The following is a 56432-nucleotide window of genomic DNA, read 5'->3' as shown; positions in this document are numbered from 1 at the left end:
ACGATAATCAAGACGGTCGCTTTTACACCCAAAAACAACGCATCAACAAGTTCAACATCACCAAAGTAAGCATAAATCGTAGCAAGAGACAGCATTACGACCGCGCCAGGAAGCACAAACAAAAGCCCGGCAATTAAACCGCCTATGACACCGTGTAACCGCCAGCCAGAATAAGTCGCAAGCTGCATAGCTTCCGGACCAGGCAACAACATACAAAAACTCAATGCATTTAAGAACTGCTGCTCATTCAGCCACTTTTTTTCATCAACAAGCACATTGTGCATGAGTGCAATTTGCGCCGCGGGACCACCAAAAGAAAGAAATCCGATCCGACCGAAAGTTCTTATCGTTTCATCAAGTCCAGGAATTTTCATTTCATATCATTCTTGAATAACGATTACAGGCTAATTGAATATCATCAGAATATGACAGTTTAATTTTGTTTATCTGGAAGGTCAGGCAAAGGGGTCACATTAATCCCCTCGTCCACTAACTCGCGCACTTCATCTAGAGAAGCCTTGCCATAAATGCCACGACTATCACTCTCACCGTAATGCATTTTGCGAGCTTCCTCTGGAAACTGATCGCCAACATTTTCGCTATTTTCTTTAACGTCAGTCACCATCTTCTGAATGGCTTTCATAGCCTCTTTCTGCGCGGTATTCTTCATCATCTGCTGCTTTTTTTCTTTAGATCGAGATGTCGCAACAGCTGGAACCATAAGTGCTTTTTCGACCACAGACGAACCACAGATAGGACAAGATACAAAGCCCGCATCTTTCTGATCATCAAAATCGGTACTCGATGAGAACCAAGCCTCGAAATCATGATGCTTGTTGCAGATGAGATTGAATTTTATCATATTATTACATTAGACCGAATTAACTGTATAATCACTGTTATTCTTAAGGTTTGGTATCTTTGCACGCGCTTTTGCACTCACCTGCACATCAATGTCGGCAATAGCAATTCCAGTTTCATTGCCTTTAACTTCGGCCAAAACATCACCCCAAGGGCTCACAATCAGCGAATGTCCATAGGTCTTACGACCATCTTCATGTGTTCCACCTTGTGCAGCAGAAATCATAAAAGCGCCATTTTCTATCGCGCGAGCACGTTGCAATACATGCCAATGAGCCTGTCCAGTTTGCTCGGTAAACGCCGCCGGTGCAGTTAGAATCTGCGCACCCGCGATGGCTTGGTCTCTGAACAAATTGGGAAAGCGAACATCATAACAGATACCCAATCCAAATTTGGCCCCAGATGCTTCTACTATCACAGCCTCTCGGCCAGCTTGGTAAGTTGAACTTTCACGCCAACTCTCACCATAATCAAGATCAACGTCGAACATATGTAACTTGTCGTATCTCGCTTTCAGATTTCCGTTTTGAAAAAAGAATGCACGGTTAGCAACTTTACCATTATCGAGCGCAATAGCGGTCGATCCAATATGAATTATGATATTATGTTCCGCAGATAGACGGGACGCCATTTTGACTATCGGATCATCATCGTCGTTGAAAATCACAGCATATAACTCATCTCTGGTACTGTGGATGCATCCGGTCATTTCAGGCGTTTGAATATATTCAACACCCTTGATGGCAGCAGCATGTATAACCTGCTCAAGCTGAAGCGCCATCTCTAACGGATCTTTACTCGAGCGCATCTGCACAACTGCTGCTTTGATCATAATAACAATGAACCTGAATTAGTCTTCGAGCATAACGTTGAGCGCACCGTTATTCTCAAGCGCAAAAAGATCGTCGCAACCGCCAACATGTTCCTTGCCAATAAAAATTTGCGGGAAAGTTGTTCCACCTTGTGATTTAGCAATCATCTCTTTCTTTAAGGCTGGATTAAATGTTGCGTCATGTTCGGTAAAAGCAACTCCTTTTTTAGACAAAAGTCGCTTTGCCGCGGTGCAAAATCCACAAAACTGTCGTGTATATATCGTTATGTCTTTCAAGTTATGATCCAGTTCAAATACCATTAAAGCTATTAAGTTATGAGGATATATAGTGATCTAATGGTTTGATATCAATGCTCATTCACGACCCGCGCAAAGGTTACAACTGACACCTCATCCGCTCCAGCTTGCAACAATGCTCGACTGGCAGCATCCACCGTAGCTCCCGTTGTATAAACATCATCAACAAGAATAATCCGCTTACCCAAAATGTCAGGCTTTTTATCTTCCTGCACGATAAATGCACCCCTGACATTATTTTGTCTTGCTATTGCTGGCAATCCGACCTGGGGAAGTGTGGATTTTTTACGTATCAACGCAGACGGCAGATAATATTTATCAGTTTTTCGCGCTAAATTACGCGCCAGTTCAGCTGACTGATTAAACCGTCGGCTCAAAAGACGCCATCGATGCAAAGGTACAGGGACGATTATATCTGCATCTACAAGGCAATCCCGCGCTGCTCTTACCATCCAGTTGACCATGAGATTTGATAGTTCCTGCCGATCCTTATACTTCATCAAGTGAACTATTTTTCTCGCAGGACCATCATACACAACCGCAGCTCTTGCCCGTTTATAGGGAGGAGGGTTTGCAATTACATCTGCGGAAACTATCCCCTCACCTAAATCAAATGCAAACGGATGGCCGGACACGTCACAGTAAGGTTTTTCAATAAATTTCACATCTTTCCAGCATTGTGCACATAAAGCGTTATGGTGACTTGAAAACACACCACAATTCGCACATATCGGTGGGTAAAGTAGCTGATCAACTGATGTAGCTAATCGCCTCGCAATCAGATATGCAAATGATAGATTATGTTTCATTTGCTTGACATTAACCCCAGATTACTTGTTAAGCGAGGATATAATTTCATTTTAAGAAGCCTAAGTCAGCCATGAAACTCATTATTGATCATGAAACCCTTCTGAAAAGAAGAATACGCGCCGAAAAAGCTAGCGTAAAAGGTGCAGATTTTTTGCTAAAATATGTAAATCAGGAATTAGATGAACGGCTTTCGGTAATTGAAAGAAAATTTAAAACGGCAATACAGCTGCACGGTTATACTGGTGATCTAGCGGATCGCATACGCCAACGTGGTCAGGCAGATCATTTTCAACTCATCGATTGGTATCAGCAAAACCACGATGACGCTACATTAGTTACAAGTTTGGAAAAATTTCCAGACTTATCATCAAAAGCCGATCTCATTGTATCACCGCTTTCGCTGCACCTAACCAACGATACGCCCGGCATGTTCATGCAAATAAACAAAGCATTGTCCCCTGATGGTTTATTTTCTGGAGCCGTGCTGGGAGCTGGCACATTGCAAGAACTAAGAGAGTGCCTTTTGGTTGCAGAAACTGAATTATTTGGCGGTGCAAGCGCCCGCGTTCTACCATTTGCAAATATAAGAGATTTTGGCGGGCTTCTTCAAAGAGCAGGCTTTACCCTTCCCGTCATTGATAGCGAAGGCCTGACAGTACGATATGACAGTCTCTTTGCTTTGATGAAAGATTTAAGAGCTATGGGAATGACAAATTCATTAACCGACCGTTCAAAAAAAACTACCTCAAGAACTTTGTTTAAGCGGGCAAATGAAATCTACCTTGAGCGATTTTCCGATCATGATGGCCGCATACGCGCGAGTTTTAACATCATCTATCTAAACGGATGGAAGGCACATGACAGCCAGCAAAAGCCTTTAAAGCCAGGCTCAGCAAAACAACGCTTAGCCGATGCTCTTAATGTGGATGAGATTAAAGTTCAAAAGTAGCAGAGCTAACTTTATTCTTCTTTCTTGTTGGCTTCAGTTATAGTATCGGCGTGCCCCTGTAGAATATTACCTAATGTACCGCCCATTTGAGTTGCACCCGCAATAACCGATATTGAAATTAAGCCCCCTATAAGAGCATATTCAACGACTGTTGCGCCACGCTCATTATTTCGAAATCTTCTTAAAAGATTGATCATCTTGTTCACCGCTTTCTTACTCGCAACCATCTGTCTTCAAACCGTTATCATAAATAATGCAGGTTTCGTTCGACGTTTGCGTGATTGAACGCCGGATAGTATAAACATTCGAACCAGAGCCTTGATTATTAAGGCTCTTTGGGAAAGCCTGAATGACCTTAGATCTCGAGACGTTACCACCCCCAACTGAACTCGTTATTAGATTATCGTAGGCATCATTCTTGGATGAAGTATCACCTGCTACTATCGGCGTAACAACAAGTGCTAGTGCGACAGCGCCGCAAGCAAATAATACCGAGATACGTAGCGCACTGGTACCACTACTTTTCGTCTCAAAAACATCATCACCTGATGAGGTCCAAAGCTCTTCATTTGCCATTACACTAATCCACTTATACGAGTTACAAAACAAGGATTGCATAATGTGATAAACGTTAACTTAACAAAAGCGCATTGTTTTCTGCTAATATCAATGGCTAGAAATAGTTATGTGATTAAAGGTAATCGAGCAAATGTGATATAAGAGGCTCATCCGCTGGGGGCATATCGTAGTCTCTCAGCTGTTTAGCACGCACCCATTTTAATGCCTGACCTTCCCTCGGCTGAGGTGTTCCCCAAAACCGGCGGCATATAAATAATGGCATTAATAGATGAAATGCGTCATAGGAATGTGACGCAAATGTTAGGGGAGCTAGGCAGCTTTCTTTAGTTTCAATACCCAATTCTTCTTCTAGCTCACGAATAAGAGCACCTTCTGGCGTCTCACCATTTTCAATTTTGCCGCCAGGAAATTCCCACAAGCCAGCCATAGATTTCCCCACCGGACGCTGGGCAATTAATATGCGGTTGTCCGCATCAACCAACGCGCAAGCAACCACGCAGACAATTTTAGTTTCATCTGGCATTACAATGCATGATCCGGTTGTTTGCGATAACTGTATCGATAGATCTCTTTAAAACCAATTTGATCATAAAGTGCGCGCGCGGGCGCATTCGCTTTTTCAACCTGCAGCCAAACTCGTTTCGAACCATTATAGCGAGCCCACAAAATCGCTGACTTTAAAATTGCGCGCGCGTGCCCCGCACGCTGACATTGTTTGCTTGTTCCAACATCCAAGAGGCCCGCATATTCATCATCGTGCACACAAAGTGCAGATGATACCACGCCGCCTTCTTCATCTTTTAACAGAAAAAATCCTGTCTTCGGTTTAATCGAAGTAACAATCTCTGTGAGGCCAGCTTTAAAATCACGATCCCTCTCTCGGATTTTAACGGCAGCGTCGACATAAAGGCCTACATCCTGAACTGGCACCATATCAACCGCATCATCAAGGTTAATTGCATCTATATCCACCATTAACACGATAGATTCATCAAACCTTACCCAACCACGCGCATCAAGAAAACTATCCAATTGCGGAGGCGCCAGCGGTGATTGGCGAAAAACAAGTGGTCGATTATAGGATTCGAACCTTCGTGTTGCTCGCTCAATGCGCTCTTCGATCTGATGATGATCTGATGGATCAAGCGGGTTAACCGAGTTCAATCGCTTGGACGGATGGCCTGCTGTTTGCCTTATCAACCAGCTGCCATCATAAAATGTTGATGCAGCTGGCCACGCACGAAAAGCTAGTGCTTCTAGTCGCCTAACAATTGCATGTTTCAACATATCAACGCCACACTGTTAAGATCGATAATCGCCATTAATTGCCACATATTCTTTTGTTAAATCACACGTCCAAACCTTGGCTTGACCAGAACCAATCCCAAGATCAACTTTAAGATAAATTTCATCACCCTTCATTTGAAGTGATGCTTCATCTTCAGAATAATCGGGATCACGTTCGCCAGCAACAGCAACGCGAACATCACCAAACCAAATTGCGATTCTATCACGATCAGCTTCTTCACCCGCTTTGCCAACAGCCATAACGACACGGCCCCAATTGGCATCTTCACCCGCGATTGCAGTTTTTACCAATGGTGAATTTGCAATGGATAATCCAACGACCTTTGCCGATTGGTCCGATGACGCACCAGTAACATGTATTTCCACATGTTTGGTCGCACCTTCTCCATCACGAACAATTTGCATCGACAGATCATGCATAAGTGCTCGAAGAGCCTGGGAGAAAGATTCCAGAGCCGTATCATCTACACGCTCAACTTTATCGCCCTTTGCACCCGTGGCGAATAAAAGCACTGTATCAGAAGTGGATGTGTCGCTATCCACTGTTATGGCATTAAAACTTGTATCAACATGAATGGACAAAAGGCTTTGCAAAACATCTGATGGAATATTTGCATCTGTCACAATAAAGGAAAGCATAGTTGCCATATCAGGCATAATCATGCCCGAGCCTTTGGCAATGCCATTTATAGTAACTGGTTCGCCATTTATACTCGTCGTGATAGTGGCAACTTTAGGATAGGTATCAGTCGTCATAATAGCCTTGGCAGCACTAAGCCAATTATCTTCTATGCCCCCTGCCACGAGTTCATCCATCACACCAGCAAATTTTCCAGCATCAAGCGGTTCGCCAATAACACCTGTTGATGCAAGATAGATCTCATCCTCGGTACATCCAATCGCGTTTGCAGCCATTTGTGCCGTATCACGTGTCGCGTCAGCACCCTTAACGCCTGTAAAAGCGTTAGCATTACCTGAGTTAACAACAAGCGCCTTCGCTACACCCTTGGAAAGGTTCCTCTGGCAAAAATCAACGGGAGCACTCGCACATTTTGACTTGGTAAATACGCCAGCAACCGATGCTGGAGTGTCAAATGTCATCAACAAAACATCATCGCGGCCAGAATATTTAATTCCAGCCTCAATGGTTTGCATTTTAACACCAGCAATTGGCGGCAACTCCGCAAATTTTTTGGGCGCTAAGGGTGATACTTTCATTTAGTCAGGCCCTACTTTGGAGCATTTTGTTCGTAGGCAGTTTTCAAACCTTCATCCAAAATCTCAATTTCAACCTCCGCACGGGCAGTTTTTACAAGTTCAAGATAACGCTCACGCAGCAATACTTGACGCATATTATCACTTACTTCTTCAAATTTAGGGAATGGGCGATCACGTTTTTCTTCTAGTTTGATAACATGAAAACCAAATTGTGTTTTAACAGGCTCCTTTGTATAAGCACCAGCCTCAAGTGCAAAAGCTGCCGTTTCAAATTCAGGAACCATTTGTCCTGATCCAAAGAAACCGAGATCACCACCATTGGGGCCACTTGGACCTGTGGATTTTTCCTTCGCAAGCTCCACGAAATCAGTGCCGTCATCCAACTGTTTGATAACGGCTTTCGCTTCCTCTAATGTTTTGACAAGAATGTGACGCGCTCGAACTTCAACTTCTGGAGTTGCAGCCGCAAGCTCTTTATCAAAGCGAGCTTTTGCATCTTCTTCGGTAACTGATGTAATAACCTTCTTTTGAAAATACGCATTGTGCAATGTTCGTTCTCTTAGAAGCTGCATACGTTTTTTGAAGTCATCACCATCTGCAAATTTCTCAGCTTCGGCCTTCTTTGCCAATGATTTTACATCAATAATTGCCGACAAAACCGCAAGACGCTTCTGTTCACCTTGTAGCTGCGCAAATGATTGATCAAGTGTTTGAAACAGATCAAAGTCACTTTGTTTAATTTCAACACCATCAATTTTAGCAATCAATGCATCACTATCTTGTGCATTTGAAGTGAGTGGTGAGAGTGTTAAAGCAACTGCTGTTGCAACACCTGCAGCGAATTTTAAATAACTCATTGAATATCCCTTTTTATAAAAGCACGGCAGCTGATAAGCCTGATCCTGTTGACATCGCTTAAACTCACTCTTATCTGTCAGGCAAAGCGGCGTATTATTTCATTCTTTTACGTACGCTTAAACGAAATAACAACCGTTTTACGGCATGAAAGTTCAAGTATCCGCCTCGCGTCAAAAATCGAGCAAGTGAGGCAGCAAACCAGAAAGGACCATTTCCATGGTCAGCTTCGGCGCAATCGCACAAAAAATCTTCGGCTCCTCAAATGAGCGCCGCATTCGCGGCTATAAACCAAAAGTCGATGCCATCAATGCAATGGAAGCAGAAATTGCAGCCCTTTCCGATGATGAACTGAAAGCACAAACCGATAAGTTGAGGGCTGAATTGGCAGGCGGTAAGTCAGTCGATGATATTTTGGTGCCTGCATTTGCAACGGTACGTGAAGCGTCAAAGCGCGTTTTAGGTTTACGACCTTTTGACGTGCAACTAATTGGTGGCATGATTTTGCATGAAAATGCAATTTCTGAGATGAAAACAGGTGAAGGTAAAACTCTCGTAGCAACGCTACCAACCTATCTCAATGCCCTTTCAGGCAAAGGCGTTCACGTCGTCACAGTAAACGATTATCTTGCAACACGCGATTCTGAATGGATGGGCAAACTCTTTAGTTTTCTTGGTATGACAACAGCAACCATCGTTCATGGACTTGAAGATGACGAACGCCGTGCTGCATACGCATGTGATGTCACATATGGCACAAATAACGAACTTGGCTTTGATTATCTGCGCGATAATATGAAATATGAACGTTCACAAATGGTGCAGCGCGGACATCATTTTGCAATTGTTGATGAGGTTGATTCAATTCTTATCGATGAAGCAAGAACACCGCTAGTAATCTCTGGGCCACTTGAAGACAAGTCCGACCTTTACACCAGCGTTGATACATTTATCCCTCTATTGGATGACAGCGATTACGAGCTTGATGAAAAGCAACGCTCAGCCAACTTTACTGAAGAAGGTACGGAGAAGCTGGAAAAACTTCTCACAGAAGCAGACCTGTTAAAAGGTGAATCACTTTATGATGTCGAAAATGTTTCTATCGTACATCACATCAATAATGCCTTACGTGCGCATAAATTGTTTACACGTGACAAAGATTATATCGTTCGCAACGGTGAAATTGTTATTATTGATGAATTTACTGGTCGAATGATGCCAGGTCGTCGTTATGGCGAAGGTCAACACCAAGCGCTCGAAGCAAAGGAAAAGGTTACTATTCAACCAGAAAATCAAACTCTGGCCTCAGTAACCTTCCAAAACTACTTCCGCATGTACGACAAACTTGGTGGTATGACAGGCACAGCTTCAACGGAAGCAGAAGAATTTGCCAATATTTATGGCCTTGGCGTGGTTGAAGTTCCAACCAATGTTCCAATCTCCCGTATTGACGACGACGACGAAGTTTACCGCACTGTCGAAGAAAAATATCAGGCTATTATCAAAGAGATCAAAGCCGCTTCCGATAAAAAACAACCAGTTCTTGTTGGTACAACTTCGATTGAAAAATCTGAGCAACTAGCTGAATTATTAAAAAATGCAGGTGTCGAAGGGTTTAATGTCCTCAACGCTCGCTACCACGAACAGGAAGCTGCTATCGTCTCACAAGCTGGTGTACCGGGGGCTGTAACCATTGCGACCAACATGGCTGGTCGCGGGACAGATATTCAGCTTGGTGGCAATCTTGATATGCGAGTTGCACTTGAGCTTGGTGAAATGAAAGAAGGTCCGGAACGAACAAAAAAAGAAGCCGAGATCAAGGCTGACGTCGAAAAACTCAAAAAAGAAGCGCTCGATGCTGGCGGTTTGTTTGTTCTGGCTACAGAGCGTCACGAAAGTCGCCGTATCGATAACCAGTTGCGCGGTCGTTCAGGCCGTCAGGGCGATCCGGGTCGTTCAATCTTCTTCTTATCTTTGCAAGATGATCTTATGCGCATATTCGGTTCCGAACGTATGGATGGTATGCTGCAAAAGCTTGGTCTCGAAGAAGGTGAAGCAATTGTTCACCCATGGATCAATAAAGCACTTGAACGCGCTCAGAAAAAAGTCGAAGCGCGCAACTTTGATGTTCGGAAAAATTTGCTGAAATTTGATGATGTCATGAATGATCAACGAACGGTTATTTTTGAACAGCGTCTAGAACTTATGGATGCTGAAGATATTTCAGAAACTGTCGCTGAAATGCGCCAGGATGTTATTGATGATCTCATCAGCCAACATATTCCAGAAAATGCATATCCTGCTCAATGGTCAACGGCTCAACTTAGAGAAGACATCCAAACTTATCTCAATGTCGATGTTCCAGTTGATGAGTGGGCAGAAGAAGAAGGTATTGCCGAAGATAACATCCATGAGCGACTAACCGAAATTGTCGAAAATATTGCTAAAGAAAAAGCAGAACGCTTCGGACCTGAAATTAACACATATGTTCAAAAATCTGTTGTTCTTCAAACACTTGATCAGTTATGGCGAGAGCATCTCGTCAACCTTGAATCACTCCGTTCTGTCGTAGGATTACGAGGCTATGCACAACGCGATCCATTGCAAGAATATAAATCGGAAGGCTTTGAGCTTTTCCAGGCATTGCTCGCAAATCTACGTCAGGTTGTTACATCTCAGCTTATGCGCGTAGAATTAGCCCAACAAGCAGAAGAACCTGCTCCACAGCCCCCAGAGGTTATGGAAGCAAGTCATGCAAGCGCTGGCGACAGCGAAGCTGACGGAGCGTCATTTCAAACGCAAACCATGTCTAACCAAATTGTAGCTCCAGAAGATCGTGACCCGAATGACCAAACAACTTGGGGCAAAGTTGGTAGAAATGAAGCTTGTCCTTGTGGCAGTGGTAAGAAATACAAACATTGCCATGGCTCGTTTGCACCTGAAAACATTTGAGTAAAACATTGACTTCGCTTTAATCAATACACTTTGTTAACGCTGTTTCACTACAATTTGCACAAACTTTAAATGCAAATATGTGGTGAGTGTGTCAGACGTAATTTTGTCAGTATTGCAAAGACTTATGCCCAATCGACTTAGTCGGTTGGCTCTGCCGAAGCTTGCTCAGATTTTTGCAATTCTGGAAAACACAGACGGTACAAGAAATGCGGAACGTACAGCATTACTTGCTTTTGCTATTCGTATCCTCTCGGCAGCCGTTGCATTTTTGTCTCAAATTATTCTTGCCAGAAGCATGGGAGGTTTCGAATACGGAATTTTCGTATTCATCTGGGTGTTTGTCATTATTGCCGGAAATCTATCCTGCCTTGGCCTTCATACAACGGTTATTAAGTTCCTACCCCAATATGAAACAACAGGTCAAAACTCTCACATTCGGGGCCTAACGTTTATATCTCGTGTTTTTGCAATCATCATCGCTTCCATCTTCGCATTAATCGGTGTTGGTGCTGTTTTCTTTTTCGAAAACTCCATCCCAGACTATTATCTCGTTCCTATTATTTTAGGTGGATGCGCCATTCCCATGATCGCATTAGGCGACGTATTGGATGGAACATCCCGCGCGAACAATTGGCCAATTGTAGCGCTAAGTCCAACTTTTATAATTCGTCCAGGCCTCATTATTCTATTTGTGCTGGGGGCAATTTTGATAGGGTATGAAGCAAATGCAAGACTTGCGCTGCTGTGCGCACTCGCATCAACATACATAACAACATTTGCGCAATTCATAACCGTAACTTACAAGTTAGGAAACCGTTTTCAAAAAGGTCATTATGAATGGGAGATCAAACAATGGGTTGGCGTTTCTATACCCATTTTTTTTATCGAGGGTTTCTACTATCTTTTAACAAATGCGGATGTGATCATTGTAGGGTTTTTCTTATCTCCTGAACGCGTTGCAATTTATTTTGCCGCTGCAAAAACAATGGCATTGGTTCACTTTATATATTTTGCAGTAAAAGCTGGTGCCGCCCCACGCTTCTCAGCATTGTATGCATCTGGCGACATGGGTGCACTTAATAAATTTGTAAAACAAACAGCCCGTTGGACATTTTTCCCAACAATTGCCATGGGCGCATTTGTTATAGTATTTGGCCAATTTATATTGTCCATGTTTGGTGAAAGTTTTATAGAAGGCTACACCGTTATGGCAATCCTGCTCATTGGCATCCTTGCAAAGGCCTGCATTGGTCCTGGCGAAGTGCTACTATTTATGGCAGGCCATCAAAAAATCTGCACGATTATCTATGCAGTCACTCTAAGTGCCAATCTTAGCTTAAACTTTGCTCTAATCCCGCTGTTTGGGATAATGGGCGCCGCGATGGCTACCGCGGGTGCTATGTTTATCGAAGCAATCTTACTTTTCATCGTGATCTACAAAAAAATGGACATCATGATGTTTGTATTTAGCCCCGCGACAAAACAAAATGTTCCTAACTACACTGTCCAAACTAATAGAAAGTCTACGTCATGATTGATGAGCAAGACATGATGTCAAAAGCAGCCTCTAGCCTGCAAACAACTGCGACGCACAACGAACTGGCTATTGAGCCTGATCGAATGATCCGCATCGGGACAGAGGGACGTGAACTGGCTATCTATCCCGCTCGATCCGGCTATGAGCTAGAGCGAGAATTGGAATTTATCTCCAACAGAGCGCTTGAGCCAAACATCTTTTTCACCAGTGGCTTTCTAGCACCTGCTATGCCGCGCCTCGACAATCGAACCGTCCAATTATGCGTCATGCGAGATGTAAACGCGCAGCGCAGTCGTATACGATTGCTATTACCTTTTTCAGTTGAAAAACCAAACTTGGGTATTGGCGTTCCAATTATGCGGATCTGGTCCAATGAATATGGTCCATTAGGAACCCCGCTTATTGATAGCGAAAATGCTCTTCAAAGCTTGGATGACTTTATGGAAGGCGTATCTCGAGAAGAGATGAAACTTCCAAATGTTTTAGTTTTTCCCGATATTCGTCTAGACAGCTCCTTTGCGCGGATGATGAGCGGTATCGCATTAAGCAAAAATCTGCCACTCGCGATAACAAATAAGTTTGAAAGGCCAATGCTTGAAAGTGAAATTGATTCACCGGACTATATTTCAAGCGCCATCTCCAAACATCATTTACGCGATCTAGAGCGCCAACGACGCCGGCTTGCAGAAATGGGTGAACTGGAATTTGTTATTGCCAGACAGCCCGGTGACATCCGTGTTGCACTTGATGAGTTTTTACATTTGGAAAACAAGGGCTGGAAAGGCCAGAAAAAGACATCTCTTGTTGCAGACCGACACCGTGCAGCATTTGCAAGAGAAGCCGTACAAAACCTCGCTGAGCTAGACCGTGTTCGCATCCACTCGTTGCAGCTTGACGGTAAAGTAATTGCCTCACTTATTGTGTTTGTTATGGGTGGTGAAAGTTACACTTGGAAAACAACATTTGATGAAGATTACTCGACGCTTTCTGTTGGCAAATTACTCATGCAACAGACAACTGAATGGCAACTTGATGACTTCAATACTATTCGAACTGATTCTTGTGCCGTTCCAGACCACCCGATCATGTCACGTTTTTGGAAAGAGCGTTGCGAGATGGGAACAATTATCGTGGGCACCAGCCCCAATAGTGATAAAGACGTTCGCCAAGTTACCAAACAATTGGATATTTACAGAAGCTCTAAGAATTTGGCGAAAAATATACGTGATAAAGTACGCGCGATAGCTAAGAACAAATTCTAAATCATAAAAGGTGCTTTGTGCAGCAATAAAGTTCGTGTAAGCAGTCACAAAACTAATTTGAGATCTTATTCATGCTGTTCATCCGCTCTGCCCTTTTTAATATTGCATTTTACATCAACACGATTGGCCGGTTGATCATCATGCTCCCTTGGCTTTATTTCGGCAGTAAAGAAACAGTACTCGCACAAGCAAAAGCATGGGGCCAATCATCTATAAGGTTGCAGGAGATTATTGCAGGCACCAAAGTCGAAATAGAGGGTTTAGAGAACTTACCCAAAGACAGAGGCTTCATAGTTGCCGCCCAACATCAATCTTTTTGGGATACATTTGCGTTTTTTCAATATATTGACAGTCCCGTTTTCATTTTCAAACAAGAACTACTACGAATACCATTGTTCGGCAGATGCCTTACGAAACTTAAAATGATTTCTGTCGACCGTGGAGCCAAAGGCAAAGCTATGGCAAGCGTTATGGTCGGTGCCAAACGAGAAATAGGTCAAAACGGTCGTCAATTATTTATATTTCCGGAAGGTACCCGCAGCCCAGTGGGTGCACCACTTGACTATAAATTCGGAGCCGCACGCATCTATAGTGGCATTGACGTGCCGCTTGTTCCAATCGCGCTCGTATCTGGTCTGTACTGGCCACGCCATTCATTCTTACGTCAACCAGGTCATTTCAAGGCACGAATATTACCCCCAATCGAACCTGGCCTATCCATTAGAGATGCACTGGAAAAACTGACCAACGTCACACAGGAAGCTTCGGATGAACTGTTGCTGGATGCAGTGGAAAACAATCCAAATCTACCTTTGCCACCGCTTGTAGTGCAAAGACTGGAAGATATTAAATCATCCGCTACGGTTTAAGCCGTCTATCAACGTCTTCAAGCCAGGCATCCCGCAGCTTCATTTCGCGGAGATGCTCTACTGTACTTCGTACATAGTCAACATTATGCCCCGATTGACCTTTTGAAGACTGAACAACATGCGCGGCAGTTTCAGCCGACAAACCGCTTGCATATTGCTTATGTTGCCTGTCAACAATGTAACAGTAAGCAGGTACACGACGCTTGTCATGTAGCTTAAGATTACAAACGCGCTCAATGTAAACATTTGTCACCAGTTCACGCCCATGAAGATATTCCATAACCTCATCATGAATATTGCGAGAAACTTTAAACGCAATTCCACTGCATGATCCCCCGGTATCTAACCCCAAAACCAGACCCGGTTTCTCCGGCGTTCCACGATGAACATGGGAATGAACACATAAAGACCGTCGATAGCCATATAAATGTGCTCTGTGTTGCTCTATAAACTCAAACCCTGGCCGCCACATAAGCGATCCGTAACCGAAGACCCAAAAATCGTCCATATTATATGCCATTGATTCCAATAAGGTGAACATCACACCATGCAATGCACAACATAGGAAAGCAAATCAAGTGATCAATTCTACTAAATCAGCAGGCATGCAACCGCGCACGAAGATATTATGGTTGGGCATTAGCATCGTCTTTGTTGTTGTTGCAGTATATCTAGGTTGGAATTGGACCGCAGATGAAATGAAGGTGCGCGTTAGTGATAAACTCGCTGAGTTTTCATCAGATGGCAAAACAATCACGTGTAACAACTTAGATGTTGAAGGCTTTCCATTCCGGTTGGGACTTCGTTGTTCGCACACAGCATTTGATGACAATAGACGACGGTTTGGATTATCCGCAGGTGCATTACGAACAGCCGCCCAAATATACAAACCTGGCAAAATCATCGCTGAACTTGATGGCCCCATGCTTTTATCTGACAAGAGCAATCAATTAGAAATCAATTGGCAAAACCTAAAAGCAAGCGCCAGTATTGATCTCACAAATATCAATCGCACCTCCGTGGAAGCATCAAACCTTCGCGTGGATTTCAAAAACACAATCTTTAAAGATCTTGGTTCCCTACTAGCTGACGATTTACAAATTCATCTGCGACAGAATGAGAATGATCTTGATGTTGCCGCAAGTGCGGACAAGTTAATCGCTCAAACCAAGGGGACCAAAACAATACTGCCCGCTTCTGAGTTTTTCATGGTTGCAAAGCTTATAGATGGGGCAAACGCATTAGAACATACACGTTCAGGCGAAGATTTTGATATCCGAAGTTCAAATATCAATCTTGAGCACTTCAATTTCATAAGTGAAAACGGTGCGAAAATTTCTGCAGATGGTCCTCTTAATATTTCGGCAAAGGGACTACTAAGTGGAGAATTAAATCTGATCATAAACAACGCGTCGGACTTTCTACAAATCGCGCAAAAGAACTATCCAGAACTTAGCCAAAACATTGCACAGATCAATGCCCTACTCCCGATGTTTCAAAATAGGGCAAATGGCGATATCCAATTCAAACTCACACTCAGAGACGGTTTTGTGCAAGCGGGATTATTCCCGCTCGGTTTTATTCCCGCCATCTGATTGGGAATCTAAGGGTGCATCTGTAGAAAGATGACGTCCAAAATCCGGAACATCAACATCTTGTCCGGCCTCAATAATTGAGCGTCGAACCGCGCGAGTGCGTGAAAATAAATCAAACAATTCGTCACCCTTGCCCCAACGAATTGCCTTCTGTAATGAGGATAAATCTTCAGAAAACCGCGCAAGCATCTCAAGAATAGCATCTTTATTGTGCAAACAAACATCACGCCACATTGTCGGATCTGACGCTGCAAGGCGTGTAAAATCACGAAAACCTGAAGCTGAATACTTAATTACTTCAGAATCCGTGACTGTTTCCATATCACTCGCTGTTCCAACAATATTGTATGAAATCAACTGAGGTAAATGAGAAACAATTGCAAGAACGCGATCATGGTGTTCGTGTTCCATGACATCTATATTAGAGCCGCAAGCACGCCAGAATTGTGAGAGTTTATCTTGCGCATCCGGATCGGTATTTTCAAGCGGGGTTAAGATGCACCAACGCCCTTCAAACAACTCGGAAAATCCAGCATCAGGACCTGAACGCTCGGTACCCGCAATTGGGTGACCTGGTATAAAATGCACGCCATCTGGAATATGAGGAACCATCTGTTCAATAACCGACGTTTTAGTCGATCCAACATCGGTGACGATAGCACCTGGTTTTAAATGAAACGCAATATCTTTCGCAACGGCGCCAGACGCGCCAACCGGCACAGATACAATGATCAAATCCGCATGCCGGACAATATCTGCATAGTCTGTGGAATATTCGTCACCCAAATCAAGCGCACGAGCCTCATCAAGCGTTGTTTGAGAACGCGTCATAATTGCAATTGTTTCGGCAAGTTTCTTTTCTCTTATCACCCTTGCAAGAGATGACCCAATAAGGCCAATACCAATAAGCGCTATTTTATTAAAATGAATATCACCCATTATGATCTACCCATAAAATCTTTCAGCGCGGCAATAACACCTTCATTCGCCTCATCACCTCCAATTGTCATTCGCAATGAATTTGGAAACCCATAACCACCAACAGCGCGCAAGATAAACCCCTTGGATAAAAGATAATCATTTGCCTTTGCGGCAGTATGTACACCATCTTGAGGAAACGTGATCAACACAAAATTGCCAACCGATGGTGTTACATCAAGACCGATTTTCGTCAGGCCCTGTGTCACCTTCTCAAGCCAAATCAGATTGTGATCAATAGCATCTTCAATATGCTTCTTATCGGCCACCGCAGCAGCGCCCGCAGCAATTGCCACAGCATTGACGTTAAATGGCCCGCGTACACGATTAAGCGCATCAATAATTTTCAACGGTGCGTAAATCCAGCCAATCCGCAAGCCAGCAAGACCATAAATCTTGGAAAATGTACGTGTCATAACAACATTTTCATTTGCAGACACCATCTCAATACCCGCTTCAAAGTCATTTTTACGGACATATTCAGCATATGCTGCATCCAAAACAAGAATGACATGTTTTGGCAGTCCATCATGGAGCCGTCGCAATTCACTGCTGGGCAGATAAGTACCTGTCGGATTATTTGGATTTGCTAAAAACACCATCTTGGTTCGGGGTGTTATCGCCGCAAGCACGGCGTCCACATCAACAGTGAGGTTTTTTTCCTTAACGACGACAGGCGTTGCACCGCTTGCAAGGATTTCGATTTTGTAAACAAGAAAACCATGCTCTGAGTAAATTGCTTCATCACCCTGAGAGAGATATGTCCGGCTCAATAAACCAAGAAGCTCATCTGAACCATTGCCACACAAAATATTATCAGCATTTAAACCGTGCACCGATGCGATTGCTTCACGCAGAACCAAAGATGAGCCTTCAGGATATAGTTCCAATTCTTCGAGCGTATTTCTAATCGCTTCTTGCACACGTGGACTTGCTCCAAGCGGTGTTTCGTTTGAAGAAAGTTTATGGATTTTAGTCGCACCTGTTGCTTTGCTCTTGCCAGGCACATAAGCAGCAATTTCCAGAATACTAGAATTCGGTTCAGGGGTTTGTTTGTCCGCCATCACGCTCTCCAACAGTTTAAACAATAAAATCCATATTTTATGGTGTTCGATTATACGCTTATGAGCATATTGTCGAGCAGACAAAAGTTTTCTGATAAGAAAAGATTGACGTGAGTGCCGTCAAATCTTACCTGTATTGTCTCAAATAAAATGAAAATCCTGGCAATTATCAATTTAACTCCAATTTAGCACTGAAAACCTGATTAAATGGCAACGAAAAGCACAACTGCAACAAAAGCAAACTCAGAAGCTTTATTTCCGTCAAGCAAAGTTGCGCATTTTGGCGAAGATAAACCCCTTCAACTTGATGCAGGTGTATCGCTATCGCCATTTCAAATTGCCTACGAAACGCATGGCGAATTGAACGTAGATAAATCAAATGCAATACTGATTTGCCATGCCCTAACGGGCGACCAATATTGCGCAAGTGAGCAACCTGTTACAAAAAAACCAGGTTGGTGGGAAACACTTATTGGCCCGGGAAAACCAATAGACACCGAAAGATATTTTGTTATCTGCTCAAACGTGCTCGGCGGCTGCCTTGGCACAACGGGTCCCGCATCCATTGATGAAAAAACAGGATTACCCTATGGTTTGAATTTCCCGGTTTTAACAATTGCCGATATGGTTCGCGCACAAGCCATGCTTATCGATTATCTGGGTATTGATACCTTGTTCAGCGCCATTGGCGGCTCCATGGGCGGCATGCAGGTTCTGCAGTGGGCATCATCTTACCCATCTCGATTATTCTCAGCTATTCCAATGGCAACAGGTGCAAAACACACTTCGCAAAACATTGCGTTCCATGAAGTTGGCAGACAGGCCATCATGGCTGATCCGAACTGGCATGGCGGTAATTATGCTGCAACAAATGATATTCCCTCAAAAGGATTGGCTGTTGCGCGGATGACTGCTCACATAACTTATCTCTCAGAACCGACGCTTCAACGGAAATTTGGTCGGCAATTGCAAAACCGAGATAATGTGAGCTTTGGTTTTGGCGCAGATTTTCAGATTGAAAGTTACCTGCGCCATCAAGGTTCAAGTTTTGTCGACAGATTTGATGCAAATTCCTATCTCTACATGACACGTGCCATGGATTATTTTGATTTGGCTGCTGACAATGACGGGAAATTGGCAAATGCATTTTCCGGCACCAGCACTCGGTTTTGTCTCATGTCATTTACAAGCGACTGGCTTTTCCCCACATCAGAAAGTCGCGATGTTGTTCATGCATTAAATGCTACAGGTGCATCTGTATCATTTGTCGAGATAGAATCAGACAAGGGGCACGACGCATTTTTACTCAATGAACCTGTTATGATCAGCACTGTCACTGGGTTTTTGAATTCCGCAGCAGAAGCAAGGGGGATTTAAATGACCGAAGCTGAAAAAAGACGTTTTGATCTCACAGTCATTGCCAAACATGTGACACCAAATGCAAAAGTGCTAGATATTGGTTGTGGTGATGGAACGCTTTTGAGCATCTTAAAAGAGCAAAAATCCGTCGACGGACGCGGCATTGAATTATCGCAAAAGGGCGTGAATAATTGCGTCGCACGCGGCTTATCTGTCATTCAAGGTGATGCAGATCGTGATCTTGTGCATTACCCTGACAAAAGCTTTGATTTTGTAATCCTGTCTCAAACCATTCAAGCAACTCATAGTCCAAAAAAGGTCTTGGAAGAGTTATTACGTATCGGCAAATATTGCATCGTCTCCGCACCCAATTTCGGTCATTGGCGCATGCGCATACAATTGCTTCTACAAGGCAGAATGCCCGTTACCAAAAAACTTCCTTATTCGTGGTATGATACGCCCAATATTCACTTCTGTACGCTTTATGACTTTACCCAGCTTTGCCATGATGTGAATGCGAATATTGAGCATGTCACACCCGTGACGGACACAGGACGTGACATGACGAAAACTGTCCCGCATTACCTATGGAATATTTTAGCACAGCAGGCCGTATTCCTGCTCACAGACGAAACCTAAAACTAGTCATTTTCTCTTTTGTTACGACCAAGAGACGACGGTTGTGGGGAAAGTACTGGCACGAAAATACGCCGTGAAGAACGCTCTGCAACGGGAAGTCCCTGATATAACTTCTTTTGAGCTTCCATGACGATCACGCCAGAAAACAGGGGCCAAAACCTCCGCCCAAGCCTTTCCCACATGGGGGAAGCTTGCAGCACTGGTGCGCGATCTGTTGGTGGAAAAAACAATGCTTCTGAACTTCCACGTGGTGTAAAATTAGCAGCTCTGAGAAGTTGGGCGAGTTGTCCTCGTGAATAGGGCTGCCCCGCACCAAATGGCGTATGCTCAAACCGGCACCACACACCTCGTCTATTCGGCACAACCACAATTACACTTCCATTGGGGGATAAAACGCGCCAGATCTCTTTCAACGTTTCCGCTGGATCTTCAGTAAATTCGAGCGAATGCACCATTAATATGCGGTCAATGGAACTGTCCGCCAATGGTAATTCTTCGTCAAAAACCAATGATACTGCACACGGTTCATGCCGTGGCCAAGCTATGGCACCCTGCTTTGCCGGCATAAATGCAATTGTATGCTCCGCATCTGAACGAAATCGATCAAGATATGGCAAGGTATAACCTAGCCCTAAAAGTCGCTCATTGCCACTTGCCGACCATACCGCCGACAACGCCATCGCGATTTTATTTCTCGCGCGGCGTCCAAGTCGTGAGTTGTAAAATTCTCGCAAATCGACAATATCTGTATTCATTCCTTAGATTTAGGATTGAAACTTCAATTTCGCAAGTAGGTTGGACCACCTCATGAACTTAAATAACAATCTTAAACCACGTGACATTATCGATATTTTAGCTATGGAACCCCATCCTGAGGGAGGATGGTACGTTCAGACCTTTAGAGATAGTGATGGAGGGACCAGAGGCCATTCAACAGCAATCTATTATCTACTCGAAGAGGGACAGCGCTCACACTGGCACAGAGTGACCGATGCCGCAGAAATCTGGCTGTGGCACGGTGGTGCACCAATGGAACTCTCAATCTCCAAAGATGGGCGAACTACAAAAGTGTTTCAATTGGGGCTTGATCTAATAAATGGCGAGCGCCCACAAGCAATTGTTGAGGCGAACGAATGGCAAAGCGCCAAGCCACTTGGCAAATGGGCGTTGGTTAGCTGCACAGTAGCGCCAGGATTTGAGTTTGAAAAATTTGAGATGGCAGAACCAAATTGGGCGCCATCTCAGATTTAGTTTCCTTTAAGAACCGATTTCGGTAGCAGACACACGAACATCACCGATTTTTGTTGGAATTTTTGCAAACATTGGAACATGAGCATTCATGTGCTTATTAACCCCAAACCAAACTTCCATACCTTTTGCCTGTTGCAGATATTTGACCGAATCATGATTGGCCCGATAGCCACCTTTAGGCGTAAATGTGACCTGACATTTAACCACACGCCCCCTAAAACCCTTTGTTTTATAACGAGCATGGCCAATGAACTTCAATTTAAGATCAACAAGAGTTTCGCCGTCAAATATCGAAACTGTACGACCGCAAACTGGTGATTTAGGCCCTTTATAAGGCAAAGTTAGGCTCGTAATTGGATCCACCACAGACAGAAGATCAGCATCCTTAAGCTTTACCCAGTCAGAAGGGCGGCTTTTGGGTTCAGGTGAAATTTTACTTTGTGTGACCTTACCATTTTCATTGTAAAGCACATCGAAAGCGCGCTTCTCATCACCTGATGTATAGTTTATTTTATATTGATCAGCACGGAACATATGTGGCGTAACTTTACCAGTAACGGTCGTTTCACCTCGAATTTTTGCTACAATATCGGCTAATGATGACGATTTAATGCTGCCAGATGTTTTGAATGTCTCACCACTAATTTCGGTTTTGAAATTCAGCTTTGCCAGCGTAATTCCATGAATAACAAGCTTATAAGACGAGTTTGCGGTTTTAGCTGCAGCAACACTTGGTAACGCAGCAGTCGTGAATACGCATGAAAGCGCCGTAAAAACGAAAAGGTTCTTTAATTTCATTTTCTTCATTTCTTAAAATCCAAATCGGAAAACTGGCTGGCCGGAAAACCGATTGGAAAGTCCCAACAAAATTGTGATATTGTAAGATTATGTCTATTATTAGTCACATTGTAACATTTCGTCAGTCTGACGCCATCAAATTACTTGACGTTTTCTCAGATTATGACTATGAAACCGCAACTTTCCAAAAGGTCTCTACTGGTTAGGCGCGCAGATCGCGCGATTTTCTACGTGGGAATGGCCTAGTATAAATAGGTGTTATAATGTCTCGTACATGCGAACTAACTGCAAAAGGCGTTCAATCTGGTAACAATGTTAGCCACGCCAACAATAAATCAAAGCGCAAGTTTTTGCCAAATCTTTGCAACGTGACTTTGATGTCAGAAGCTCTAAATCAGCGCTTTCGTATGCGTATTTCTGCTAACGCGCTTCGCTCTGTTGAGCATCGTGGTGGTTTGGATGCATTTTTGGCGAAAGCAAACGACCGTGATTTATCAACACGTGCACGTTTGATCAAAAAGCAACTTTCAAAAAAACTAGCTGAAGCTGCAGCTTAGTCTAGCTTCAAATTCAGTTTCGCTGGGCAGGCTCCTTTAAGGCCTGCCTTTATTTTAACTGGTGGCATCACCCAGGATAAAAAAATGCTAAATGTAAAATCTATTTCTCCGTTTATTTTTTTGATGGCATTCATTGTTGTTGCCTCAAATTATCTCGTCCAATTTCCAGTCAATTACACTATCAGTGATTATAACCTAGCTGATCTTCTGACATGGGGCGCATTTACCTACCCAATAGCCTTTTTGATCACAGATATGACCAATCGGAAATTTGGTACCAAATCTGCTCGTATAGTAGTTGCCGTTGGTTTTCTAATTGCTGTTGGCCTTTCAATCTGGCTTGCGACACCGCGTATCGCTATTGCATCAGGTTCTGCTTTTTTAATTGCTCAACTACTTGATGTTTCAATTTTCAATAGCCTTCGTAAATCAACTTGGTGGCACGCACCGCTTATATCTTCCATCATCGGCTCGATTATCGACACGGTTCTATTCTTTGCTATCGCATTTTCAGCTGGATTTGGTTTCTTAGGATTTGAAGATACATTTGTTCTAGAAAATGCACCACTCTTAGGTCTTTTTGCTATGGAGGCTCCACGTTGGATTTCGTGGGCAATGGGTGACCTTGGTGTGAAACTGATTGTGGGCTTAGTAATGCTAATCCCTTATGGTGCAGCACTACCTTATTTAACTGGTGGCAAAACAACCGCTGCCGCGTAATTTATTATTGCTGTAGAAGCTTAAACTCAAGCATTAGGTTTCGCTGCAGGAACGAATGATTATCGTCTGAAATCAGGGTGATAAAAACCTCACCTTGATCATTCGTCGTTATAGACATTCCCTCCATATTGTCAATCTGATAACCAGAACCAACATCGATTAGTATATCCCCGTCAACTGTCGCGTCTTTTTTGATTGTCGATACATCAATTCGGCGAATACGCATACCTATACCGCGAGCGATGCTAAATCGACGTTCAAGCAGAAGTAGGTCACCATTAGGTAAGAAATCAGCATCTGTGATATTATAGGGTGGGTTTCGTTTCACAAAGAACACACCCGGCTCAGTACCATCAATAATGGCAGCAAATAGATCACCTTCAGTATTCACACTCCGCTCAGAAAACGCAACGATAGCACCTTCTAGCGGGCTATCAACTTGTGATTTCGCAATGGCCTCTAGTCCGCCATTTCTTCTGAATTCTCGTTTCGGTATTTGCACAGGCAAAGACTTAACAGCAGCCGATTGCATTGGGTTTGCTAGCTTGTAGCCTTCAATCCGCGAGTTGCGTTCAAAACTAACATAAATATACTCATCCTTTATAACTAAGCCTTCGGCATCAAGGTTCCACTTCGCGGTTGAATATTTCCCTTCTTCATTAAGCATGGGTGCTATTTCAAACGAAGCTATACCTGACAATCGACCATTATCATCGCGTTTAATGTTACCACCATACCAATGGCCAGTATCCGCTACGCCGATGAAGGTTGAGCGATCAGCGGTTAATCGAATAGCTGACATGGCACCAAGCAAATCATTATCAGAAGACAACTCAAGACCACCAAGAAATTGCAAATGACCAAAGACATCCTCATCTGAACCGACTTTGAAGTTTTCGATCAAACGCGTATTCACGTCGACCTTCACAATATCGGCATTGGCGCAGGGAATAAGACAAAAGAAAAACAAAAGAATGGGTGCCGCTAGTCGCCTCATCCGCATCTAGCTTGCTCTCATAACACGGCCAGAACGACGACCCAAATTAGGTTCTTCCGCAAACAGTTCAGCCAATTGGTCAGTCATAGCACCAGCTAATTCTTCCGCGTCAACAATCGTTACAGCGCGACGATAGTAACGGGTCACATCGTGGCCAATACCGATCGCTAGAAGTTCAACTGGAGACTTTGTTTCAATCTCTTCAATAACACCGCGCAAATGACGCTCTAGATAGTTTCCACTATTCACGGAAAGCGTTGAATCATCCACCGGAGCACCATCAGATATCACCATCATGATACGACGCTGCTCACTACGTGCGAGAAGACGGTTATGAGCCCATATAAGAGCTTCACCATCGATATTTTCTTTAAGTAAGCCTTCACGCATCATTAAACCAAGGTTTCGCCGCGCACGACGCAATGGCACATCACCGGATTTATAAATGATATGGCGGAGATCATTCAAACGACCAGGGTCTGGCTGTTTGCCATCGCCGAGCCATTTTTCACGTGCTTGACCGCCCTTCCAGGCTTTTGTTGTAAAGCCTAGAATTTCAACTTTCACACCGCTGCGCTCAAGTGTTCTCGCAAGAATATCAGCACATGTAGCAGCAACTGTGATGGGGCGCCCGCGCATAGAACCTGAATTATCGATAAGAAGCGTAACCACCGTATCGCGAAATTTCGTATCGCGCTCGCGTTTAAATGACAAAGATTGTGTCGGATCGATAACAATGCGAGGTAAGCGCGCCGTATCCAAATGGCCTTCCTCAAGATCAAAATCCCAGGCACGATTCTGCTGCGCCATTAAGCGACGTTGCAAGCGGTTTGCCAATCGGCTCACAGCACCGGATAAATTTGCCAGCTGTTTGTCAAGAAAACCGCGTAACCGATCAAGTTCTTCTTCATCGCAAAGTTCTTCTGCTTTGATAACTTCATCGAACTCAGGCGTGAAAATGCGATAATCCAGTTTTTCATTGAGTGCTGCAAATGGTATATCAGGTTGTTTGGTTTCGCCCGGTGTTTCTGCTTCCTCATCACCATCGTCAGTGAAGTCATCATCGGAAAGTTCAGCGCCATCCTGTTCGCCTTCATCCATCTGATCATCAGCAGATTCATTATCTTCTGCGGGTGCCGATTCAGAACCTGCATCTTCTTCCATCTCTTCTGATGTTTCTTCTTCGGAGCGAGGCTGCTCTTCTTCGGATGAACTCTCATTATCTTCCGGCGGCGCATCGTCACCTTCATATTCTTCGGCAACATCCATAGAGACGAGCATATCACGCACAACATGCGCAAAATCAGATTGTTCATCCATATTCTCAATAAGTTGATCAAGCTGCCCACCAGCTTTTTCTTCAACCCAATCACGCCAAAGGTCAGCAACGGGACCAGCACTTGCAGGTGGTTTAGCACCAGTTAATCGTTCGCGGACAATAAGTGCCAAAGCTTCTTCAAGCGGCGCACTTTCACGATTTTGGATAGTGGTGTAATTTTGCTTCTCATACCTGTCTTCAAGCATTGCAGTAAGGTTTTTCGCAACACCAGAATATTTTGTTGCGCCGATGGCATCAACCCGCGCCCGCTCAACAGCATCAAAAATTGCCCGTGCATCAGCGCCTTCAGGCGTCATTTTCATATGCACTTTTTCATTATGACAGGCTTGCTTAAGCGCAAGAGAATCCCCAAGCCCCCGAACGATCGATAAATCCTTAAGACTGGGACGCTTTGGCAATTCAGGCAACCGGATCGTGCCTACAGCAGTGCCCGGAGGGTCTTTTGTAAAAATCACCTCAAGCTCTTTATCTCCAGAAAGCGCACGAACGCAGCCAGCAATAGAACGCTTGATTGGCTCAGCGTCTATCTGACCTGGGGGATTATTTTTCCGGTTATCACCGCGACCAGCTGCCATGAGGTGCCTCTACTAACCCGCCGCGCTCATAATGACATGGGCAGAGCTTTCCTTAAGCTCTTCGTTAAATGCACGCTGATAATGCTCAGCAACCAAAGAACGCTCAAGCTCATCACATTTATTAACAAATGTAAGACGGAAAGCAACGGCAAGGTCACCAAAAATCTCAGCATTTTCAGCCCATGTGATCACAGTTCTTGGGCTCATAACAGTCGACAAATCACCAGCGATAAATGATTGGCGTGTCATATCTGCAAGACGGACCATACGAGAGACAGTGTCACGCCCCTCAACACCTTTAAAGGACTTAACCTTCGCCATGATGATATCAACTTCATTGTCATGTGGCAGATAATTCAATGTCGTTACAATTGACCAACGGTCCATCTGTGCTTGGTTAATCTGTTGAGTACCATGATAAAGACCAGTTGTATCACCCAAACCAACAGTGTTGGCTGTAGCAAACAGTCTAAACGCAGGATGCGGATGAATAACGCGGCTCTGATCAAGCAGCGTTAAACGGCCTGATGTTTCCAAAATCCGTTGGATCACAAACATCACATCTGGACGGCCAGCATCATACTCATCAAACACAAGCGCAACATTATTTTGATAGGCCCAAGGCAGGATACCATCTTTAAATTCGGTTACTTGCTGACCATCTTTAACAATAATCGCATCCTTACCTATCAAGTCAATCCGGCTAACATGACTATCAAGATTGATCCGCACACATGGCCAGTTAAGGCGCGCAGCAACTTGTTCAATATGCGTTGATTTACCCGTACCATGATAACCGCTCACCATCACACGGCGATTGTGTGCAAAGCCTGCTAAAATCGCAAGCGTCGTATCCTCATCAAAAATATAATCAGGATCTATCTCAGGCACTTGTCCAGAAGCTTCTGAATATGCAGGAACCTTCATATCAAGATCGATTCCAAACGTATCTCTGACTGATATTTCGATGTCAGGCGTATTTGTTTGTATAGCGCTCATATTCTAATCTCATTTTTAGGAATAATTTTTTAAAATTGTTTAGCAAAAACCAGCCGATTTTAGCATTTGATAGGCTTGGATAACTTCTCTAAAACGTTCTTCAGAACCACGATCGCCACCATTTGCATCAGGATGATGCTTTTTTACCAGTTCTTTATAGCGAGCCTTAATATCATCCGACGACGCGGCAGCCGGGAGCCCTAACGTATCAAAAGCTTTGGTCTCAAGCGCCTTAAGTTTTCTCATTCTCGGTTCTGGCGCTTGACGCTCGGACTGCTCAAAGAAACCAAATGTATCATTCATACGCGCACGCGAGCCTGCACTGCCCGATGGACCAGGATCTTTCAACGGTGTATGCTTGACCTTCTTATTGACACCCATGCCCCATGTCGGGCGATGGCCTGTCAAAGCTTCTTTCTGATACCGAGCAACCTCACCATCAGACAAGCCTTCAAAATAATTGTAACCTTTGTTGTACTGACGAACATGATCGGCACAAAACTTGAAATACTTACCTTCGGCATTGCGACCTACCGGCGCTTTATGCTCGCCTTTTTTCTCGCACCCGTCCCATTGACACTCAGATTGCTCAGCATCCTTCTTGACTGAACCTTTTTTTGTGCCCTTCGGCTTGGTTCTAATCGAATCGAAATATTTGGAATTAAGTTTCATATTTAATTCATCAGCACTTTTTGAAATAGGACCATGCGAAACAAGGTAATCAAAATTCCACATGATCGGGTCACGAAATTGTCTATTACCCAAGGCCATTAAAATATATCTAGACGAATGGCATTTTTCAGGGCAATGACACTAGAAGAGTAATAAGGAGAACATGATGACGTTGCAAGACACAATTACTGCTAATTTGAAGTCAATTTTCGATCCAGTAGAATTAAACGTTATTAATGAAAGTCATTTACATGCCGGACATCAACCGGGATTTGATGGCAAGGGTGAATCTCATTTCCGAATTCAAATGGTATCTGCAAGCTTCGTTGGACTATCTCGGGTTGCCCGCCATCGTGCAGTGAACGAGGCAATGCAAAGCGCATTTGATGGTGGTTTACATGCACTTGCGCTGGATTTAGCCGCCCCCAGTGAAGCAAAAAACTGGTAGGTCGCCGGACTACTCGATAGGACGCAAACTCAACTTGGTGATCCGGTTCTTTGATCTTTTAAGCACAATAAACCGCATATTATGGAAGGTAAACGCTTGTTTTTCCTCAGGAATAATCTGTGATTCATGAATAACAAGACCTGCAATCGTTGTCGCATCTTCATCCGGTAGCGACCAATCAAATGCTCGATTTAGATCACGAACCGGCACAGACCCATCCACAATAACCGAGCCGTCAGCTTGTTGTTTTACACCCTGAACATCAAGATCGTGTTCATCGGCAATATCACCGACGATTTCTTCCAGGATATCTTCAAGTGTAACCATGCCTTCAACTTCACCATATTCGTCAACCACGATGGCAAGATGAGCTTTACGTCGGAGGAAGGCATTGAGCTGGTCTTTAAGATTTGTTGCATCTGGCACAAACCAAGGTTTCTGCGCAATTTTCATTAAATCGATGTCACTAGCCTTCTGACCAGAAGTGGCCAACGCCCGCAACACGTCCTTTGCATGGATGACGCCTATAATATTATCCGCTTCATCGCGCCAAATTGGCATCCGCGTGTAAGGACTTTCGAGAATAAGCTTCACGTTATCGGCCGGCGCATCATCGGCATTGAGTATTGTCATGGATGTGCGGTGAACCATAACATCTGAAACTTCCAATTCACCCAAATCAAGAACGCCACCGAGGCGATCACGATCCGCTTTGATCACCGAACCTTCTTTATGAAGCAAATCCACCGCGCCACGTATTTCTTCTTGCGGAGACAGCATAAAATCGCCAGACGCCAAGCTTACCCCAAAGATACTCAAGATCCCTCGAACAACCCAGTTCACAAGGCTTGAAAGAGGCCCAATAATCAACACAAAAGGACGAATAATGGGAGCGACCGTGAGGGCAAATTTATCTGGCGCTGAGATCGCCCAGCTTTTTGGCAGCACCTCCGCAAACACAACAAGCATAACCGTCATTACAAGCGTGGCCCAAACAACACCCGATTCGCCGAAAATTGACAAAAGTAGACTTGTCGCCAACGATGAAGCCAAAATGTTGACCAAATTATTGCCGATAAGAAGCGTGCCAATAAGCCTATCGCGGCGTTCAATCAGGTTACTCACCATCCCCGCTCGTGTTTCTCCGTTATTTTCCAACGAATGCATTCGCGCACGCGAAACCGCAGTTAGCGCTGTTTCAGAGCCAGAAAAAAAAGCAGAAAACCCAATCAGAAATAAAATCGCAACAAGTGTCACCCAATGAGCGGCAACAAATAGCAAAAAAGCTTCGATCATCTATTATTCCGTGTTTCTTCAATAAAGCGCCGCACTTCATCGGCAGGCACATTGTTTGCTATAAAGGACTGTCCAATGCCCTTTGTCAAAATAAAGGTTAAATCTCCGCGTGAGACTTTCTTATCCTGCGCAATATGTTCCATTAATATATCGGTTGGCGGAAGCTCTCCGTCAATGTCATTTAGCGAAATTGGTAAACCAACCTGCTTCAAATGCTGTTCAACACGCACCGCATCATCGGGACTGGCAAGATTCATTCGTGCAGAAAACTTATATGCAAGCACCATTCCAATCGAAACACCTTCGCCATGAACTAACCTAGTGCTGTCATATTTGGTCGCAGCTTCAAGCGCATGACCAAATGTGTGGCCAAGATTAAGAAGTGCGCGGCACCCATGCTCCTCCTCATCGGCAGCGACAACATCAGCTTTAGCCTGACAACTTGTAGCAATTGCCTGAATACGTTCAGGACCACCTGAGAAGATACCTTGCCAGCTTTTCTCTAACCACTCGAAAAAATCCGGCCGATCAATCAAGCCATATTTTGCAACTTCTGCATAACCTGCCCGCATTTCGCGGTCGCTCAAAGTATCCAGCGTATTCGTATCCACCAGCACCAATTGCGGCTGATGGAATACACCGACAAGGTTTTTGCCTGCTCCGGTATTAATCCCTGTCTTACCACCAACAGATGAATCCACCTGCGCCAACAAGCTCGTTGGCACTTGTATAAGCTTCATGCCCCGTCGTACGATGCCTGCTGCAAATCCGGTCAAATCACCTATGACACCACCACCCAGAGCAATTACGGCATCACCGCGCTCCAACTTACACTCCAAAATATGGTCACAAACACGTGCCATGTTTTCATAATTCTTGGTTTTCTCACCAGCACTTAAGATAAGTGGCTCAACATCAATACCGTGCTCTTTCAAACTGGCCGATAATGGCTTCAAATAATGTTCAGCCACATTCTCATCGGTAATAATTGTGGCGCGGGCATTTGGCAAACGCGATGTAATTTCCTGCCCTGCCTTTTTCATCAGGTCTCTACCGATAAGAATATCATAGGATCTATTTCCCAATGATACTTTAACGCATTCTTGTGTTAAATCATGAGGTGTCTGGGACATTAGTTTTCCATCTCAGATAATTTGCTTTGTGCTATTTCGGCCGCTCCGGAGATCACTTTTGCCGCATCATTCACCACTGTAGTTTTTGGCGCATTACGTGATTGGACAACCAAATCAGCCTGCGCATAAATCGGATAACGGGCATCCATCAAGTCACGAAGGATTTTCTGCGGATTGGGTTGTTGAAGTAGTGGTCTCGTCGATCGCTTTGAAACCCTTTGCCACAACACATCAAAATCTGCCTTGAGCCATAAGGTTACGGAACTCGAAAGCACATTTTGCCGTGTTTCTTCATTCATAAAAGCCCCGCCGCCGGTAGAAACAATTTGCGGACCAGTTTGCAAAACTCGCTTAACAACGCGTGTTTCCAAAGCGCGAAATTCGGGTTCGCCATAAGCTTCAAATATTTCCGTAATCGGCATTTGTGCAGCAGCGACAATCTCATCATCTGTGTCTACAAACGGCAGCTCCATAAGTTGAGCAAGCATTCGACCAATCACTGACTTTCCTGCGCCCATAAGACCAATAAGCACGAGATTAGTGTCGCCCAACGCTTCGCGCGCCAACCGCCCAATTTCTGCCAAATCATTTTCATCCTGTGCGGACAATTATCAAACTCCAGATTTCCCTATCCCTATCGGGCAACAGCCCGCCTAGGTCAAGGGGAAAGCCCGAGTTTATAAAACCGCTCAAACTTGCCAACTTAAGATATTAGTTGCGAGTTTACGAAAATCTTCATAAAAAGAAGTTGTTTTTTCGAAGGATTCAAAGAGCTAAATGCCATCATTATTCAGATTGCTGTTTGTTATCGGCATCATTGTCGGAATTGGCTATGGGATCATGTTTGCACTGGTCAATTATGTCGAGCCGAAAGATCGAGAGATAACGATCCGAGTGCCCTCAGAACAACTTTATCGCGACCAATGAAACAAGATCTCAGCGCAGCCCATGTTGAAGCTTTCCTGGAGATGATGATTGCTGAACGTGGTGCAGCTAACAATACGGTTGAATCTTACACCCGTGATCTCGATGACGCGAGAGGTTTCCTGCAAACGAAAAACATCAAATTAACTGAAGCATCCTCAGATCATATTCGTGCCTATTTGAGCCATATGGCAGATCAAGGATTTGCCGCCACATCGCAAAGCAGGCATCTATCATCATTAAAGCAATTTTTTCGTTTTCTACATGACGAAGGCCTAAGGGATAACGACCCTACCGGCATTATTGATGCACCTAAATCACAAGTTACCTTGCCCAAAACACTGTCTGAAAGTGATGTTGATCTGCTACTAAAAACGGCAGATGATAAAGCCAACGCCCCGGAGCAAAGCCTATCTACAAAACTACAACATGTTCGTTTTCAAGCACTTTTAGAACTTTTATATGCAACAGGTATGCGGGTCAGCGAATTAGTTGCTCTGCCAAAAAACGTACTCAAGCGTAACGAGCCGTTTCTTCTCATTACCGGCAAAGGCAATAAAGAACGTCTTGTACCAATTTCTGGAGCTGCAAGACGTGCGCTTGAAACATATATCGATCTTCATAAAAAACATCACCAGGCAACAAAAAAGCCCGACGACAGCTCATTTCTTTTCCCTGCATCATCCAAAACGGGTCATCTAGCGCGTCAAGTATTTGCCCGGCAACTCAAAGATACAGCCCAATCTGCAGGTCTTAATATCGAAAAAATTTCACCACATGTTTTAAGGCATGCTTTTGCAAGCCATTTGTTAGCCAATGGTGCTGATTTGCGTGCTGTACAGGAGTTATTGGGACATTCTGACATTTCAACCACACAAATCTACACCCATGTGCTCGATGAACGATTGAAAAAACTGGTCAATGAGCATCACCCTCTTGCAAAACTAGATAAAAAATCCGATTAGAGCTACTGCACATTGAAACCGCGCCCAAACCACCTATCTTTTGAGAAGAGAATGCTTTATTGCGGTTCAAAATAATTTAAACCCAAAAAGTATAAACCTGGGCACCTTGAGTATTATGCAGCATTATCTAGATTTCGAAAAACCTATTTCCGACCTTGAGGGTAAAATTCGTGAGTTAAAAACACTTTCAGGTGACGATGAAGGCATCAATACATCTGAAGAGGTAGAACGCCTTGAAGTTAAGGCAAGCGAAGCAACTGCAGAAATTTATGGTCGGTTAAATCCGTGGCAGAAAACGCAGGTTGCCCGTCATCCAGCGCGCCCGCATTTTGTGGACTATGCGGCAAAACTGTTTACAGAGTTTACACCGCTAGCTGGCGACCGTAAATTTGCAAATGATGAAGCTATTCAGGCAGGTCTTGCGCGATTTAATGGTCAAGCTGTTGCTGTTTTAGGGCAAGAAAAAGGTGGTGACACAGAAACGCGCATTAAACACAATTTTGGTAGTGCACGTCCTGAAGGTTATCGGAAAGCCATTCGCGTGATGGAAATGGCTGATCGTTTTAATATGCCCATCATTACGCTGGTTGATACAGCCGGCGCATATCCTGGTGTTGGCGCAGAAGAACGCGGTCAAGCCGAAGCTATTGCACGCTCAACTGAAATGTGTCTGAACGTACGCGTTCCAATCATTTCAATCATTATTGGCGAAGGCGGCTCTGGCGGAGCAATCGCAATCGCAGTTGGCAATAAAGTCTTTATGCTCGAACATTCGATCTACAGTGTAATATCACCAGAAGGCGCAGCATCCATTCTTTGGCGTGATTCCGCGCGAGCCAAAGATGCGGCAACAGGCATGAAGATTACTGCACAAGATTTACAAGGCCTAGGCGTCATTGATGGCATTATTGCCGAACCTGTTGGCGGTGCGCACCGTGAGCCAGAAACAGTAATTTCTGGTGTGCGTGATGTCATCGCATCATCACTCGCTGAGTTTGCAGATAAATCCGGCGATGATATTCGCAAAGAGCGCCGAGAGAAATTCTTGGCAATAGGCCGTAATTTAGGCTAATTTGATATTTAAATCCCATATGAACATAATATTCGATGGGATTATTTCGATCACAATCTGTTTATCTGCTTTTTTTTAACGCCCATGGTAAGTTTTCGACAACCATAAGGGTGGTAGAACTTCTGACGTAGTTTTGAATTTGATTTGGTTTGATATTAGACGAGCGGTATATGGCTTTTTTAGATACGAAATGGGTCGTTTTGGCAGGCTGTTTAGCTTTAGCTGGATGTAACGACACACTTACATCCGTCGCCAACAAGGCAGAACACCCGCTTCCGAAAAAACTTGTAAGCCAAATGAAAGCGCAAGGTATGAGCACCCGCTCACCTATTATGATGCGCATTTTCAAAGAAGAAGGCACGCTCGAAGTCTGGAAACAAAAGCCAAATGGTCGATATGAAATCGTAACAAATTACGCCATCTGCAAATGGTCTGGAACCTTGGGCCCCAAATTCAAAGAAGGCGATCGCCAAGCGCCTGAAGGTTTCTATCGGATCCATCCTCACCAAATGAACCCGAACTCAAGCTATTATTTATCCTTCAATATGGGTTTTCCAAACCGTTATGACCGATCCCATGGGCGTACAGGATCCAATTTAATGGTACATGGCGCATGCTCATCAGCTGGCTGCTATTCTATGACCGATGAGCAAGTTTTAGAAATCTTTGGTTTTGCAAGAGATGCATTTAAAGGCGGGCAAAAATACTTTCAAGTTCAAGCCTATCCTTTTCGCCTGACCGCTGAGAATATGGCACGGCATCGCGATCATAAAAGTTTTAAATTTTGGAACATGCTCAAAGAAGGGTATGATCACTTTGAGATTACGAAACAACCACCGAAGGTAGAAGTCTGTGGACGTCAATATGTCTTCAATCAAATTGCAGAAGATAATGGGCGTTTCCGCGCAAGCGCCGCTTGCCCACAAATGTCTCAACCACAGTCGCTGCAATTTGCGCATGCAAATTTTCAGAAGAAATATGAGAAAGACTTCGCAGAAGCAGTTGCCAAGTTGGATAAAACCGCTGCAAAGGAACAACAGGCTGAAGTTGCAAAAATCGCAGCTCAAGCCCGCGCTGCAGAACGGGCCGAAATTGCAGAAAAACGCAATGAACAACTCACACAAGCTTTCTCACCGGTTGCATCAATTTTCTCACGGAAGCAAAACAGCGACGCACCAAGAAACACTGGTTTGGCTGCCAATCTTTACAAAACAAACCAAGTAACTCAGCCCGACCCGACCACCAATTCTGAAGCAAATACATCCATAGCACCGCAGGAAATTAATACAGCGGATGTGCCCGTTCCTACTGCCGCTAACGCAACGATTGAGGAAAAAACACCTCGCTGGAAGTTTTGGAAACGAAAATCCAACTCAGATGATTAGCGTATAGCCGCCTCATGAAAACACTTGATCTTAAAGGTTTAAAATGCCCTTTACCCGTTTTGCGGCTGAGACGCTATTTGCGTGATCATGCTAAGATTGGAGAACAGATCGAGGTTATGACAACCGATCCAATGGCGCAGCTCGATATCCCCCATTTTTGCAATGAGTTTAACCAAAAACTCATCTCTTCTTCTGCTGATAAAGATGGTCATGTCTTCATCGTTGAGAAGTTAACCGACACAACTAAAGATGAATGAGTTTCAGAAGTTGAGTTCGCGTGAGGTTCTTTTTTTCACGCAAATCTTTGAGTGATTGCGAACCATCACTTTTTGATAATTTAAAATGTTCGTCAGCCATAATAAGATCATGATGTCGATAATTGGGCGCTGGCAAGTTTAGCAGAATTTGCAGAACACGGTGGATTGACGTCGAATGATACAGATCTTTCCCACGAATAACAAAATCCACACCCTGCTCAGCGTCATCTAGAACAACAGACAAATGATAACTCGTCGGAATATCACGTCGTGCTATAACAACATCACCCCAAGCGTCAGGGCTAGCTTCTATCTTAGTTGGTTTCAGCTCAGCATTAAACTCCACCCAAGTCACATCTTGTCCAAGCTGATCGAGGACAGCTCTCATATCCAGCCGCCAATTATGCGCATCACCATTTAAAATTCGTAATTTACGTTCCTGGCGTGATAGCTCTTTGCATTTACCCGGATAATGAGGACTGCCATCGGGGTCTATCGGCCAATGAATACCATCATTTTCATAGATCGCGATGAGACTGTTAATGTCCTTCCTTGAGAGGAAGGCCGGATATACCAAATCACGTTCTATCAAATTTTGCAGAGTTGCTTGATATGCTTCAAAACGAGAGGATTGAAATAATACTGGTTCAGGCCAATCTAGCCCAAGCCATCTTAAATCTTCAAAAATTGCATCCACAAATTCAGGTTTCGATCGCGTGATATCTATATCTTCCATCCGCAGAAGAAACTCAGCATCATAGTCTTGCGAAAATTGCCAATTGAGAAGCGCCGAGTAAGCGTGGCCAAGGTGTAAATAACCATTTGGGCTTGGCGCAAAGCGGACGCATTTTCCAATATCCGTAATCATATCACATCTATTGCATGAGAAACCATTTTCGTCATCCGAAGATTTTACGATATATCCTTAAGATGAATAAACGAATCGATTCGCAAGCCGATATCTTATTGGCGGTTTCAGACCTCAAAAAACGGGACCCTCTGCTCGTTCCCATTATTGAGAAACTTAATCACATTCCATTACGCCGAGCAGAAACAGGTTTTGAAAGCCTCGCAAACATCATCACATCACAGCTGATATCGCGTGCAGCAGCGGATGCCATTTGGGAGAAACAGAAGGCATATTTTGGCTTTCTAACACCGCAAAACATTGCCCAATCGACCGAACAGAAACTAAGGAACCTTGGCTTATCGGGCGCCAAAGCGACCACACTTTTAGGCGTGGCTAATAAGCTGATTGATAGCCCGGAATTTCTCACTTTGCTAGAACAACACAACCCTGATAAAGCATTGAAAGAGTTGATATCTTTGAAGGGTATCGGGCCGTGGACTGCCGAAGTTTATCTTTTATCATGCTGCGGTCACCCGGATATATTTCCCGCAGGGGATATTGCTCTACGCACGGCATCGGGGCATGCTTTTTTTGACGGTGTGCAACCTGATCAAAAAGACCTGCGGGAATATTCAAAACGATGGGCGCCATGGCGTAGCGTTGCAGCTCGAATTCTTTGGGCATATTACGCGGATATTAAAAACTTCGACAAAAGCCCAATTTGATTTTCTTTGGAAAATTATCTGATTTCATTTCACAAGAACGTCATATGATGCGTAGTATACGTAACTGAGAACGTTGTATCGATCAGGAGATGAACTTGACGATTGCTGTGTCGCCTGAGTCTCTGCCCGCACTTGTATTAAATGCGGACTATAGGCCCCTGAGTTATTATCCGCTGTCGCTTTGGTCATGGCAGGATGCGGTCAAAGCTGTGTTTTTAGATCGCGTGGATATTATTTCAGAATACGAACATGAAGTTTCATCACCAAGTTTTTCAATGAAACTTCCAAGCGTGGTTTGTTTAAAGAGCTATGTCAAACCTCCAGAACATCCATCTTTCACACGATTTAATGTCTTCCTGCGTGATAAATTTGAATGCCAATATTGCTATTCCAAAGAAGATTTAACGTTTGACCATGTTATCCCCCGCCGTTGCGGTGGAGAAACAACGTGGGAAAATATTGTAGCTGCCTGCTCGCCGTGCAATTTGAAAAAAGGCGGCAAGCTTCCTCAACAAGCTAAAATGTTTCCAAGACAAACACCCTACCAACCAACTATTCATGATCTACACAAAAATGGCCGGCTATTCCCGCCAAACCACTTACATGAAAGCTGGCTTGATTATCTTTATTGGGATTCAGAACTACAGCCTTAAGCTTTTCTGACAGCCAATCGCAGTGTGAAAAATGCCAAGACAGCGCTTGTAAATACATTCCAGCCCGCAAATGATAATCCAAAGACGCGTAATGCTGCTTTATCACATGAAGGAGGGCGCTTTGCATTCAAATCAGCAAGCAAGTCGCCTGCATTGCCAGATAGCCCGTCAGCAGCAGCACCACATGATTCAGGCCCCGGCCACCATAGCCACTCAACGCCGGAATGAAATGCAGCAAGCCCCATGCCATAAAGCATAATTAGGCCTGCGATTAAAATCAGCAATCGTGTAATAATAGCTGGCACCGTGATGATTTTTGACAACGCAGCTAACACCAAAATCGGAGCGCCTACATAATAAGGCGTACGTTGTTCAAGACATAATGCACAAGGAATATAGCCACCGATATGTTCGAACGCGAGCGCAGAGCCCACAACAATTGCCATGGCAATTGCGAGATAAAATGATACCTCTTTATGGTCATTGGATGTTGGTAATTTTAATGAATCCAGCAACGAATTTTCGTTAGACAATATCAACCCCTAAAAAACGTAACGCACCGCATAAAACCCACCAATAAGCAATATCAAAAATAGGGCAAAAAGGAGGCCAAGATATTTTTCTATAAACAATCTAATTGGCTCACCAAATTTGCGAAGCAAATATGCCACTAGGAAAAAACGCGCCGCTCGACCAATAATGCTTACCACCACAAACGTTATTAGATTCAAGCCAGTTGCACCGGAAAAAATCGTTAAAACCTTATAGGGAAACGGCGTGACCGCAGCAAAAAGTACTCCCCAACCACCGTGAGTATTATACCATTGTGAAATCTTATCAAACGAATCTGCTTTTCCATAGAACTCCAAAACAGCTTTACCGATCGTCTCATACAAAAACGCACCAATAAAATATCCCAAAAACGCACCGAGAACAGAAAATAATGTGCAAATAAGCGCAATGCGGACCCATTTATCGCGATTTGCAATCACCATTGGGATCAGCAAGACATCCGGCGGAATTGGGAAGACTGAACTTTCTAGAAATGATACACTGGCCAAACCTTTTTCAGCATGACGTGTCGCAGCAAGTGACATGGTCCAATCATAAAGGCGTCTGATCATTTGGTAATCCAGTATTATCTTGGGATATGGTTCTTGTAGCTCTATATACAAATTTGTAAACTAAAATCTAAAGAAGATTACTGCTTCAAAAGGCCATTTATGTCAGATCAGAACCTCGAGATACAAATTTCTTCGCTGCGCGATGAATTGAGCAAAATTAATAATCATCGTTATATCAAAGTTCACAATTCAATGCCGCGAATGCTTGGGTTTCAATTCATGCGAGGATTGGCATTCGGCCTAGGTTCAGTTGTTGGTGCAACAGTACTTGTTTCCGTTTTGGTTTACTTTCTATCAACAATAGATTTCATCCCAATTATCGGCGAATGGGCAAAAGAAATTTTGATCATGTTGCAACCTACAAAATAGATCATGCGAGAATGAGTGCTATTTTTTTAATTTGCTTTATTCTCTTTCAGACTTGCCTAACTCAAATGCATATAGTATGTCGCTCCTCGGGCCTCCCTGGCGGAACTGGTAGACGCGTTGGATTCAAAATCCAATTCCTCACGGAGTGCCGGTTCGATTCCGGCGGGAGGTACCAAAATCTTATCTAGAAATACCAAGTTAGTTATACATCGCATTTGGCAGTAGAAGCGCAATTTGTGGAAATACGACTATGAGGGCTAATGTCGCGATCATAGCTAACCAAAATGGCATGATACCAGCAAAAATTGTTTCAATTTTTACGTCAGGCACAACGCTTTTAACAATGAAAACATTTACCCCCACAGGCGGTGAAATAAGTCCCATTTCCAAAACAATGACCATAATAACACCGAGCCAAATCGGATCAAAACCCATACCCGTCACGAGCGGGAACACAATTGGGAGGGTGATGACCAATAAAGATAAGCCTTCAATGAACATACCCAAAATAATGTAACCAAAAAGAATGATGGCTAATGTACCATATGTTCCAAGTTCAAAACCTGTCACTGTGCCAGCTATTGTTGTTGGTAGGTGAGACAAAGCAACAAAAGGGGCAAATACATTTGCACCGACCAAAATAAAAAATGCCATACCCGTCGTTTTAAGTGTCTCAGCACTCACATGGTAGAGGTTTTTAAATGTACACTTTCCACGTAAAATAAGCATAATTAAAGCAAAGAATGCGCCAACACCTGCGGCTTCAACTGGGGTGAAGAACCCAGTGTAGATTCCACCAATCGTGATCAGGATAATGATAGCAATTCCTGTAGCGCGGAATAAACTTCGTATCTTCTCCCTCATTGTAAAATTTGGACCACGTGGCCCTTCGCTAGGCCAGATAAAAGTCACAATTGCAATTGCAATGAGAAACATTGTTGTCAGCAGTAGGCCTGGAATAACTCCTGCCATGAAGAGTCGGCCAATAGATTCTTCTGTGAGAACAGCATAGATCACAAACCCCGTAGATGGTGGAATGAGAATACCGAGCGTCCCGCCGGCAGCTATTGAACCGGTTGCAAGCCGCGCTCCATAGTTAAACCGCTTCATTTCTGGATAGGCGACTTTACCCATGGTTATCGCTGAAGCGATAGAGGAGCCTGATAGCGCCGCAAATCCTGCACAGCCTACAATGGTTGCTGCAGCTAACCCACCACGTAGGTGCCCAACAATTTTGTGTGCCGCTTCAAATAAATCCCGACTAAGACCAGCTGTGGAGGCAAGGTTTCCCATAAGAATAAAAAGGGGAATGATGGTCAATTGATAAACTGTAACCGTGGCAAAGGCTTGCCCACTTAACGTGAATGCCGCAGCTTGAAAGCCCGACAAAAAGATTGTGCCAACGAAACCCACTATGAGCAACGACACCGCAACCGGCACACCTATAGCCAAAAACATGAATAAGGCCGCAAATCCTAGAATGCCATATATTTCAGGGCTCATGGCAATAATCTCTCTAGCAAAAGCATAAGTGCTGCAAAAGTGCAGCCAATTGCTACAGCGTAATAGGATGGACCGAAGGGCAGCTGCAATAAGAGCGTTGCTTCACCAAAGTCAGCGGCATCCAATGCATTGGAAAATGCACGCCACGCAAGATAACTAAGCATCGTGAAGCCGCAAATTGATATAATCCAGTCCAAGGTTTTTTGCAGTTTTGCGGGGGCCATCGCTTTTAATGTATCTATTGCAATTAGTCGGCCAGCTAAGACACACAGCGGTAAACTAATGGAAACCAAAAAGGATAAAAGTATTTGGGCGTAATCATTCGCACCGAAGATGGGCATGTTGAGAAATGATCGCAAAAGTGCATCTGTCACGGATAGCCCCATAAGCCCAAATACAATCAAGGCACCGCCGATTACCAACGGCACCTCGATCCAGTTGCGCCAGCCAGCCACTCCTTCAGCAGCTGAACTTAATTTTTCACCGGACACTTATGATTTGCCCGCCAATGCATCAACTAATGCACTTGCGTCAATATTCTTCTCACTACCGACGTTGGCGACAAATGCATCCAATGCTTTTTGCATTTGTGTTCGGAATTCTTTGTCTGCTTCTGCGTCGATCTCAATTAGCTCCAAACCAGTTTCTTGCGCCAATTTTAGACCTGCTTGTCCAGCTTCAAAGAAAGATTTTGCACCACGTAAGCTTAATTCTCGACCTGTAAGACCATCCAACGCAGCTTTGTGTTCATCACTCAGGTTTTCCCAGCTTGATTTATTCATCAACAGGTAAAAACTATCGAGCGCTGAGGGCATATTGGTTGTGACATATTTTGCAGTTTCATTAAGTTTGTAGGAACGAATGCCTGATGGGCCAATCATCACAGCATCAATGACACCCGTATTCATCGCGTTATATGTGTCGATTGTTGGCATTGAGACGGGAATACCACCCCATGCTTTCACTAAATCTGCCATGACAGGGTTTGGCGTTCGAATTTTCATTCCTTGCATGTCTGCAACTGTACGCACAGCCCTATCGCGCGTAATTAATACAGATGGGTTGTTTGCCCACAAACCGAGCAGCTTTGTTTTTTCGTATTCATCTGCAAGAAGATCGATATTGTCCCAAAGTGCATTGGTCGCTGCCTCACCACCTGGAAATAATCCAGGTAAATGCACCATCGCTGTTTTACTAAATCGCTTCGGCGTATATTCAGGTATACCAAAAACAATATCGGCTACCCCTGTCACAACACGTTTATATTGTTGGGCTGGTCCCTTTCCGAGTTCACCAGACGGGAAAATTCGGATCGTTAGCTCACCGTTTGTTGCCTCATTCAATTGTTCCGCTAATGGCGTCATAACACCTTTGTCCATTGGGTGCGTCGCCGGCATAAAATGAGCAACTTTTAACTCAGCTGCATTCGCAAATGTAACACCTGTAATGATACCAGCCATCGATATAGCTGAAATTGCAAAACTGCGTAATCCTTTAAATTCCTGTCGCATATTTTCTCCCTCCAAATGTGCGTAATAACGCTTAACTAAGATAATTATCTATGTTAACTATATAAAACTATAGGCTATGGTGTAAGTCAACTAATTTGCTGGAGGGCTGTATTGTCTGAAGAATTCACATTGCATAATCGCGTTGGTTTTAAAGTCACACTTTTAGCCCGAATTATGGAAGCAAGGCTTGAAAAACAATTGTCACAACATGGTGTTACCCGTTTAATGTGGTGTGTATTGCGCGGAGCAGGCATGGAAAATGTAAACACACCTTCAGGCCTTGCCGAATATATATGCATAGCAAGGCCCGCCATATCGCGTCTGTTAAAGGATATGGAAAAACGCGGATATGTGGAACGAAGCGGTATTGAAGGTGACAAACGGCTCACTGAAGTTACACTTACAGAGTTAGGCATTGAAAAAATGAAAACATGCCATGTATTGGTCCGAGAACTAAACGGGCATTTTACAGATAAACTTGACCCAGAAACCTTTGACATATTGATGGCGGCAATCGACAAAATGACAGAAGGTGAAAACGTTAATCTGATGCGTCTGTAACTGATTAGCATCTAGAGGAATTTGGAACTTGAAATATTTTTCTGATAAAAAACGTCCTGTACACCTTGGCCCCTACCCATTGGAGCGCCTATCACGTACCAACAATATTTCGAACATAGCCAACCTTCCCAAATTCGAGCAAATGCGCTTTCTGGATGAAAAAAATCCGGAAAATATTGTCAATGCTATGGGCGAGGCGCAAGCCATGCTGGATGCCATTCGCGATGGCTTGATAAACAAAGCCCAGGCGACCGTTCCCGACGATCTTGATGAACGTGCCAATCATCTCAAAGCATTTGGATATTTTTCAGATGTAGCGATGTCTGCGACTTGCGCTTTCACACCTCAAATGATGTTGAAAAATTCGTGTCACAATCCCGATATAGATGCTCTAGCGCAGAAATTACGTACAGATCAAACGAAGTCTCTGGCATCGGGTATTGATGTCATTATGGCAGACCTACGTGATGCGATGAATGCACCACCAAAAAGCATGGATAGTCACAAACATGCACTTGTTTTTGTTGTCGAACATCCGCGTGAAGTTCGCGATGAGGAACCGGGAAACACATGGTTGAAGGGCGCAGGGCCAGCACGTTCAGCATTGCGCGCCATGGAAGCTGCGGTTGTACTTGCGCAATATATCCGCTTATTGGGTTATGATGCGCGCGCGCACAGCCATACAACAACAGATATAGATCTTCATCATTTAGCCGCCGCTTCAGGGCTTGCAACAATTGAAGGTGATGAACTGGTTAATCCCTATTTAGGTCAAGACTTTTCCATTGCAGTGGTAACAACAGAATTTGAGTTTTCTCATGATAAACCTCTGGTCCCTTTAAAGGATCAACCGAGATCCAAAACACATGGCTTTGCGTGGCAATGGGGGGTAGGCACCGCCAAAAGCGCCCGAAATATTGACCCCTATGCAAAACGGCGTTTTGTGGATGGTGCGCATCCATTTGAAACGCTAAAGCGGGTTGAACACCCTACGACCTACATCGACGAAAGCCGTGTTCCTCGCGTCCCGAAACGCACCGATATGTTTGCGCGCTCGTTGTTTGGCGACATGGGAAAACGCAATCAAAACGCGTCACGCAACGGGCAATATGTGCGAAAATCAGCCCCCTCGATGGCACAACGGCGAGCACTTGGTGCATTTGTTTTACTTCAGGACGGGCAACCTAATCCCACCCAAACAAATGAAACCGCCAATGCATTGCGCAATGCTGAAAACATTAAAGCTATGTCGTATTTCTTAGGTGTTGATGCAACAGGGATTTCGCGATGTCCTGAATGGACCTGGTATTCACACGATGCCACGGGTGAACCAATCACCCCACCACATGATCAAGCCATTTCAATGGTTATTGATCAAGGCTATGAGACCATGGAAGGCGCCTCAGGAGATGACTGGATCGCTGTATCTCAGTCAATGCGTGCCTATTTGCGTTTTTCCATTTTGGGCAGCATTGTTGCCAAGCAAATTCGACAACTTGGTTATAAAGCAAAAGCACATACAGTTATGGACGGAGAGGTGCTCCAACCGCCGCTTTTGCTACTCTCCGGCCTTGGCGAAGTTAGCCGGATTGGCGAAGTTATTCTCAATCCATTCCTTGGCCCACGTTTGAAGTCAGGCGTTGTTACCACCAATATGCCAATGACGCACGACAAACCAATCTCATTTGGGTTGCAACAATTCTGCGAAAGCTGCAACAAATGCGCGCGCGAATGCCCGTCTGGGGCCATTACCGCTGGGCCAAAATTGATGTTCAATGGTTATGAAACTTGGAAATCCGATAGCCAAAAATGCACGACCTATCGCATCACAAATCTAGGTGGGGCAATGTGCGGTCGTTGCATGAAAACCTGCCCCTGGAACCTCGAAGGTATTTTTGCTGAAGCTCCGTTTCGTTGGGCCGCAATGAACATTCCAAAAGCTGCACCCATGCTTGCAAAATTGGATGATGCCGTAGGTAATGGTGAACGCAATGTAATCAAAAAATGGTGGTGGGACCTCGAAATTCAGGATGATGGCGCCTATCGCCCCACCCGACATCAGGTAAATGAGCGCGATCTTCAAAAGAATCTGGATCTCAAATTCAAAGATCAAACACTGGCAGTCTATCCTGCTAATCTTGCCCCTCATCCTTGGCCATTTCCGTTTCCAATGGATCGAGAAAAGGGGATAGAAGCCTATCAAGCCATGATTACCGCCAAGCAGTATAAAACGCGCCTTGCGCAAGGCGATACGTATGGTTTGGCACATGAATATAAAATTGAGGGGGACGCACCGGTAATCCGTGTTGAGATCACAAAAGCCGTACAAATGAGCCAAGGTATCACCAAGTACGAATTTTCAACATTGGATGGATCACCGCTTCCGGAATGGCAAGCAGGCGCACATCTGGACATCGTGGTCGCACCAGAGTTCCTGCGCCAATATTCCATGTCGGGCGACCCAACTGATAGAAGCAAATACCAAATTGGCGTGTTGCGAGAAGACCAGGGTCGAGGTGGCTCGCAGCTTTTACATCGTATTTTCACCGAAGGACGCAAGATATTTATCTCAAAACCCATCAACCATTTTCCACTTGATGAAACAGCTCGAAAAACATTCTTAATGGGCGGCGGCATTGGCATCACTCCGATGATCGCAATGGCTCATCGTCTACATACCATTGGGGCAAACTTCGCCGTGCATTATTCATGTTCATCTCGCACAAATGCTGGCTTCTTAGAAGACCTTGCACAATTTCCTTGGCACGAGAAAGTGAAACTGCACTTTAGCGACGAACATACTCGCGCGGACCTGAATGAAATTTTGGGTGGATACCAAACCGGTGATCATGTGTATACTTGCGGGCCTGAGCCTTATATGAAGTCCGTCATAGAGGCGGCAGAACGTGCTGGCTTTAATGAAGAAGAACAGCATATTGAATATTTCAATGTCCCTGAATTACCAGAATATGAGAACTATCCATTCAAGGTAAAATTGGCAAAAAGTGGGCGAGAACTTGATATTCCGACGGATAAATCTGTAACAGATATTCTTGCGCAGAACGGCATACATGTGGATGTGAAATGTTCCGATGGAATTTGTGGCGTTTGTAAATGTGGCCTGATTAGTGGAGAGGTCGAGCACAGAGATTTTGTATTGTCGAAAAAACAACGAAAAGACGCTATTATTTTATGTCAATCTCGTGCGGCTAAAGCAGATATCACTATAGAAATCGACCTTTGAGCAATGACTGGTTTGATTATAATATATTGATTTCATTATAAAATTTTGTTTAAATCTTACATAAAATCAATGAGCGTGTACTTCGTTAGCTAGCGTAATACCCAACCCCAAAACGGTGCGATTGGCATAGGAAAAATAACCGGTGACCTGATTTACTTCCAGAATTTCGCCATCATCAGCACCAGCAGCTCTGAGATTAGCGATATCGTTTTCGTTCAGTAAAGATGGATCAACAGTCAGTGCTTTTGCATAGCCCAACAGCACAAGGTATTTGCCATCAAATGCCTTCTCTGGGCAATCATCCAGTAATGTTTCTGTCATATTTGCCCAGTTCTCATTAGTACCATCATAGGCTAATCCACCAAAATGACTGTGATGCTCAATACAATATCCGCATTTATTTATCGCGCTGACATAAACGCCAACAGCTTCAAGAAACCACAAAGGTAATTCATTTGAGCCATGTCCGATCACCGAGCGGTAGAATGCCATGTGGCCTTCAAGCATATGGGGTCGTATCGAATGCGCTGTAATGATATTTGCAATCGTATCATTTGCACGTTTGTATTTATCATAAATAGCTTTAAGCCGACCAGTAGCCTCCTCAAAGGGAATATATTTTATCCAAGTCAATATCTGGTTTCCTTGTACGAAAAAGGCGCAAAATCAGCTATGGTTCCAATCATCCGGATCGTTGGAATTATTAGGCGACAAACCGATTATGTCGCCCTTGGTTGAACAGCCCAGTCCCAAAACAGTGCGATTGGCATAGCCAAAATAAGCACTCACCTGATTAATTTCGAGAATTTCGCCGTCACTATACCCAACTTCACGGAGACGGTGGATGATGTTTTCATTCATACCGCCCGCATCACGAGTTAGTTGGCGAGCATATTCCATTGCCACTTTCTGGGCCTCATCAAGAGGTGCCTGATCAATGGTACGGGTTTCAATTGCCGCTCGAATACCAGCAGACTTTGCATCATCGTTCAACAACCGTTTAAGGCCACCAAAGTGATGCTCAACGCAATAATCGCATTCATTCAGAAAGGATACCCAAACCCCGAGGCATTCCAGAAACCACTTCGGTATTGTATTACCTGAATGGTGGAGAACATATTTATAAATAGCCATATGCCCTTCCATCGAATGCGGACGCAGACTATGCATCATCATGATGTTATCGACATTATTATCTGGCCCTTTAACCCGATCATATAGCCGTTTTAGTTTTGCATCGGCCTCATCGTAGGGAATGGTATCAATCCAAGGCATGAGTGGGTTCCTTATAAAATCTTGTTGTTTTCTCGGTCTTTTGGTTCAATCCAGTAAAAGTGAGTCATCAGCGAGTTCCTCACCCTGCTGTTTTCGGAACAAATCAAGTAAGTCCTTAACTTCAAGTTTGTCTCGTTCGACTCCGGCAATATCAAAAATAATTTTCCCCTGGTGGAACATCACCGTACGTTCACCCGTGTTCAATGCCTGTGCCATGGAATGGGTCACCATAACTGCTGTTAATTCCAGGTCATGAATAATGGTACGGGTTAAATCCAACACAAAGTCAGCTGTTTTGGGATCAAGTGCCGCAGTATGTTCATCCAATAATAGAACTTTTGTATCACCTGTAGCCGCCATTAATAGACTAACCGCTTGCCGCTGTCCGCCGGAGAGCAGGCCAACTTTATCATTAAGGCGATCTTCAAGCCCGAGACCAAGCACTTTGACCTTTTCAGCCGTTTCATCACGCATCTGTGGCGTTACAGCAAACCGCATACCGCGGTGATTTGTACGGCCATAGGCTAATGCAAAGTTTTCCAATATCGATAAATCCTCGCAAGTTCCCATCTTTGGGTCTTGGAATACCCGCGATAACATTGCCGAGCGTTTATGAACTGGCCAACTGGTAACATCTTGCCCATCGACTTCAACGCGCCCTCTTTCTGCTTTTGCAAGACCAGAGATAACGTTAAGGCTCGTTGACTTTCCGGCACCATTGGAGCCAATAATTGTTAGGAACTGCCCTTTAGGAATATTCAGATCAACACCGCGCAGCGCACGTGTCTCAAGCGGAGTGTTTTTGCCAAAAGTGACGTTTATATCCGACAGATTGATCATTATTTTTCCCCTCGTTTAAACAAGGATTTTAATGACCCGCTTTGTTGCGCAATAAGAGCAACGGCGACCAGAACCGCAGTTACAAGCTGTACATCTGAGGCATGAAACCCAATGAAATCAGCATTCAGAGCAAATGCAACAGCTAGGCGATAAAGAATAGCACCGATAACACAGGCGAATGTAGCAAGAAAAATAGTCCCCGACGGCAGAATAGACATGCCCACAATCACGGACGCTAATCCAACGATGATCACGCCAATACCCATATATGCATCGGCTGCACCAAATGACTGAGCAAACAACGCCCCCGCAATTGCGGTCAGCCCATTCGCAACACCAACACCGTATAGTTTCATGTGACCAACATTTACCCCGTTGGCTTCTGCCATCGCAGGATTTGCACCTGAAGCACGCATGGATATGCCCCAACCTGTCGCCAGAAAAGCATCAAGCGACAGCTTAACCCCCAAGACAAAGACACCCAGAAATATCGGGTTAATAATATAGCCGGGAATGCCAAAAATCTCCAGAGAGGTAAATACCGTATCTACACGCAACAGGGGTTCATTTGGTCCGCCCATAATGCGTAAATTGATGGAGTACAGCGAGATACCTACAAGTATCCCAGCCAAAATATGAAGAATATTAAAGCGCACGTTCAGCCATGCAGTGATAAAACCGGCAATAAAACCTGCAAAACCACCACCAAGCGTGGCAAGCCAAGGGTTCCATTCTGCTCCAACCATCAAGATTGCAGCAACCGCTGCACCTAAAGGAAAGCTACCTTCAACCGTCAAGTCTGGAAAATCAAGGATTTGAAATGTCAGATAGGCGCCTAACGCGACGATCCCAAAGATTAATCCGGTTTCAAGCGTACCCAGAAGTTCGTATAATGACATGTTTTTGCTTTCGTGAGAACAACAATCGCTTACGGTTTAGTGGGCCTTTGAAGGTTCCAGCCGTCATAGCGCACAGCCAAGAGACTGTGCGCTCGACAGGCTTACTCAGTGATCAAAGTTGCTCTAGATAGGGCAGCGTCTGGGGTTGCAACACCCATTCGCTCCGCCGCGCCCTTGTTAACCGCAACAATTAATCTATCAGAGATTTGGTAAGCAATAGCCGCATCGATATCTCCAACAGCCTTACCATCCAACACATCTGCAACCATTTCGCCCGCCACCTTGCCAACAGCAAGATAATCAAAGCCGATAGATGCAATAGCACCACGTTCTACGGCACTTGTTTCACCAACAAAGACTGGCAGGTCGACATCTTCCCCAATCTTGATAATTGCCTCAAGCGCAGCAACAACCGTTGTATCATTAGGTACATAAATTGCATCGACTTCGCCAATCAGCTTTTTTGTAGCCAATATAACTTCGTTAGTTGTCGGCGAAGGGGATTCAACAATGGTAAATCCGCGTGGTTCTGCATGCTTCTTAATTGTTGCAAGAGTGGCCAGCGCATTATCAAGACCGGGATTATAAATAAATCCTATTTTTTTCAGATCTGGAATATATTCGCGCATCAAATCAAGCTGAGGCTCAATAGGTGCCGCATCAGATACACCAGTTACATTGGCTCCCGGTTGCTTATAACGCGTGATTAATTGTGCACCAATCGGATCAGTAACCATTGCAAATACAATCGGAATATCAGACGTGGCACCGATCATTGATTGCGCAGTTGGTGTGGTAATTGGCACAATAACATCTGGCGCATTACCAACAAACTTCTTAGCAATTTGCTGTTGGGTTGGCATACTGCCATTTGCATTCTGATAATCAACTTTCAGAGTTTCACCTTCTACATAACCCCGCTCCGCAAGAGCTGCGAGAATACCATCTCGCGCAGCAATAAGCGCAGGCACTTCTACAATTGTTGAAATCGCTATGGATTTAGTATCATTTGCATAAGCCGATGTTGCGATCAATCCAGCGGCAATTGCCCCCACGATTGTCTTCCTGAAAATTGTCATATTATCTCCCTTTCTTCCGTTCATATTGAACGGTATGAGTTCTGATTTGGTCTTGAAGTCAAACTTAAATAATGTATCATATAGTGGGATGCTTGCGCATATAATGGGTAATTACACGTTAAAGGGAACTGGATATGGAAGTCAAGTCAGATCCTTCAGCCGGTGTGGCTTTGCTCGTGAAAGCTTTTACAGTTCTCGACATGTTTCAAGTTGATCGTCCAACTTGGTCCCAAGCCGAATTAGTCCGAGCAACGAAGCTCAATCGTTCTACTGTAAATCGTCTTGTCCGATTTCTGGCAAGTACCGGTTATTTAACACAGATAGCATCTACAGGCAGGTACTCGCTGGGTTTAGCCTCGATTGAATTGGGCATAAGGGCCAGCGATGGGTTCGAATTAAAATCCGTTTCTCAGAAAGAAATGGCACGTTTAGCAGATGCAATTCAGGAGACCGTTTTACTCAGTGCATATGATGCATCGAGATCCGTTGCGGTTTGTATTGATCAGATTGTCGGCAAAAATGAAGGACTGCGCGTGTATGAACGAATAGGCTCTACTTTTCCTCTTCACGCCGGAGCAGCACCAAAAGTTATCTTGGCCTATTTACCTGAGGTAGAACAAAGCAAATACCTATCGGGTGAGCTACAACGTTTTACCAATAAAACCATCATCGATGTTGATGATATTAATAAACAACTCAAAGAAGCTCGAACCCTAGGATATTGTATCTCTTGGGAAGAAACGTTTGTTGGAACAGTCGGCTATGCGGCACCAATCCTTGGAGTAAATGGCGCTGTAATTGGTAGCTTTGGTGTGTCCTTACCAATTTCGAGCGCCACTCCAAAAATATCAAACAATATAATCACTCAATTGGTATCTTCTGCATCGACCGTTACTAAGCTTTTACATGGTTCAATTGGTTCTGATATATGATTCGAGCTGGATGTTACCTCTAGCTGGTATGTACTTTATCCTGTCCGAACCTTATAAACTTCGCTAAACAGATACGGCCCCAACTCTTCCAAAATCAACTTGAAACAAAGCATACTTGGGTGTTGTTACTAGCGCAGGATAATGCTTGATGATAATAGTGGCCTGATTTTTAAATCCAAATTCATATCGGAATTTATATCTGTGAAGACGCCACGCCAATATATCGACGAGTTGCTGAAACTTGAAACTATCAAAGTCTGGTCTCTTATTGTCACTCTATTTGGTGATCTTGGTAGAGAAGAGCCTGTATCACTTGCAGGTAAAGACATCAGATATCTGCTCGGCCATATCGGCATAAAGCCAGAAGCTATTCGCGTTGCATTACACAGATTAAAAAAGGATGGTTGGATTGTCTCAAACAAAGTTGGGCGGCAATCAATATATCGATTGTCTGAGAATGGCATTTTGCAAACCAGATTGGCCTATAAAGATGTCTATCGGGAAGATGTAAAATATGATGCTGGGTGGAAACTACAATTGCAGATGGATGATACTTGCGACGAACATCTCCCCAAATTACAGGTTTTCAAGAACGTCGTCTGGGTGCCGTGTGGCGTGGATCAGTCTCAATCAACAACAATGGAAGTGACCATTGATATCGACAATGTGCCCGACTGGTTTTTAGAACGTACCATACCTAATAATATTAAGGTCACCGCTGAAAATTACTTATCCGCCACCAAACAATTGAGCACATCTTTAAAAAGTTTTGATGAGCAAGACCGCGCAGCAATAAGACTTCTAGCGCTCCACCATTGGCGCAAAATGGCACTCCGTGATAACACATGGCTCCATATCTGGCTTTTCAAAAATGGAGTGTTTGCTCAGTGCCACTCGGCAATCTGTAGTCTATTGAAGGGATAGCTTAAACCCCTTCAATAGGCTGGTAAGCAATCAAACCTCGTAGGCATTCATGGTCAAAAGCTCATACTCAGCAACTAAATCCTTATCCTGATTGGTCAGGGTTACATGCCAGCGCACCTCACCATATTCATCATTGCGCGGTGTTTTTTTCTTAACACTTAACCGCACTTGAATGTCATCACCAGCCTCAACCGGTTTCATAAAACGCAGACTATCCAGTCCCGTATTTGCCAGCACGGGTCCTTCATTTGGTTCCACAAACAAACCTGCTGCAAAACTTAAAAGCAAGTAACCATGCGCAACCCGGCCGGGGAAAAACGGGTTTCGTTTGGCTGCTTCTTCATTCATATGAGCGTAGAACGTATCGCCGGTAAAGCTTGCAAAATGCTCAATATCTTCAATAGTAATGGTTCGCGGTGCTGTGTGAATTGTTTCACCAATTTCCAACTCATGAAAAGTCCGTGTGAACGGATGCGCAGGCGCTTTTTTCTCAACTGAGCCTGGAACCCAAACATTACCGATGGCGGATAAAATATCTGGCGAACCCTGAACCGCTGTGCGTTGCATGTAATGTGTCACACCGCGCACACCACCCAATTCTTCGCCACCACCAGCACGGCCCGGACCACCGTGAACCATATGAGGCAATGGAGAGCCATGCCCTGTGCTTTCTTTCATACTGTCTCGATTATTAAAATAAAGACGACCATGAAATGCACCTGCGCCAAGAGCAACATTTTTGGCAACTTCTGGATCATGGGTAATCACAGAAGCGACCAAACTACCTTGCCCACGATTGACCAATTGGATTGCGTGATCAAGATTATCATATCCCATGATAGTTGAAACAGGACCAAATGCCTCCGTATCATGAATGCGCTCTGCCTTGTCGGGATCAGCACAATGAAACAGCATAGGAGGCAAGAATGCGCCCTTTGCAGCATCAGCACCGCTCACCTCGAAACTGTCAGGGTTGCCAAAAACCCGCTCGGCTTCCTTCGCAATGATATCTACCTTCTGTAGTACATCACGTTTTTGATCGTTGGATACGAGTGCACCCATGCGTGTCGCTTCATTCGAGGGATCTCCGATCAGCGTTTTCTCCAAACGCGCAGAAAGTGCCTCAATGGCAGCCTCCACATGTTGCTTTGGTGCAAAGATACGGCGAATAGCTGTACATTTCTGCCCAGCCTTTGTCGTCATTTCCCGTTGAACTTCTTTGATAAAGAGATCAAATTCAGGTGTTCCCGGTTTGGCATCAGGGCCAAGAATCGAAGAATTCAGACTGTCCTGCTCTGCAACAAAGCGAATTGAATTTTCCAAAATATGTGGCATAGAGCGCAGCTTCCCTGCCGTCCACGCAGAGCCGGTGAACCCGACAACATCTTGGCATGTCAATCGATCAAGCATATCGCCCAACCCGCCTGACACAAGTTGCAAACTGCCCGCTGGCAATATGCCACTGTCCAGCATAATGCGTACCGCTAATTCGGTAATATAACAGGTCGCTGTTGCTGGCTTTACAATCGCAGGAACACCTGCAAGCAGGGTCGGAGCCAGCTTCTCCAACATACCCCAAACGGGAAAGTTAAATGCATTAATATGCACCGCAACACCTTGCAGAGGCGTGCATATATGTTGCCCCAAAAATGTACCATTGCGGCTAAGCTGTTCAACCTCACCATCAAGATAAACATGCGCATCTGGCATTTCCCGACGCCCTTTGGACGCAAAAACAAACATTGTGCCGATGCCCCCATCAATATCAATCAGATGATCGGATTGTGTTGCACCCGACGCAAATGACATGTCGTAAAGTGCTTGTTTATGTTTGCCTAAGTGAAGCGCCAACGCTTTGAGCATTCGTGCTCTATCATGAAAAGTCATTTTGCGTAATGCAGGCCCACCCACATCGCGTGCATGATCAAGCATAGCTTGTACATCAAGATCGGCATTACCCGCTTGTGCGAAGACCTCTCCGGTGACCGCATTTTCAATGCTGCGCGCGCCTGTTCCGACCGGTATCCATTTGCCGTGGGCAAAGGATTGTACATCTTGAAGTGTCATTTTAGTCTTCCTCTTTAAGCTTGGATCAGTCGCGGAAGGCCGCGGCTATCAAATATGTCTCACCGCTTTCCGCTGCACTTTGTTTTAGAATCTGTGAAAAGGCCTTGCGTTTGTGTTGAAGGGCAAAATGCATGGGTCCACCGCGCCAGCGAGGAAAGCCGTAGCCATATAATTTGACCACATCTACCGCTGCCGCATTTTCAGCAATTCCTTCTTCCACAATCAACGCACCTTCGTTAGCTATGATGGCTAATAGACGGTCTGCAATTTCATCGTTGGAGTAATTTCTGCGGGTAATGTTGTTGGCCGTAGAATAGTCTTCGATGATATTGGTAACATCCTCAGACGCCACTTTTGACTTTGGTCCGCTCGGATAATCATACCAGCCTTTGCCGCTGCGTTGACCAAACCTTTCAATCTCACATAAATGATCCGCAATTGTCACATATCGCATGTTTGGATTACGTGTTTGAGTTTGCAATTTTCGATTGGCCCAGGCAATTTGCAAACCGCTCATGTCTTGCGCTTCAAAAGGCCCCATTGCCATGCCAAAGTCTCGCATGGCTTGATCAACCTCTTCGGGTAATGCGCCATCTGCAAGTAAAAATTCTGCTTCTCGCCGATATGCAGCCAAAATACGGTTACCAATAAACCCATCACAAATGCCAGAAAGGACTGCCGTTTTTCGAAGGGTCTTCGCTAATGCAAATGCCGTGCTTACTGTTTGTGCCGACGTTTGTGGCAGATAAATCACTTCTAACAATTTCATAATATGAGCAGGGCTAAAGAAGTGCAGTCCTACGCAACGCTCCGGATTTGCGATTCCCTCAAATATGTTTTGTGGATCCAGATAGGATGTATTGGTTGCTAATATTGCATCCTCATCCATAAATTTTCCGAGAGAGTTAAACACCTTGCGTTTTACTGCAACATCTTCAAAAACCGCCTCAATAGCCAGATCATGTCCGTTGCTATCTCGGTAATCAAGAGTTGTGGTAAAGAGCTTCAAACGCGCTAGTTTTTGCTCTGATGTAATTAAACCACGCTTCTCTGCAGCGGTTAGATTTTGCTCAACACGTTGAATGGCCTGCTCACATGCACTTTCATCGCGCTCAATAAGCGTAACAATCTTGCCAGCATTCAAAAGGGATGTTGCAATACCAGACCCCATCAATCCGCCGCCAACAACAACTACTTTTTTGATCTCAAGCGGGTGAGCACCGTGAATAACTGATGGCTTGGCAACAGACCGTTCGGCAAAGAAAGCATGGCGCAATGCTTTACTTTCGTCAGACTGTCGAAGCTCCAAATGGAGCGAACGTTCCTTAGGCTGCCCTACATTAAAAGGTTCAGCAGACCACTGGACGGCTTCAAAATTCAGAAGTGGCGCCTGTCGCCCTCTGGCCTTCTTTTCAATCTGAATACGCGCAAGCTTCAAGTCTTCAGCACTGCATTGTAAGGCTGTACGGGTACAAATTTTTGATGGGCGACATTTGCTCTTTTTTGCAAACACAATGGCCTCGATCTCAAGATTAGCCGCAACGATGAGATCCACCCCACCCGCTGAATAAAATTCTTCTGCTTTAATCATTGTGCCGTTGGCACACATATCCAATGCAAGTTTGGTTCCAACCAAACGAGGCAAGCGCTGCGTTCCACCTGCACCCGGAATAAGCCCTACATTGACTTCAGGCATTCCAAATTTTGTACCTTCAAGCGCAATACGCCAAGCGCAACCCATAGCAATCTCAAGCCCACCGCCAAGCACATTTCCATGCATCGCAGCAATAAACGGCACTGAACTATCTTCTATCGCCTGCACAACATCAGGTAAGTGCGGTTCTACGGGTGGCGCGTCAAATTCGCTCATATCGCCACCAGCAATAAATGTTCTACCTTTACAAATCAGGATGGCAGCTAGAGCGCCCAGCTGTTCCACTTCATGCACAGCATCCAACAGACCAATCCTCATAGCGGTTGATGTTGCATTTACCGGCGGATTATCGACGCGAACGATCGCGATCTCATCAACCATATCAACAGTAACCAATTGAGCCCGCATTTGAAGTTCCTTTACCTCTCTCAGAACTCTATTATTGACCAACCAGACGGTTTATGCAAGTATGAAAATGCTGAATGCGGGAGGTCATCATATGAGTGAAACAATTCTAACCGAACAAATTGGTAATCTAGTCAAGATTACGTTGAACCGACCTGATCGGCTAAATAGTTTTAATGACGAAATGCATTTAGCATTACGTAAGGCGCTTGAAAGTGCACGCGATAACGGCGCGCGCGCTGTTTTACTTACTGGCGCTGGACGCGGGTTCTGTGCGGGTCAGGATTTGGGTGACCGAGATCCTTCCAAAATGGATACACCACCAGACTTGGGTACAACAATTGCAAATTTTTATAACCCTCTCGTACGTCTCATACGCTCTCTCGATATTCCGATAATCTGTGCAGTAAATGGGGTAGCGGCGGGAGCTGGCGCAAATATCGCACTGGCTTGCGATATTGT

60 protein-coding genes, 1 tRNA gene and 2 pseudogenes (2 of these 63 running past the window's edge) are annotated in these 56432 nt (G+C 44.4%); 27 read left to right on the top strand and 36 right to left on the bottom strand.

Annotated features, from left to right (window positions below):
* The 5 genes in view from chrA to AB2J24_RS15645 are tightly spaced (at most 59 nt apart) and all read right to left on the bottom strand, a layout consistent with a single transcriptional unit that may run on beyond the window.
* Positions 1-374, bottom strand: the beginning of a protein-coding gene (gene chrA / locus AB2J24_RS15665) for a chromate efflux transporter (protein ID WP_367386138.1). 904 nt of this gene lie to the left of the window's left edge; the window shows 374 of its 1278 coding nt (coding positions 1-374); it begins with the start codon at positions 372-374; its stop codon lies beyond the left edge, outside the window.
* Positions 375-433: 59 nt separating this feature from the next.
* Positions 434-862, bottom strand: a complete 429-nt coding sequence (locus AB2J24_RS15660) for a DUF1178 family protein (RefSeq protein WP_367386137.1) — start codon at positions 860-862, stop codon at positions 434-436.
* Between the two features lie 9 nt (positions 863-871).
* Positions 872-1693, bottom strand: a complete 822-nt coding sequence (locus tag AB2J24_RS15655) for a carbon-nitrogen hydrolase family protein (RefSeq protein WP_162654794.1) — start codon at positions 1691-1693, stop codon at positions 872-874.
* An 18-nt stretch (positions 1694-1711) separates the two neighbouring features.
* Complete coding sequence (grxC, locus tag AB2J24_RS15650; protein WP_420883663.1) at positions 1712-1993, bottom strand: glutaredoxin 3; 282 nt, start codon at positions 1991-1993, stop codon at positions 1712-1714.
* A gap of 47 nt (positions 1994-2040) precedes the next feature.
* Positions 2041-2799, bottom strand: coding sequence for a ComF family protein (locus AB2J24_RS15645; protein ID WP_367386135.1), 759 nt, complete (start codon positions 2797-2799; stop codon positions 2041-2043).
* Positions 2800-2870: 71 nt separating this feature from the next.
* Between AB2J24_RS15645 and AB2J24_RS15640 the strand changes: the two genes are divergently transcribed.
* Positions 2871-3749 (top strand): SAM-dependent methyltransferase, encoded by an 879-nt coding sequence (locus tag AB2J24_RS15640; RefSeq protein WP_367386134.1) that lies wholly within the window; start codon positions 2871-2873, stop codon positions 3747-3749.
* An 11-nt stretch (positions 3750-3760) separates the two neighbouring features.
* Here the strand turns inward: AB2J24_RS15640 and AB2J24_RS15635 are convergent, their stop codons facing one another.
* From AB2J24_RS15635 to AB2J24_RS15610, 6 genes are all read right to left on the bottom strand, one after another.
* On the bottom strand, positions 3761-3946 hold the full coding sequence (locus tag AB2J24_RS15635) for a Flp family type IVb pilin (protein ID WP_367386133.1): 186 nt from the start codon (positions 3944-3946) through the stop codon (positions 3761-3763).
* Between the two features lie 16 nt (positions 3947-3962).
* Positions 3963-4325: a hypothetical protein gene (locus tag AB2J24_RS15630; RefSeq protein WP_367386132.1), complete on the bottom strand. Its 363-nt coding sequence runs from the start codon at positions 4323-4325 to the stop codon at positions 3963-3965.
* A 115-nt stretch (positions 4326-4440) separates the two neighbouring features.
* Positions 4441-4851 (bottom strand): 8-oxo-dGTP diphosphatase MutT, encoded by a 411-nt coding sequence (gene mutT / locus AB2J24_RS15625; protein WP_367386131.1) that lies wholly within the window; start codon positions 4849-4851, stop codon positions 4441-4443.
* The gene (locus tag AB2J24_RS15620; protein ID WP_162654787.1) at positions 4851-5615 is read right to left on the bottom strand and encodes a GNAT family N-acetyltransferase; all 765 of its coding nucleotides are present in this window, start codon (positions 5613-5615) and stop codon (positions 4851-4853) included. The genes mutT and AB2J24_RS15620 overlap by 1 nt, the downstream gene beginning before the upstream one ends.
* Positions 5616-5630: 15 nt before the next feature.
* Positions 5631-6854 (bottom strand): bifunctional glutamate N-acetyltransferase/amino-acid acetyltransferase ArgJ, encoded by a 1224-nt coding sequence (gene argJ, locus AB2J24_RS15615; RefSeq protein WP_162654786.1) that lies wholly within the window; start codon positions 6852-6854, stop codon positions 5631-5633.
* A gap of 11 nt (positions 6855-6865) precedes the next feature.
* Positions 6866-7711 carry a peptidylprolyl isomerase gene (locus AB2J24_RS15610; protein WP_367386130.1) on the bottom strand — a complete coding sequence of 282 codons (846 nt, stop codon included), beginning with the start codon at positions 7709-7711 and terminating at the stop codon, positions 6866-6868.
* A 217-nt stretch (positions 7712-7928) separates the two neighbouring features.
* Here AB2J24_RS15610 and secA point away from each other — a divergent pair.
* The 5 genes and pseudogenes from secA to AB2J24_RS15590 form a co-directional block, all read left to right on the top strand.
* Positions 7929-10464, top strand: a pseudogene (gene secA / locus AB2J24_RS15605) (preprotein translocase subunit SecA); the annotation flags it as partial.
* Between the two features lie 65 nt (positions 10465-10529).
* Positions 10530-10661 (top strand): annotated as a pseudogene (locus tag AB2J24_RS19895) (SEC-C metal-binding domain-containing protein); the annotation flags it as partial.
* A gap of 127 nt (positions 10662-10788) precedes the next feature.
* A complete protein-coding gene (locus AB2J24_RS15600; protein WP_420883664.1) occupies positions 10789-12198 on the top strand; it encodes a lipopolysaccharide biosynthesis protein in 1410 nt (469 codons plus the stop codon).
* Positions 12195-13463, top strand: coding sequence for a GNAT family N-acetyltransferase (locus AB2J24_RS15595; RefSeq protein ID WP_367386127.1), 1269 nt, complete (start codon positions 12195-12197; stop codon positions 13461-13463). Before AB2J24_RS15600 ends, AB2J24_RS15595 begins: the two co-directional genes overlap by 4 nt.
* Positions 13464-13534: 71 nt before the next feature.
* Complete coding sequence (locus AB2J24_RS15590; RefSeq protein WP_367386126.1) at positions 13535-14332, top strand: lysophospholipid acyltransferase family protein; 798 nt, start codon at positions 13535-13537, stop codon at positions 14330-14332.
* Here the strand turns inward: AB2J24_RS15590 and AB2J24_RS15585 are convergent.
* On the bottom strand, positions 14322-14840 hold the full coding sequence (locus AB2J24_RS15585; RefSeq protein WP_367386125.1) for a gamma-glutamylcyclotransferase: 519 nt from the start codon (positions 14838-14840) through the stop codon (positions 14322-14324). The genes AB2J24_RS15590 and AB2J24_RS15585 overlap by 11 nt on opposite strands.
* A 70-nt stretch (positions 14841-14910) precedes the next feature.
* Here AB2J24_RS15585 and AB2J24_RS15580 point away from each other — a divergent pair, with 70 nt between their 5' ends.
* On the top strand, positions 14911-15927 hold the full coding sequence (locus AB2J24_RS15580) for a DUF2125 domain-containing protein (RefSeq protein WP_162654780.1): 1017 nt from the start codon (positions 14911-14913) through the stop codon (positions 15925-15927).
* On the opposite strand, the gene AB2J24_RS15575 is transcribed toward AB2J24_RS15580, so the two are convergent.
* On the bottom strand, positions 15895-16866 hold the full coding sequence (locus AB2J24_RS15575) for a prephenate/arogenate dehydrogenase family protein (protein WP_162654779.1): 972 nt from the start codon (positions 16864-16866) through the stop codon (positions 15895-15897). The genes AB2J24_RS15580 and AB2J24_RS15575 overlap by 33 nt on opposite strands.
* The gene (gene hisC, locus AB2J24_RS15570) at positions 16866-17969 is read right to left on the bottom strand and encodes a histidinol-phosphate transaminase (RefSeq protein ID WP_367386124.1); all 1104 of its coding nucleotides are present in this window, start codon (positions 17967-17969) and stop codon (positions 16866-16868) included. The genes AB2J24_RS15575 and hisC overlap by 1 nt, the downstream gene beginning before the upstream one ends.
* Positions 17970-18176: 207 nt before the next feature.
* On the opposite strand from hisC, the gene metX reads away from it, so the two are divergent.
* Positions 18177-19346 carry a homoserine O-acetyltransferase MetX gene (metX, locus tag AB2J24_RS15565; protein WP_367386123.1) on the top strand — a complete coding sequence of 390 codons (1170 nt, stop codon included), beginning with the start codon at positions 18177-18179 and terminating at the stop codon, positions 19344-19346.
* A complete protein-coding gene (gene metW, locus AB2J24_RS15560; RefSeq protein WP_367386122.1) occupies positions 19347-19967 on the top strand; it encodes a methionine biosynthesis protein MetW in 621 nt (206 codons plus the stop codon).
* Positions 19968-19969: 2 nt separating this feature from the next.
* Here the strand turns inward: metW and AB2J24_RS15555 are convergent, their stop codons facing one another.
* Positions 19970-20722: a class I SAM-dependent methyltransferase gene (locus AB2J24_RS15555; RefSeq protein WP_367386121.1), complete on the bottom strand. Its 753-nt coding sequence runs from the start codon at positions 20720-20722 to the stop codon at positions 19970-19972.
* A gap of 52 nt (positions 20723-20774) precedes the next feature.
* Here AB2J24_RS15555 and AB2J24_RS15550 point away from each other — a divergent pair, with 52 nt between their 5' ends.
* Entirely contained in the window at positions 20775-21218 is a 444-nt protein-coding gene (locus tag AB2J24_RS15550) for a cupin domain-containing protein (RefSeq protein WP_367386120.1), read from the top strand.
* A gap of 6 nt (positions 21219-21224) precedes the next feature.
* Here the strand turns inward: AB2J24_RS15550 and AB2J24_RS15545 are convergent, their stop codons facing one another.
* Positions 21225-22025, bottom strand: coding sequence for a DUF3108 domain-containing protein (locus tag AB2J24_RS15545; protein ID WP_162654773.1), 801 nt, complete (start codon positions 22023-22025; stop codon positions 21225-21227).
* A gap of 254 nt (positions 22026-22279) precedes the next feature.
* Here AB2J24_RS15545 and rpmB point away from each other — a divergent pair, with 254 nt between their 5' ends.
* Both rpmB and AB2J24_RS15535 read left to right on the top strand, forming a co-directional pair.
* Entirely contained in the window at positions 22280-22573 is a 294-nt protein-coding gene (gene rpmB, locus AB2J24_RS15540; protein WP_162654772.1) for a 50S ribosomal protein L28, read from the top strand.
* Positions 22574-22657: 84 nt separating this feature from the next.
* A complete protein-coding gene (locus tag AB2J24_RS15535; RefSeq protein ID WP_367386119.1) occupies positions 22658-23293 on the top strand; it encodes a queuosine precursor transporter in 636 nt (211 codons plus the stop codon).
* A 4-nt stretch (positions 23294-23297) separates the two neighbouring features.
* Here the strand turns inward: AB2J24_RS15535 and AB2J24_RS15530 are convergent, their stop codons facing one another.
* From AB2J24_RS15530 to AB2J24_RS15515, 4 genes are read right to left on the bottom strand one after another with little or no spacing between them, the layout of a single operon-like run.
* Positions 23298-24296, bottom strand: coding sequence for an esterase-like activity of phytase family protein (locus AB2J24_RS15530; protein WP_367386118.1), 999 nt, complete (start codon positions 24294-24296; stop codon positions 23298-23300).
* A complete protein-coding gene (cobT, locus tag AB2J24_RS15525) occupies positions 24297-26204 on the bottom strand; it encodes a cobaltochelatase subunit CobT (protein ID WP_367386117.1) in 1908 nt (635 codons plus the stop codon).
* Between the two features lie 12 nt (positions 26205-26216).
* Positions 26217-27203: a cobaltochelatase subunit CobS gene (gene cobS / locus AB2J24_RS15520; RefSeq protein WP_367386116.1), complete on the bottom strand. Its 987-nt coding sequence runs from the start codon at positions 27201-27203 to the stop codon at positions 26217-26219.
* Between the two features lie 39 nt (positions 27204-27242).
* Positions 27243-27875 carry a J domain-containing protein gene (locus tag AB2J24_RS15515; protein ID WP_162654908.1) on the bottom strand — a complete coding sequence of 211 codons (633 nt, stop codon included), beginning with the start codon at positions 27873-27875 and terminating at the stop codon, positions 27243-27245.
* A 166-nt stretch (positions 27876-28041) separates the two neighbouring features.
* On the opposite strand from AB2J24_RS15515, the gene AB2J24_RS15510 reads away from it, so the two are divergent.
* Entirely contained in the window at positions 28042-28323 is a 282-nt protein-coding gene (locus tag AB2J24_RS15510) for a BolA family protein (RefSeq protein WP_162654767.1), read from the top strand.
* Between the two features lie 9 nt (positions 28324-28332).
* Here AB2J24_RS15510 and AB2J24_RS15505 read toward each other — a convergent pair whose 3' ends face one another.
* The 3 genes from AB2J24_RS15505 to AB2J24_RS15495 are packed head-to-tail and all read right to left on the bottom strand — an operon-like array spanning position 28333 to position 31360.
* A complete protein-coding gene (locus AB2J24_RS15505) occupies positions 28333-29619 on the bottom strand; it encodes an HlyC/CorC family transporter (RefSeq protein WP_162654766.1) in 1287 nt (428 codons plus the stop codon).
* Positions 29616-30752 carry a 3-dehydroquinate synthase gene (gene aroB, locus AB2J24_RS15500; protein WP_367386115.1) on the bottom strand — a complete coding sequence of 379 codons (1137 nt, stop codon included), beginning with the start codon at positions 30750-30752 and terminating at the stop codon, positions 29616-29618. Before aroB ends, AB2J24_RS15505 begins: the two co-directional genes overlap by 4 nt.
* Positions 30752-31360, bottom strand: a complete 609-nt coding sequence (locus AB2J24_RS15495) for a shikimate kinase (protein ID WP_367386114.1) — start codon at positions 31358-31360, stop codon at positions 30752-30754. The genes aroB and AB2J24_RS15495 overlap by 1 nt, the downstream gene beginning before the upstream one ends.
* A gap of 169 nt (positions 31361-31529) precedes the next feature.
* Between AB2J24_RS15495 and AB2J24_RS15490 the strand changes: the two genes are divergently transcribed.
* From AB2J24_RS15490 to AB2J24_RS15470, 5 genes are all read left to right on the top strand, one after another.
* On the top strand, positions 31530-31679 hold the full coding sequence (locus tag AB2J24_RS15490) for a histidine kinase (RefSeq protein ID WP_162654763.1): 150 nt from the start codon (positions 31530-31532) through the stop codon (positions 31677-31679).
* Positions 31676-32641 (top strand): site-specific tyrosine recombinase XerD, encoded by a 966-nt coding sequence (gene xerD, locus AB2J24_RS15485; protein WP_367386113.1) that lies wholly within the window; start codon positions 31676-31678, stop codon positions 32639-32641. The genes AB2J24_RS15490 and xerD overlap by 4 nt, the downstream gene beginning before the upstream one ends.
* Positions 32642-32756: 115 nt before the next feature.
* On the top strand, positions 32757-33713 hold the full coding sequence (locus AB2J24_RS15480; RefSeq protein ID WP_162654761.1) for an acetyl-CoA carboxylase carboxyltransferase subunit alpha: 957 nt from the start codon (positions 32757-32759) through the stop codon (positions 33711-33713).
* A 170-nt stretch (positions 33714-33883) separates the two neighbouring features.
* Positions 33884-35098 (top strand): L,D-transpeptidase family protein, encoded by a 1215-nt coding sequence (locus AB2J24_RS15475; RefSeq protein ID WP_367386112.1) that lies wholly within the window; start codon positions 33884-33886, stop codon positions 35096-35098.
* 14 nt (positions 35099-35112) lie between these two features.
* Entirely contained in the window at positions 35113-35355 is a 243-nt protein-coding gene (locus tag AB2J24_RS15470; RefSeq protein ID WP_367386111.1) for a sulfurtransferase TusA family protein, read from the top strand.
* Here AB2J24_RS15470 and gluQRS read toward each other — a convergent pair.
* Positions 35342-36223 (bottom strand): tRNA glutamyl-Q(34) synthetase GluQRS, encoded by an 882-nt coding sequence (gene gluQRS / locus AB2J24_RS15465; RefSeq protein WP_367386110.1) that lies wholly within the window; start codon positions 36221-36223, stop codon positions 35342-35344. The genes AB2J24_RS15470 and gluQRS overlap by 14 nt on opposite strands.
* A 62-nt stretch (positions 36224-36285) precedes the next feature.
* Here gluQRS and AB2J24_RS15460 point away from each other — a divergent pair, with 62 nt between their 5' ends.
* Both AB2J24_RS15460 and AB2J24_RS15455 read left to right on the top strand, forming a co-directional pair.
* Positions 36286-36930: a DNA-3-methyladenine glycosylase family protein gene (locus tag AB2J24_RS15460; RefSeq protein WP_367386109.1), complete on the top strand. Its 645-nt coding sequence runs from the start codon at positions 36286-36288 to the stop codon at positions 36928-36930.
* Positions 36931-37025: 95 nt separating this feature from the next.
* Complete coding sequence (locus AB2J24_RS15455) at positions 37026-37583, top strand: HNH endonuclease (protein WP_162654756.1); 558 nt, start codon at positions 37026-37028, stop codon at positions 37581-37583.
* On the opposite strand, the gene AB2J24_RS15450 is transcribed toward AB2J24_RS15455, so the two are convergent.
* The gene (locus AB2J24_RS15450; protein WP_367386108.1) at positions 37580-38116 is read right to left on the bottom strand and encodes a disulfide bond formation protein B; all 537 of its coding nucleotides are present in this window, start codon (positions 38114-38116) and stop codon (positions 37580-37582) included. The genes AB2J24_RS15455 and AB2J24_RS15450 overlap by 4 nt on opposite strands.
* 9 nt (positions 38117-38125) lie before the next feature.
* Positions 38126-38707 (bottom strand): YqaA family protein, encoded by a 582-nt coding sequence (locus AB2J24_RS15445; RefSeq protein WP_367386107.1) that lies wholly within the window; start codon positions 38705-38707, stop codon positions 38126-38128.
* Between the two features lie 99 nt (positions 38708-38806).
* On the opposite strand from AB2J24_RS15445, the gene AB2J24_RS15440 reads away from it, so the two are divergent.
* Both AB2J24_RS15440 and AB2J24_RS15435 read left to right on the top strand, forming a co-directional pair.
* Positions 38807-39076: a DUF5665 domain-containing protein gene (locus AB2J24_RS15440; protein ID WP_162654754.1), complete on the top strand. Its 270-nt coding sequence runs from the start codon at positions 38807-38809 to the stop codon at positions 39074-39076.
* 90 nt (positions 39077-39166) lie between these two features.
* A tRNA-Leu gene (locus AB2J24_RS15435) sits at positions 39167-39251 on the top strand.
* A gap of 23 nt (positions 39252-39274) precedes the next feature.
* Here the strand turns inward: AB2J24_RS15435 and AB2J24_RS15430 are convergent.
* From AB2J24_RS15430 to AB2J24_RS15420, 3 genes are read right to left on the bottom strand one after another with little or no spacing between them, the layout of a single operon-like run.
* Positions 39275-40579, bottom strand: coding sequence for a TRAP transporter large permease (locus tag AB2J24_RS15430; protein WP_367386106.1), 1305 nt, complete (start codon positions 40577-40579; stop codon positions 39275-39277).
* Positions 40576-41070, bottom strand: a complete 495-nt coding sequence (locus AB2J24_RS15425) for a TRAP transporter small permease (protein WP_162654752.1) — start codon at positions 41068-41070, stop codon at positions 40576-40578. The genes AB2J24_RS15430 and AB2J24_RS15425 overlap by 4 nt, the downstream gene beginning before the upstream one ends.
* Positions 41071-42090 carry a TRAP transporter substrate-binding protein gene (locus AB2J24_RS15420; RefSeq protein WP_367386105.1) on the bottom strand — a complete coding sequence of 340 codons (1020 nt, stop codon included), beginning with the start codon at positions 42088-42090 and terminating at the stop codon, positions 41071-41073.
* A 111-nt stretch (positions 42091-42201) separates the two neighbouring features.
* Between AB2J24_RS15420 and AB2J24_RS15415 the strand changes: the two genes are divergently transcribed.
* Together AB2J24_RS15415 and AB2J24_RS15410 are read left to right on the top strand one after the other, a co-directional pair.
* On the top strand, positions 42202-42651 hold the full coding sequence (locus AB2J24_RS15415) for a MarR family winged helix-turn-helix transcriptional regulator (protein WP_162654750.1): 450 nt from the start codon (positions 42202-42204) through the stop codon (positions 42649-42651).
* A 28-nt stretch (positions 42652-42679) separates the two neighbouring features.
* Positions 42680-45895 carry a 2Fe-2S iron-sulfur cluster-binding protein gene (locus AB2J24_RS15410; RefSeq protein ID WP_367386104.1) on the top strand — a complete coding sequence of 1072 codons (3216 nt, stop codon included), beginning with the start codon at positions 42680-42682 and terminating at the stop codon, positions 45893-45895.
* Positions 45896-45961: 66 nt separating this feature from the next.
* On the opposite strand, the gene AB2J24_RS15405 is transcribed toward AB2J24_RS15410, so the two are convergent.
* The 5 genes from AB2J24_RS15405 to AB2J24_RS15385 all read right to left on the bottom strand — a co-directional run bounded on the left by AB2J24_RS15405 (position 45962) and on the right by AB2J24_RS15385 (position 49988).
* The gene (locus AB2J24_RS15405) at positions 45962-46528 is read right to left on the bottom strand and encodes a carboxymuconolactone decarboxylase family protein (protein ID WP_367386103.1); all 567 of its coding nucleotides are present in this window, start codon (positions 46526-46528) and stop codon (positions 45962-45964) included.
* A gap of 33 nt (positions 46529-46561) precedes the next feature.
* Complete coding sequence (locus AB2J24_RS15400) at positions 46562-47170, bottom strand: carboxymuconolactone decarboxylase family protein (RefSeq protein ID WP_367386102.1); 609 nt, start codon at positions 47168-47170, stop codon at positions 46562-46564.
* Between the two features lie 45 nt (positions 47171-47215).
* Positions 47216-48010, bottom strand: a complete 795-nt coding sequence (locus AB2J24_RS15395; RefSeq protein ID WP_367386101.1) for an ABC transporter ATP-binding protein — start codon at positions 48008-48010, stop codon at positions 47216-47218.
* A complete protein-coding gene (locus AB2J24_RS15390; RefSeq protein ID WP_162654747.1) occupies positions 48010-48909 on the bottom strand; it encodes an ABC transporter permease in 900 nt (299 codons plus the stop codon). Before AB2J24_RS15390 ends, AB2J24_RS15395 begins: the two co-directional genes overlap by 1 nt.
* 101 nt (positions 48910-49010) lie before the next feature.
* Complete coding sequence (locus AB2J24_RS15385; RefSeq protein WP_367386100.1) at positions 49011-49988, bottom strand: ABC transporter substrate-binding protein; 978 nt, start codon at positions 49986-49988, stop codon at positions 49011-49013.
* 134 nt (positions 49989-50122) lie between these two features.
* Between AB2J24_RS15385 and AB2J24_RS15380 the strand changes: the two genes are divergently transcribed.
* Entirely contained in the window at positions 50123-50920 is a 798-nt protein-coding gene (locus AB2J24_RS15380) for an IclR family transcriptional regulator (RefSeq protein WP_367386099.1), read from the top strand.
* Positions 50921-51061: 141 nt separating this feature from the next.
* On the top strand, positions 51062-51844 hold the full coding sequence (locus tag AB2J24_RS15375) for a hypothetical protein (RefSeq protein WP_367386098.1): 783 nt from the start codon (positions 51062-51064) through the stop codon (positions 51842-51844).
* A gap of 30 nt (positions 51845-51874) precedes the next feature.
* Here AB2J24_RS15375 and paaZ read toward each other — a convergent pair whose 3' ends face one another.
* Together paaZ and AB2J24_RS15365 are read right to left on the bottom strand one after the other, a co-directional pair.
* Positions 51875-53911, bottom strand: a complete 2037-nt coding sequence (paaZ, locus tag AB2J24_RS15370; protein ID WP_367386097.1) for a phenylacetic acid degradation bifunctional protein PaaZ — start codon at positions 53909-53911, stop codon at positions 51875-51877.
* Between the two features lie 25 nt (positions 53912-53936).
* Positions 53937-55973, bottom strand: coding sequence for a 3-hydroxyacyl-CoA dehydrogenase NAD-binding domain-containing protein (locus AB2J24_RS15365; protein WP_367386096.1), 2037 nt, complete (start codon positions 55971-55973; stop codon positions 53937-53939).
* A 91-nt stretch (positions 55974-56064) separates the two neighbouring features.
* Between AB2J24_RS15365 and paaG the strand changes: the two genes are divergently transcribed.
* Positions 56065-56432, top strand: partial view of a 2-(1,2-epoxy-1,2-dihydrophenyl)acetyl-CoA isomerase PaaG gene (paaG, locus tag AB2J24_RS15360; RefSeq protein WP_367386095.1) — the start only. Its footprint extends 418 nt past the window's final position; 368 of the gene's 786 nt are visible here — the first part of the coding sequence; its start codon is at positions 56065-56067; its stop codon lies off the right edge, out of view.

This window comes from Lentilitoribacter sp. EG35 (genome assembly GCF_040784015.1).
GTDB lineage: Bacteria > Pseudomonadota > Alphaproteobacteria > Rhizobiales > Rhizobiaceae > Lentilitoribacter.
The sequence above is the reverse complement of the archived record's forward strand: the minus strand, read 5'-3'. Positions and strand labels throughout refer to the sequence as shown.

Excerpts from the sequence above, each read along its gene's own strand:
- AB2J24_RS15600 (WP_420883664.1), top strand. The coding sequence starts at position 10,789 with ATGCCCAATCGACTTAGTCGGTTGGCTCTGCCGAAGCTTGCTCAGATT.
- mutT (WP_367386131.1), bottom strand. The coding sequence starts at position 4,851 with ATGCCAGATGAAACTAAAATTGTCTGCGTGGTTGCTTGCGCGTTGGTT.
- AB2J24_RS15535 (WP_367386119.1), top strand. The coding sequence starts at position 22,658 with ATGCTAAATGTAAAATCTATTTCTCCGTTTATTTTTTTGATGGCATTC.
- AB2J24_RS15655 (WP_162654794.1), bottom strand. The coding sequence starts at position 1,693 with ATGATCAAAGCAGCAGTTGTGCAGATGCGCTCGAGTAAAGATCCGTTA.
- hisC (WP_367386124.1), bottom strand. The coding sequence starts at position 17,969 with ATGGCGGACAAACAAACCCCTGAACCGAATTCTAGTATTCTGGAAATT.
- AB2J24_RS15475 (WP_367386112.1), top strand. The coding sequence starts at position 33,884 with ATGGCTTTTTTAGATACGAAATGGGTCGTTTTGGCAGGCTGTTTAGCT.
- AB2J24_RS15660 (WP_367386137.1), bottom strand. The coding sequence starts at position 862 with ATGATAAAATTCAATCTCATCTGCAACAAGCATCATGATTTCGAGGCT.
- xerD (WP_367386113.1), top strand. The coding sequence starts at position 31,676 with ATGAAACAAGATCTCAGCGCAGCCCATGTTGAAGCTTTCCTGGAGATG.
- AB2J24_RS15460 (WP_367386109.1), top strand. The coding sequence starts at position 36,286 with ATGAATAAACGAATCGATTCGCAAGCCGATATCTTATTGGCGGTTTCA.
- paaZ (WP_367386097.1), bottom strand. The coding sequence starts at position 53,911 with ATGACACTTCAAGATGTACAATCCTTTGCCCACGGCAAATGGATACCG.
- AB2J24_RS15510 (WP_162654767.1), top strand. The coding sequence starts at position 28,042 with ATGACGTTGCAAGACACAATTACTGCTAATTTGAAGTCAATTTTCGAT.
- AB2J24_RS15445 (WP_367386107.1), bottom strand. The coding sequence starts at position 38,707 with ATGATCAGACGCCTTTATGATTGGACCATGTCACTTGCTGCGACACGT.
- AB2J24_RS15390 (WP_162654747.1), bottom strand. The coding sequence starts at position 48,909 with ATGTCATTATACGAACTTCTGGGTACGCTTGAAACCGGATTAATCTTT.
- grxC (WP_420883663.1), bottom strand. The coding sequence starts at position 1,993 with ATGGTATTTGAACTGGATCATAACTTGAAAGACATAACGATATATACA.
- AB2J24_RS15515 (WP_162654908.1), bottom strand. The coding sequence starts at position 27,875 with ATGAAACTTAATTCCAAATATTTCGATTCGATTAGAACCAAGCCGAAG.
- AB2J24_RS15430 (WP_367386106.1), bottom strand. The coding sequence starts at position 40,579 with ATGAGCCCTGAAATATATGGCATTCTAGGATTTGCGGCCTTATTCATG.
- AB2J24_RS15545 (WP_162654773.1), bottom strand. The coding sequence starts at position 22,025 with ATGAAGAAAATGAAATTAAAGAACCTTTTCGTTTTTACGGCGCTTTCA.
- AB2J24_RS15645 (WP_367386135.1), bottom strand. The coding sequence starts at position 2,799 with ATGAAACATAATCTATCATTTGCATATCTGATTGCGAGGCGATTAGCT.
- AB2J24_RS15530 (WP_367386118.1), bottom strand. The coding sequence starts at position 24,296 with ATGCGGATGAGGCGACTAGCGGCACCCATTCTTTTGTTTTTCTTTTGT.
- AB2J24_RS15640 (WP_367386134.1), top strand. The coding sequence starts at position 2,871 with ATGAAACTCATTATTGATCATGAAACCCTTCTGAAAAGAAGAATACGC.
- AB2J24_RS15380 (WP_367386099.1), top strand. The coding sequence starts at position 50,123 with ATGGAAGTCAAGTCAGATCCTTCAGCCGGTGTGGCTTTGCTCGTGAAA.
- AB2J24_RS15375 (WP_367386098.1), top strand. The coding sequence starts at position 51,062 with ATGCTTGATGATAATAGTGGCCTGATTTTTAAATCCAAATTCATATCG.
- argJ (WP_162654786.1), bottom strand. The coding sequence starts at position 6,854 with ATGAAAGTATCACCCTTAGCGCCCAAAAAATTTGCGGAGTTGCCGCCA.
- AB2J24_RS15395 (WP_367386101.1), bottom strand. The coding sequence starts at position 48,010 with ATGATCAATCTGTCGGATATAAACGTCACTTTTGGCAAAAACACTCCG.
- AB2J24_RS15620 (WP_162654787.1), bottom strand. The coding sequence starts at position 5,615 with ATGTTGAAACATGCAATTGTTAGGCGACTAGAAGCACTAGCTTTTCGT.
- AB2J24_RS15595 (WP_367386127.1), top strand. The coding sequence starts at position 12,195 with ATGATTGATGAGCAAGACATGATGTCAAAAGCAGCCTCTAGCCTGCAA.
- AB2J24_RS15365 (WP_367386096.1), bottom strand. The coding sequence starts at position 55,973 with ATGCGGGCTCAATTGGTTACTGTTGATATGGTTGATGAGATCGCGATC.
- AB2J24_RS15590 (WP_367386126.1), top strand. The coding sequence starts at position 13,535 with ATGCTGTTCATCCGCTCTGCCCTTTTTAATATTGCATTTTACATCAAC.
- AB2J24_RS15420 (WP_367386105.1), bottom strand. The coding sequence starts at position 42,090 with ATGCGACAGGAATTTAAAGGATTACGCAGTTTTGCAATTTCAGCTATA.
- AB2J24_RS15635 (WP_367386133.1), bottom strand. The coding sequence starts at position 3,946 with ATGATCAATCTTTTAAGAAGATTTCGAAATAATGAGCGTGGCGCAACA.
- AB2J24_RS15630 (WP_367386132.1), bottom strand. The coding sequence starts at position 4,325 with ATGGCAAATGAAGAGCTTTGGACCTCATCAGGTGATGATGTTTTTGAG.
- AB2J24_RS15440 (WP_162654754.1), top strand. The coding sequence starts at position 38,807 with ATGTCAGATCAGAACCTCGAGATACAAATTTCTTCGCTGCGCGATGAA.
- AB2J24_RS15505 (WP_162654766.1), bottom strand. The coding sequence starts at position 29,619 with ATGATCGAAGCTTTTTTGCTATTTGTTGCCGCTCATTGGGTGACACTT.
- gluQRS (WP_367386110.1), bottom strand. The coding sequence starts at position 36,223 with ATGATTACGGATATTGGAAAATGCGTCCGCTTTGCGCCAAGCCCAAAT.
- AB2J24_RS15480 (WP_162654761.1), top strand. The coding sequence starts at position 32,757 with ATGCAGCATTATCTAGATTTCGAAAAACCTATTTCCGACCTTGAGGGT.
- AB2J24_RS15470 (WP_367386111.1), top strand. The coding sequence starts at position 35,113 with ATGAAAACACTTGATCTTAAAGGTTTAAAATGCCCTTTACCCGTTTTG.
- AB2J24_RS15400 (WP_367386102.1), bottom strand. The coding sequence starts at position 47,170 with ATGCCTTGGATTGATACCATTCCCTACGATGAGGCCGATGCAAAACTA.
- AB2J24_RS15610 (WP_367386130.1), bottom strand. The coding sequence starts at position 7,711 with ATGAGTTATTTAAAATTCGCTGCAGGTGTTGCAACAGCAGTTGCTTTA.
- AB2J24_RS15555 (WP_367386121.1), bottom strand. The coding sequence starts at position 20,722 with ATGAATACAGATATTGTCGATTTGCGAGAATTTTACAACTCACGACTT.
- rpmB (WP_162654772.1), top strand. The coding sequence starts at position 22,280 with ATGTCTCGTACATGCGAACTAACTGCAAAAGGCGTTCAATCTGGTAAC.
- AB2J24_RS15585 (WP_367386125.1), bottom strand. The coding sequence starts at position 14,840 with ATGGACGATTTTTGGGTCTTCGGTTACGGATCGCTTATGTGGCGGCCA.
- metW (WP_367386122.1), top strand. The coding sequence starts at position 19,347 with ATGACCGAAGCTGAAAAAAGACGTTTTGATCTCACAGTCATTGCCAAA.
- cobS (WP_367386116.1), bottom strand. The coding sequence starts at position 27,203 with ATGAGCGCTATACAAACAAATACGCCTGACATCGAAATATCAGTCAGA.
- AB2J24_RS15575 (WP_162654779.1), bottom strand. The coding sequence starts at position 16,866 with ATGGGTGATATTCATTTTAATAAAATAGCGCTTATTGGTATTGGCCTT.
- metX (WP_367386123.1), top strand. The coding sequence starts at position 18,177 with ATGGCAACGAAAAGCACAACTGCAACAAAAGCAAACTCAGAAGCTTTA.
- AB2J24_RS15385 (WP_367386100.1), bottom strand. The coding sequence starts at position 49,988 with ATGACAATTTTCAGGAAGACAATCGTGGGGGCAATTGCCGCTGGATTG.
- AB2J24_RS15550 (WP_367386120.1), top strand. The coding sequence starts at position 20,775 with ATGAACTTAAATAACAATCTTAAACCACGTGACATTATCGATATTTTA.
- cobT (WP_367386117.1), bottom strand. The coding sequence starts at position 26,204 with ATGGCAGCTGGTCGCGGTGATAACCGGAAAAATAATCCCCCAGGTCAG.
- aroB (WP_367386115.1), bottom strand. The coding sequence starts at position 30,752 with ATGTCCCAGACACCTCATGATTTAACACAAGAATGCGTTAAAGTATCA.
- AB2J24_RS15490 (WP_162654763.1), top strand. The coding sequence starts at position 31,530 with ATGCCATCATTATTCAGATTGCTGTTTGTTATCGGCATCATTGTCGGA.